Origin of the sequence: Erwinia typographi (assembly GCF_000773975.1) — a bacterium.
In the GTDB taxonomy this organism is placed as follows: Bacteria; Pseudomonadota; Gammaproteobacteria; order Enterobacterales; family Enterobacteriaceae; genus Erwinia; species Erwinia typographi.
The window spans coordinates 1-55,276 of sequence record NZ_JRUQ01000090.1 but is presented as its reverse complement, the minus strand read 5'-3'; the positions used below and the strand labels follow the sequence as shown (position 1 = coordinate 55,276).

Sequence of the window (55,276 nt, the reverse complement as noted above, 5' to 3'; positions counted from 1 at the left end):
TTAAAGTCGAGCTGATCCCAGGACTGAGCAGTGAAGTCTCAACTGCCGTGAAGGCACATAAGTATGAGGCCACGCTGAACGCCTGGGGTGCGGACTACTTCGATCCCAACACCAACGCCGCAGCCTTTGCTTACAATCCGGAAGACGGCAGCAAAACGCTGGCCTGGCGTTCTAACTGGCATATCCCCGAACTGAACAAGCAGACGCTGGCCGCCACGGCCGAGAGTGATAACGCGAAACGCGTTGAGCTTTACCAGAATATGCAGCGGGAAATAATGAAAAACTCCCCTTACGTGGTTGGACTCCAGGCCCGTAACCTGATCGCCCTGCGCGATAATCTGAAAGGCTACGTACAGGGGATTAATCCGGATATGGTCTACTACGGCCAGGTCAGCAAGTAATGTCAGGGTTCGCTGCTCAAGCCGGGTCCGCCCGGCTTTTCTGGTTACGCGGTGGACGACTGTTCACCGGGCTGGCGTCGCTGGCCGTGACGCTGCTTGGCCTGCTGGCCTTCACCTTTATGCTCTCGCACCTCTCGCCGGTCGATCCGGTGCTACAGGTCGCGGGCGATCACGCCAGTGAATCCACCTATGCCCAGGTTCGCCATGATTTAGGCCTCGACGAATCGCTGCCAATGCAGTTCTGGCACTATCTGGCGCATCTCGCTCACGGTGACCTGGGGATCTCCCGCCTGACCAATCAGCCGGTAACCAGCGATCTGCTGCGTACTTTCCCGGCTACGATTGAGCTGGCAACCTGTGCGATGATCTTCGGCGCGACCTTTGGCATTGTGCTGGCGCTGCTGGCGGCCTGGAAACCGGGCAGCTTGCCAGACACCCTCGCCCGTCTGATTTCGCTGCTGGGCTATTCGGTGCCGGTGTTCTGGCTCGGCCTGCTTGGCCTGCTGCTGTTCTATGCTGTACTGCACTGGTCAGCGGGGCCGGGGCAGCTGGACGATATCTGGATTTACACCTTCGAGCCTAAAACCGGTCTGGTACTGGTCGATAGCTGGCTTTCCGGCGACAGGGAGATGCTGCGCAATGCCATTGCCCATCTCTGGCTGCCGGTGGTGGTGCTTGGGCTGCTGGCGATGGCCGGCATTACCCGACTGCTCCGCGCGGCGCTGCTGGAAGAGAGCAGTAAAGAGTACGTCACGCTGGCGCGGGCCAAAGGAGCCAGCCGCGGGCGAATTTTACTGCTTCACGTATTTCCTAACGTGCGCGGCACGCTGATTACCGTGCTGGCGCTCTCCTATGCCACGCTGCTGGAAGGTTCGGTGCTGACCGAGACCGTCTTTGCCTGGCCTGGCGTAGGACGCTATATGACCAACGCCCTGTTCGCCTCCGATACGCCGGCCATTCTTGGCTCCACGCTGCTGATAGGCGGCTGCTTTATTGCCCTGAACGCGCTGGCGGATGCGTTAACCTGGCTCACCGATCCGAGAACCCGATGACGCAAAACCTTACCGATCTGGACAGCGTGGCGCCCAGTCGCCGTCGTGGTCCCCGCTTCACGTCGCTGGCTATCGGCGGCACGCTGGTCGCCATCCTGCTGCTGGCCGCGCTGTTTGCGCCGCTGCTGGCGCCCTTCGATCCCAATGCTCAGCTGATGTCGGCACGCCTGCTGCCGCCCTCTGAGCTACACTGGCTGGGCACCGATGGATTTGGACGCGACCTCTACTCAAGAGTGATTTATGGCGCGCGTCCCACTCTGCTGCTGGTCTCGCTGATCCTGGTGCTGACCATTCCCTTTGGTTTGCTGGTGGGGATTTGTGCCGGCTACCTTGGCGGCTGGACCGAGCGGGTGCTGATGCGTTTTACCGATATCTTCCTTTCGCTGCCCAGCCTGGTGATTGCGCTGGCGCTGGTCGCGATGCTCGGTCCGGGCCTGATGAACGGCGCGCTGGCGCTGGCGCTGACCAGCTGGCCGCCCTTTGCGCGTCAGGCGCGCGCCGAAACGCTGGCGCTGCGCCGCAGTGATTATCTGGCCGCCGCCAGAATGCAGGGAATTAACGGCCTGCGTCTGATGTTTGGTCATATCCTGCCGCTCTGCCTGCCCAGCGCGGTGGTTCGGGCCGCGCTCAGCCTTGGCGGTATCATTCTCTCCGCCGCGGGTCTGGGATTTCTCGGCATGGGCGTGCAGCCTCCGACCGCCGAATGGGGGTCGATGGTTGCCGAAGGCAGCAAAGTCATTTTTGACCAGTGGTGGGTGGCAGCGGCGCCAGGCGGTGCCATTCTGTTTGCCAGCCTGGCCTTTAATCTGACGGGCGACGGCCTGCGTGACCGACTGGATACCCGACATGGCAACTGATTCCACACCGCTGATCGTCGCCGACAGGCTGAAAATCGTCAGCGCCGAAGGCACGCCGCTGGTTAAAGACATCAGCTTTACGCTGGGCCGCGAGCGGCTGGCGCTGGTCGGCGAATCCGGCTCGGGTAAATCGCTGACCGCACGCAGCCTGATGGGGCTGCTGTCGTCAGACCTGCGGCTTGAAGCCACCACGCTGAATGTCGCAGGGGAAAATGCCCTGACGTTAAGCGAACGGCGCTGGAACCGGCTCAGAGGCAGCCAGCTGGCGATGGTCATGCAGGACCCGAAATATGCGTTAAACCCTCTGCGCACCATCGGCTGGCAGGTTGCGGAACCGCTGAAGCTGCACGTCAGGCTCAGCCGGGCAGAGATCAACGAGAAAGTTTGCGAAATGCTTGATGCCGTCGGCCTGCCGCATCCTCAGCAGTTAATGAAGCGTTATCCTCATCAGCTTTCTGGCGGCATGGGCCAGCGCGTGATGCTGGCAATAGCGCTGATCGCCGATCCAAAGTGCCTGATCGCCGATGAGCCCACCTCGGCGCTGGATCATGCCATGCGCGATCAGGTGCTGGCGCTGATCCGTCGCCTTGTTGAACAGCGCAACATGGGCCTGCTGTTAATCAGCCACGATTTGCAGCAGGTTTCTGAGCACTGCGAGCGGGTGATGGTGATGTACCGTGGCAACATTGTGGATACGCTTGCCGCCGCCGACCTGCCAAAAGCGACGCATCCCTATACGCAAACGCTGTGGTCCTGCCGCCCAAGCAAGGCGACTAAAGGCCAGCCCTTACCGGTGCTGGATCGTGCTGCCGTGGAGGCCTGGCGTGAAGATGATTGAACTGAACAAGCTGAGCGTCTCCCATCGCCAGGGTTATGAACAGCGAACCGTGGTGCACGACGTATCGCTTGAGGTGCAGGCCGGAGAGTGTTTTGGCCTGGTTGGCCCTTCAGGCTGCGGCAAGTCATCTCTGCTGTGGGTGATGGCGGGGCTGAACCTGAACTGGCAGGGTGGGATGCAGCTTGCTGGGCATACCATTAAGCCTGGAAAGCCATTTAGCGGCCAGCTGCGTCAGGATGTCCAGATGGTGTTTCAGGATCCCTACGCTTCGCTGCATCCCCGCCATCGGCTGCGCCGCACGCTGGCTGAACCGCTGAAACTGTTGAAAAAGACCGATATTAACCCTCGGATCGACGAGGGATTTCGCCACGTCGGACTGGACCCGGCGCTGGCCGAACGCTATCCGCATCAGCTTTCAGGCGGGCAACGTCAGCGCGTGGCTATTGTACGGGCGCTGCTGCTGGAGCCAAAAATTTTGCTGCTTGATGAACCTACTTCGGCGCTGGATATGTCGGTGCAGGCGGAGATCCTCAATCTGCTAAATGGTCTGAAGCAGCAGGATGGCCTGACGATGGTGCTGGTGAGCCACGATCCGGACGTGATCGATCATATGTGCGATCGTGCGGTACGGATGGATCGCGGGCATATCGTCGGCTGATGTTCCGCGCTGGCTGGCCGCCTGCGGCCAGCCATAACCTGTTGATCTGCCTAATGTCTTAAACAGAATACGCTTGCCGGAATTGGCATTTCCCTGCCGCGCCATTCTGCCTATAGTCCTGATATCGCTTCTTTTCCAGGACATGCCGATGCTAAAACTACTGCCCGTTGCCCTTGCCTGCGCGCTGGGGCTGTCTGCCCCTGGCTATGCCGCTACCCCCGCCGATACGCTGATTGTTGCCATCCCGCTAGACGGCATTATCAGCTTTGATCCGGCCGAAAGCTTTGAGACCGTCAGCACCAGCAGTCTGATTAACGTTTATCAGAAGCTGGTTGACGCTGGCCGTGACGATCCGCGCCAGCTGGTGACGCAGTTGGCTACCCACTGGCAGCCCGGAAGCAGCGAACACAGCCTGCTTTTTACCCTGAAACCTGACGCGAAATTCGCCAGCGGGAATCCGGTAACGCCAAAAGATGTCATATATTCCCTGACGCGCGGCGTAAAATTAAATAAAACCCCGGCGTTTATTCTTAACGAGTTTGGCTGGACGGCGGAAAATATTGACTCACAGTTTGTTCAGCGCGGGAATAATCAACTGGAAATTCGCTGGGCCTCACCGATTGGTCGCGACCTGGCCTTACGGCTGCTCAGCGCCCCGGTCGCCTCCATCATTGACAGCAGGCTTGCTGAGCAGCACGCCAGCAATAACGATTTCGGCAACGGCTGGCTGAAAACGCACTCAGCCGGCAGCGCGGCCTACGCCATTAAAAACTATGTGCCTCAGCAGGCGCTGGTGCTGGAGCAGAACCCCAATGCGGCCACGCCTCCTAAACTCAAAAGGGTGATCCTGAAAGGGGTGACCGATGCTGGCTCGCGCAGGCTGCTGTTAGAGCAGGGAGATGCGGACGTGGCCTACGATCTGGGTGCCGATCAGTTTGATGCGCTGAAGAAAGTCGCTTCCGTCCGGGTAGCCAGTTTCCCTTCCAGCCTGATTTATTACCTGGGCTTTAACACCCAGGATAAGCAGCAACCCGCGCTGGGCAATCCGGCGCTCTGGCAGGCCGCCCGCTGGCTGGTTGACTACAACAGCATTTCGCAGCAGCTGCTGAAAGGACAGTATCAGGTCCACCAGGCATTTTTACCGCAGGGCTTTGATGGCGCACTGGCCAACCAACCGTTCAAATACGATCTGGCGAAGGCAAAAGATATTTTGCAAAAAGGCGGGATCGCGCCGGGCACCCATTTCTCTCTGACCATTGTCAATCAGCCACCTTACACTGACGTGGCGCAGGCTTTACAGGCAAGCTTTGCTAAAGCCGATATCCAGATCGACATTCAGCCCGTGGCCGAAGCCGAGCTTTGGGCAAAAATGCGCAGCCGTAATTTCCAGTCGATCTTTATCTATTGGGGGGCGGATTACATTGATCCGAATACCAATGCCAGCACCTTTGCCTATAACGTGCCGAACGGCCCTAAAACTCTGGCCTGGCGAGTAGGCTGGTCAATTCCGAAACTGAGTGCGGAAACCAGGGCGGCGGCGGCAGAGAACGACGTGAAAAAACGCAACGCGCTGTATCAGCAGCTTCAGACTGAAGTGCAGCAAAATTCGCCTTACGTCGTGACGCTACAGGGGCAAAAGCTGGTAGGTTTGCGCAGCTCGGTTCAGGGCGCGCAGCAGGGAATTGGCGGCAGCATGTTGTATTATGACCAGGTCAGCAAATAAGGTTGCAGGGCGGCGGCAGGCCGCCCTTCTGTCAGGAAATGGCAGAATCGGCTGAATTTTTATGCTTATCAGCCTCAAAATGCGCTTTGAACTGTTCGTAAATGGAGATCATGTTGGCGGCATCGCCCTGCATCGGGCTAAGCTTACCGGCGCGAACCAGTTCAATAACCAGCTGTAAAGCAGCCTGCTTAGGGCTGCTGGCGGGATGGGAAATTTCAGTTGTCATCATGGCTTCCGTGAAAAAAGGCTAAAGGCTGATTTTAACAACTTTCATCGCGCCCGTTGAGTTTTTTCCCGCCGCCCGCCGCTGGCCGTTACTCTTTTTTCTGCCTGCTCAGCCAGCCCTGCATCTGCTCAATCTCCGGCTGCTGCGCCTTGATAATCTCTTCAGCGAGCTTACGCATCGCTGGATCTTTACCGTATTGCAGCTCGGTTTTCGCCATGGCTATTGCGCCCTGGTGATGAGCAATCATCCCTTTGGCAAAGGCCCTGTCCGGGTCTTTCTCCTGCATTCCAGCCGTCATATCGTGATGCATCTCATCCATGCCAGCCTGATAACTCTTCTGCGAAGAGGTCTGTTTAGCCGAATCCATCGGCATCGCCATATTATCTGCCGCCAGCGCGGAGCCGGACAACATCAGGGTGGTGACTATGCCGCAAAGTAGCCTGTTCATTTCTTGCCCCTCAATATAAACACACTTTGTAAGGGCAATTCTGCACCTTCCCGTTGGGGGAAGGTCAAGTAATTCTTTCCACGTCGCTCAATGTCTACCTTGTTACCTTTTACCGCCCGCCACCAGTGGATCTGCCCTCTTTCACATTCTACCTTAGTCTACAGAAGATGCAGGACATCAACCTGTAACCGGGGGCCTCATATGGGGCCTTTCAGCAGATAGGGAAATGAGAAAATGCCGTTAACCGCCCGCCAGATTAAAGCTGCAAAACCACAGGACAAAGACTACAAACTGACCGATGGTCAGGGGCTTTATCTGCTGGTGAAACCGTCCGGAGCAAAATACTGGCGTTTAAAATACCGCTTTGCCGGGAAAGAGAAAAAATTAGCTATCGGTGTTTATCCGGATATCACTCTGGCACAGGCACGGATGAAACGTGATGAAGCACGCCGTTGTATTGCCGGAGGGGGAGATCCGTCACAGGAGAAGCAAGCGCATAAACGCGCACAACGTATCCGTCATGCCAGTACGTTTAAACATATTGCTGATGAATGGCTGGAATTCAAAGGGCGACAGTGGAGCGGGGAATACAAAAAAGCACCGAAAGCCGTCTGGTTCTGTATATTTTTCCTGCACTGGGAAAACGTCCGGTTGCCGATATTGCCCCGCTGGAAGTGCTGGAATGTCTGCGTAAAATTGAGCAGACAGGGAAGCTGGAGACGATGCAAAAAAACCGGCAGGCCTGCATTCAGATATTTGCTTACGCCATTGTTACCGGGCGGGCAACTTATAACCCGGCGGATTATCTGAACAGCGCACTTGAATCACCTACCAGCGAAAATCATCTTAATTTGAGTGAGGCACAGTTACCGGATTTTCTCCGTGATTTGTGCCAGATGCAGGTGAACCCGATAGGGCTGCTGATGCTGACCGGGTTACGAACCATTGAGTTGCATTTCGGGAGCTGGGCTGAATGGCTGATCCACTACACAACATGCAACGCCGGTTCCGCTTGTTGTTGCAACAAGTAATGTAATTTACGCGTACCCAACAGGGGTTGTTGTAACCGGATGGCCGTCACTTGTTCAATGATATTTTGGGCCTGTATTTCTCTTCCCCGCTCGCGCTGCAAAGACTGATACCACGCCTGTCGGCTAATCCCCATGAACCGGCAAGCGCGCGTTACTGTGAGTCCCGCCGTTTGTGCTTGCGTGATAACGTGGCCAACTGCTTTTTTGTCAGTGTGGCCCCGAACTCAGTGTTCATGACTTTCACAACCGCTTCAAAAAACTGAGCTTTGACTTCTGATTCAGCGAGTTGCTGTTCAAGCTCTTTAATTCGCTGTTCGGGAGTAAGAGGCATTTTGGGCATGTTAACTCCGCACGTTCTTGCAGGAGAGGTCGAAAGCCAGTCGAGTTGACCGAACTTGCGTAGCCACGTCATGACGTTGTGGCTACCTTGAATACCGTAGCGATCTTGTGCCTGACGGTGAATCATTTCACCTTTTTCGACCTGTCCGACAACGGCCAGTTTAAAGGATAGAGGGTAATCGCGTTGTGTGCGTTTAACATATTGCTTCATCACATTTTCCTCAGTGTGCGAGTTAAATGTGTCAACGCTATTCAGGACGGGTCAATCCAAAAAAATAAAGGTTCCAGGACGGATCTTTTTCTTTCCATATGGCTAATGCTGTCCATTATTCGGCTTTTCCGGCAGACCCATTTCGATGGTTTCCAGGGACCTGAGCATGTAGGGGGTGAAATCAACATCCTCTCCGTCGAAGCTATACACCATTGGGCCGTAACCGCATAGCGCAGTCTCCTCATGTATCATGCAGAATGATACGTTTTTCTTCACCCCTTTCCGTTTTTCCCAGAGCGGAATATTGCTGTCAATAACAGCATAGCCTCGGGCATTGACAGACTGGATATTGTACAGTTCTACGGAATGCAGATCTTTCAGGCCTTTAATGCCATAACGTTTCAGGGATTCCTGAAAGTCTTCTCTGTTCAGACTGAATTTTTTCTTTTTCCATTGATCGTTTTTTTTATCAAAGTAGATTTTTTCCGGGATTAGCCGACCTGGGCCGTACCCATCGTGTATAACATCAACAGCAAACAAGCAAAGCCAAGGATTAGAAGGAGGATACTTATCTTTAGATGATACATATTCAGGTGGATAGAAAATTTTTAATGACACATACTCACATTCGCTGCTTCCGCCATATCCCATTGTGGAAACTTTGTTGTAATAAACAACAAAACGATCCTTATTGAAACTATTTGGTTCAGCCACATCTGGAGTGACTGAACTCCATGCCATTTGTGAGCACAAAGTCAGAATGATCGGAAGTAATAACTTGCACATTAGGCTCTCCTTAGCTGGTTTGATTCAGGTTTTTCGTTAATCATGTTGCCATTTTTGTCCGGGAGTTTATGTTCTGTGAGTACGGAAACCGCATTACCGTATACGCAGCAGCGATCATTAAATCCGTTCAGACTACTTGAATAAAATGTGTTGACTTGTCCGGGTAAATTAACCGAGGCGCTGGCCTGCCAGAATGCCGGACTGCGATAGTAAATTTTTATACCGGCTTTGGTTCTGACTTCACATCTTTCAATCTCATGTTCAGCATCAGAATAATAAGCCATATAAGCTGACACCCAATAAAATCCAGCACTGTTGACTACATCTTTATTATCGCTACTGACGTTATTCCTCCACTCGATAACATTCGAAGGGACGTTATTTTCGGTATCGGAAAGATGATTATCTGTCTGTCTGATACCTCTGTTGACGTACAAGCGTTTGTACTCTGCGATCAGCGTTTTTTTGATGTTCCATGGGTATGTATTTCCCACGAAACTAAAATAATTGAAATAGTTACCCGGACTTGTGAGCTGTAACAGTCCACGCCCATGCCACGGGTAGTACCAGAGTTGCCTGGCTCCCCCTTCTTCAGGCCTTGACAGCCACTGCGTTTCCTGGATGGCATTTCCCATAAAACAGGCGATGCGCAGCGGCGTGTTTATCAGGTATTTCTGCATCGCCTTATTCAGGTGGATGCGGATGTTGTCTGCCATGCTTCCGGCGTCATCCCTGTAGGTTATGTGCTCCCAACGGTAATCGTTCCGGCGAACCATTCTTATTACGTTCATGGGAACAAGCTGTTTCAGCTCCAGCTTACTGAGCCAGCAGCACTTACGAAAATGGGTGATGAATGCCCCAGGATGAAAGTGCCACATCCTGCCCGTGCCCAGTTCGCTGGTGTCGAAACATAACGCAGAAGCATGGGCTTTCAGTCTGTCATAGTCTGTCTCTGACATGGCAGGCACATCGTCATTACCCGTTTTCAGCCATGAAAAACGCTGGTCCAGAGTGGAAGCATTCCATTCCAGCGGGAAATGGCAAATCAGTCTGCTGCTCAGTTCTCCGAGGTGCCCGCCGTCCTGTAAACCGGCGATGAGGGTGGAATTGCACTGGCTATTGTTGTCCGTATCATCGTCAACCATCCTCCATCCCGCCCAGTGAGGGAAATCGGCATCGCTGAACTTTTTGATGGCAGGAGAAGCCAGATTCACCATACCCTTACCGCCGGGAAAACTGATGGTACGCCAGAGAGGGGCATTCGCAGGCGTCAGCGTTTTATGGTCAGTGTTGATGGCGCGCCCAAAACGCAGCAGTTCAAACCCGGCAGAAGGATTCTGTGGGTACAGGCGTGTGGCTGTATTGTACAGGTTATATTCATATTTCAGTTCTATACCTGGAGAGTTGTCAGTAGGGTCAGCATCTGTATTCACCAGCGGTTCCCCGACCGTGTCGTAGATGGCATCACAGGTCGCATTGTTCCTGCGCGTAACCATCGTACAGTCGCCTTTTGCGAAGGTCATGCTGATGTAGAGCGGCTCCGTACTGGTATGGACCGCGCTCAGCCGGAATGTGTCCGGGGAATTGTTTTCCGGCTTCCGGTCATAAAACACGGTGCCGGGAGGCAGATAAAAATGGATATCACCGTACACAGTATCGGTTCTGCCGTCTCTGGTTATGTCCAGCTCCGGTGTGATGCGTCCGGCCAGCGTCATCATGTTAGCGTTGTCACAGAACACCTGGAAGTGGAAGGCATTAACATTATCCACCATGCCGTTCTGCCCCAGTCTGTCCTTGCGCCAGATTCTGGCCCCCACCTTAATGGCCGGGTCCAGCCTGTCACTCAGGTGCATATACAGGGAATAGAACACCACGCTGCCACTCTCAGCGATGTCCGTCTCATGCTTCAGCAGTACGTAGCCATCGTCAGTTCTGCCACAATAGTTCAGTGGGAAGGCATCGCGCTTATCGTTTCCAGAGGGTTTACGGAAAGACACCACCACACCATCAGCAATGGCGTGGACAGATTCAATGCGTGCGTATCCTTCCTCATGGCAGTCAGTGTGAAGGATATGCACACCACCATGCCAGGAGCCACGGGCATTGGCAGGAAACTCCCTGTTGCTATCAGTGGGCATCATGCGTTCAATCCATGCGGCATCACTTTCCTGTGCATTCCTGTCCCGGACAAATGGAGGGCTGATTATCATCGCGTGACTCCCTGTCTGGTTTGTGGAATTTATGAAAGTGCAGAATAACGCTATCTTATTTAAACAATCGTTGCGTAAGGGCAAGGAAACAGTGAAATATTTATGCGTTGTCAGAAATTTTGTAAACCGTGGCGCGAGCGATACTCAACCGGTGGACGCCCCTGGCCTTCCTCTTACACAGTCTGTCCCTGTTTACTGCGAACAAGGCATTAGTTGTACTTTTGAGTCCAACTGTAGTGGCACAGTAAATTTGGCCACCTGATTAAAGGTGATATTCTCACCTCAACATAAAACAGGTGACTTAATGAACAAGAAAACTAAGCGTACTTTTACCCCTGAGTTCAGGCTGGAATGTGCACAGCTGATTGTTGATAAGGGCTACTCATATCGACAAGCCAGTGAAGCGATGAATGTCGGTTCTACCACGCTCGAGAGCTGGGTCCGCCAGCTCAGGCGAGAGCGTCAGGGGATTACGCCCTCTGCAACGCCCATTACTGCAGAGCAGCAACGTATCCGCGAGCTGGAAAAGCAGGTTCGTCGCCTGGAGGAACAGAATACGATATTAAAAAAGGCTACCGCGCTCTTGATGTCCGACTCACTGAACGGTTCACGATAGCCGCCAGACTGAGTGACAGCCACACGGTTGTAAGCCTTTGCTCCGCGCTGGAAATACACCGCAGCAGTTACCGGTACTGGCGAAAACGACGCGATACTGTTAATCCGGCGTGAGTCAGGTTGTGCAGCGAAATACGTCGGGCATGGAACCAGAGCCGGGGCTCTGCAGGCGCACGTACCCTTGCTGAAACGCTGACCCAAAACGGCGTCCCGATGAGCCGTTATCGGGCAGGGCGTCTGATGAAATATCTGAACCTGAGCAGTTGCCAGCCCGGAAAACATCAGTACAAAAATGCCCGTCAGGAGCATACCTGCCTGCCGAATCTGCTCGAGCGTCAGTTCGCTGTACCGGAGCCAGACCGGGTATGGTGTGGAGATATTACGTATATCCGGGCAGGAAATCGCTGGTGCTATCTGGCGGTTGTTATGGATCTTTTTGCCCGCAGAATTATCGGCTGGAGTCTGTCAGCGAATGCTGATACAGCGTTGATAAGTAGTGCCCTGCGGATGGCCTGTGAGACGCGTGGTCAACCGCGTGATGTCATGTTCCATAGCGACCAGGGAAGCCAGTATACCAGCGTTAAATATCAACAAGTTCTCTGGCGTTACAGAATAAAGCAAAGCGTCAGCCGACGGGGGAACTGCTGGGATAACAGCCCCATGGAGCGCTTCTTCCGCAGTCTGAAAACAGAATGGGTGCCGACGAATGGTTACGCAGGTAAGGATGAGGCCCGGCGACAAATCGGTAGTTACATCCTGAATTACTACAACAGCGTCAGACCTCATCATTATAACGGGGGGCTAACGCCGGAAGAATCAGAGAACAGATACCGTTCTTACTGTAAAACTGTGGCCAGTATTACTTGACCACTACACAGCTCCCGAAGGATGAGGAGGACGTTGGATACAGATTTTGCCCGATGTGGTAAAATAACAATCTGCACCAAATCCTTTTCACGATCTCTCATCTGAACACACTATTTGTAACCAAATGCAACATGAAATAATTTGTATTTGAGGGCATCATTGGGGCCTAAAAATAGAAAAAATCAATTTATTTTAAATCAATTAGTTATATGTTAATTAATCCTCCAACAGAGGGAAGGTCAAGCTCCGACGCGTTGGCTTATATCCAGGCCATTTATTTTTGTTGCTGTTGATTTTTCATCCAATCCACCCCTTAACTCAAATTTTTAGCCAGCAGGAAATTTCTTAGGATAAAATGGACCTGAATTAAGGTCATAGCGGATCATGACAGAGGGGAGAAATCTGATTTTTTCTTATACCAGAAGCCTGGTTAGCGTAAATCTTCGCCAGATCACAGTGCCACCATAAATACCATGTAAAATAAGAATACTCTGCTGGCACACCCCCAGGCTAAATCTGATATTACCTGCCGATGCTTGCAGTTGCCCCGGTACTGATGCGAGGGTCACTATCTCTGACACACCTTTTCCGATAAGGATTGCCAGAGCGGGTTGTTTCCTTTCACTTTTTCTGGCTGTCTGATATGAACGGATTAAATAAAACATACTCCCTGACGGGAATCTGCGCGATGGCTATCCTGTGGTCGTCTTTTGCTCTGGCTGAAGAGGTCACCCTGACGCTTTCGCAAGAGCAGGATGGTGGAGAAGCAGGCCGCGCCTGCATGTATATCCACGAGGGTAAGGCCGAATACCGTATCGTACAGTCGCATGAGTCCTGTCCTGCCACCGTCGTCGTCCAGAAGAATAACAACCATACCTGACCGATATTTGCCGGGCTTTTTCTCGCCAGAAGCTACATAGCCAACTGGGAATTATGTTACCTTTAACCAGGTGGCAATAATCTGTGCCTTCCCGGCAGATTGTGCTTTTTGACAAGGACTCTGGCATTGAAAACGATCAATATTAAGCTGCTAACGCTTGTGGCAACGTTCTTAGTTATTTTATTGCACACGGCAGCGATCCCTTTCAGCTATTTTCATTTAGCCTGGTCCGTCTCGGTGATGTACGAGGCGCTGGGACGTATCGCATTTCCTCTGTTTTTGCTGATTGCCGGTTATGTTTCCCTCAATAAAAATGAGTCGCTGCTCAGTACGCTAAAAACCCGGGTGCTCGATCTGGTTATTCCGCTTATTGCCTGGACGGTGGTTTATATCGTTTACAGTCAGCAGGTTAAAATGAGCGAAGCGCCCGTCAGCGTGCTGGATCTGCTGAGTATGCCTGCCTGGCCGCACCTGTGGTTCGCCTACACCATGATCCTGCTCTATCTGGTGACGCCGCTGCTGAACACCTTTATCACCTACGGCAGCCGGCAAAGGGTTAACTACACCCTGGCTGTCTGGTTCGTGCTGGCTTCGGTTTATATGCTGTTTGATAACGTGAAGGCGAATTTACTCGAAGGGCGCCCGCTGCCCGCGCCCAGCAATATCGATATGGTGGTCTATCTGTCGGGGTTTTACATTATTGGCGGAGTGGTCAGAAGATTTAAAATTACGCCGAAGGTGGCGATAGCGGCGGTAGTCTTTACGCTTTCCGTGGTGCTTACGGCGGTCATGACCTATTCCCTGTCGATCAGTACCTTCAGGCCCAACGCGATCTTCCTGTTCTATTCGGCTCCCACGCTGGTTGTGGTGTCTCTGGCCTTCTTTTTTATGCTGCTCAATGCGCCCTTAAAATTTAACAAACCGGCCATTGGCGTGATTCGCGCTCTTTCCAACCTCAGTTTGGGGATTTTTTTCGTCCATGCCCTGGTGCTGGAGGTGATGCTGAACCTGCTGGGCATTAACTTTGAAGGCTACTACTCAATCCTGACCATCCCCCTGGTCGCGCTGGTCTGCTTCGCGATTTCAGCGGTCATCGTCTGGCTGATAAGGCTGATCCCCTTCGTTCGCCGCATTACCTGATGAATGTAAAACGGCCGCTCTGTTCAGAGCGGCCGTCTTTCCGACCACGGGCCGGGGCGCCACCTACGATCACCAGGCTGCCTGAGCAAACCTGTGTGGCTGGTTGATTGCCTTCCGCGCAATCCAATACAGCAAAATGCGTTCTTCATCGCCATCCTGATCTGCCATCGCCAGTAGCTTAAGAGCCAGCGTAGCTTTATTGACAGGTTGCCCGGTAATGCTCAGGTCAACCACCGCTTTGCCAATGATAGTGCACACTTCTTCATCACTTGAGGTGGGCAGGTCACTTTCAATACTCATTCTCTCCTCCTGTTGTGGGTAAACCTTAAGCCTGGCAGACAGGACGGAGATTGCCATCTCAACGTCATATTCTCTTCACAGAGAGGTGATAACCCCCGATTTTTGCTGAGGTAAATTATCCAGCGAATGACAGCGGTAAACCCATGCGGGCGGCAAATTGCGCAGCACGCGGCTGCGGTTCCAGGCAAAGTACTCTGACAGTAAAGGCTCAGACAGCGAGGTGTACTGGAATTGCACGAACACACCCTGCGGGCTGAGCAGCGCGGCGGCACGTTCCAGAATGCCGTGGCGGACTTTTTTCGGCAGGGAGAGCAGCGGCAGCCCTGAGAAAATAGCGTCGTATTCGCCGCTCAGCGTTTCGGCAGAAGCGCCGGTTACCTGAAGACGCGGATCATTAATCGCCGTCAGCTTAGGATGAAAACGGCTGTTAGTTTCAAAAGCCACCAGACTGGCATCCGGCCGCATCCGCGTCAGCAGGTGACGGGTCAGTACACCATCGCCAGCGCCCAGTTCAGCTATTCGCTCGCATTGGTTCCAGTCAACCGCGTCGGACATGGTCCGGCACAAAGACATAGAGGAAGGTGCGATGGTGCCCGTTTTCCGCGGATCGGAGATGAATTCCTGCAAATAACCGGTTTTATCTTTGATGTAGGAAAACGCAGATAACAGCATGATTAAGCCCCTGGCTAAAATGGTTCCTCACAGTAGGCCACAAGAAACTTAGTGAGTTCTTAAACCTTTCGCATTCAGACCAAAACTAAGATTAATCGCATAATTTCACCGGGTTTTTCGCCGATCTATTTATATTTCGCAACAGATAACAATATCGCCTCATACTCCCCCCTGCCGCAGAAAACTGGCTTGTTACTATGAAATGAGGAAAACGCAGGGAAATCGGTGGCGGTATTTATTCTTAAAAAAGCATAAAAAATAAAGCGCGTTCTGGTTCTTATTTATGTCCATGCCAGGCTTTGGTTCGATCGGGCGCTATTGCTGGGTCTGGTGAGGATATTCTGCCTTTTATTTGTATCGCTTCAACCCCACCGCCCTTTGCCACCAAAACAGCCGCGCTAATGAATTTACGGCCCGTTTAAATAACTGGATCTGATACTGTAACCTGTTAATCAGAATAACAATATTTCTCCCTCCGGCGGCCACTATTCAGCCCTGAACTTTAAAATTATGCTCTCAGGCGCTGTCTTGTGAATACCACCTGAGGATTGATAAAAATGAAAAAAATAGCCACGCTTGCACTCATTTTAACGATGGTCGCCAGCGCCAGCGTTTATGCCGCACCAGCAACGGGAACAGCCGCAGGAAGTGAAGCGACTGCCATGTCAGAGGGTAACTCCAACGCCGTTGGCATAGGGGCCGTAGCGGCGCTGCTGGGCATTGCTCTGGCAACCATGGACGGCGGTGGCGGTGGGTCTGGCAATACGACCACCAGCACAACGACGCATTGATCGCCCGCACTGCCCGCTGGCCCGATCTCCTCATGCCAGCGGGCATATAGTTTGTACAGGCTTTTCTGCCCGGAAAGGCCTGCTCTCCGCTAAAGTAGCCCCAGCCCCTGTAATACTCTCTCTACCTTATGGCGATCTTCCGCTTGCAGCGGCAGTAGCGGCCTCGGCAAGACCGGTCGACAGATGCCAAGGATTTCTGCCGCGCAATAGACAACCCGCAGGCTGCTTAAAGTTTGAAATAACGTCCACATTGGCTGAAGCTCCGAGTTAAGTTCGGCCATACGCTTTGTATCTCCCCGCTGAGCCGCCTGAGTGAGGGACATAGCGTGCTGTGGCAGCAATCCACCCAGCACGCTGAACCACACGTCTCCGCCAGCGGATAACGCTTCAGGCGCATGCCAGTCGACGCTGAAACCCACGGCAAAATCAGCAGGAAAGCGCCCCCTCAGCTCTTCAACAAAGGCCTTATCCGTGCTGACGGAAGAAGGCTGCTTCAGGGCTTTAATCGTCGGTAACTCACCAAGCCGGGCCAGTAAGCCCGCCGTAAAGGTAAAATGCGTGGTGCCAGGGTTGTTATAGATACAGATTGGCAGCGACGTGCTTTGCGCCACGGCGGAAAAGTGTTGAAATACCTCTTCTTCCGTCAATGGCGTATAGGAAACGGGAGCCAGTAGTAACCCATTTGCACCAGCCGCTTCGGCATCCTCAGCCAGCGCAACAGACTCATCGGTCCGCAGCGCACCAGCGCTGACAATAACAGGGATCTCTCCCTTCAGACAGGCCACGGCAGCTTCAATAGCCTTACACTTCTCCTCACGACGGAGAAAAGCGTACAGCCCGGTGCTTCCCAGCAGCCCAACCGAGTTGACCTTTGCCTGTTTCAGGCGGAGTAATAATTTTTCCAGCGCGACAACGTCCACCTCGCCTTTTTCGCTGGCAGGTGTAATGGGAAAAGCAGAAAGGCCACGAAATTGCATCGGAACGGCTCCCTGAATGACTGGTCTGTTAGTAACTCGTTATAGCACTCTACCGCACAGGGCGAAACCACGGCCGCTTCGCGCTGAACTATACTTGTTACAGGTCTGATTTATCAATGGAGTGAGCTATGTTGATTGGCTTCGTATTACTCGTCAGCGCCTGCGGTCATGATGCCTGCGATGCTTTGCCGGTATCCGAACATATTTTTCCTACTCAGGTAGCCTGCGAACAGATGGCTGCGCGTATCCATCAGCGTCGGCCCAGCGCCGTGCTGATCTGCGGTGAGGTACACCGGAGCGAAGGTTCGACGATGACGAAAGTCAACGGAGAAGAATGACCGTCATAGGCATTCCATTAATCGAGAATACATTTCATTATTGTGCCGCTTCTGATGGTGCTGATGACCTCGTTAAAACGCAACGCGGACGGTTCTTCAGCATGTGATCCTCCCCGCGTATTTTAGCTTTACCATTCGTGCAAGGCGCGAAACGTAGGGCGCGCCGCGGCTTTACAACCCCAGCTCGCTCAAGCCCGGATGATCGTCCGGGCGCCGTCCCAACGGCCAGTGGTACTTACGCTCGGACGCCTTGATCGGCATATCGTTAATGCAGGCAAAACGCCGGGCCATCAGGCCATTCCCGGCAAACTCCCAGTTTTCATTGCCATAGGATCGGAACCAGTTGCCCGAATCGTCATGCCATTCATAGGCGTAACGAACGGCAATGCGGTTTCCGTCAAAGGCCCAAAGCTCCTTGATTAGCCGGTAATCCAGCTCTTTCGCCCACTTGCGGCTGAGAAATTCTTCAGCCTGCTGACGGTTAGTGACGAATTCGGCGCGGTTACGCCACTGCGTATCGAGGGTATAAGCCAGCGCCACCTTCTGCGGGTCGCGGCTGTTCCAGCCATCCTCGGCCAGCCTGACTTTTTCAATTGCGCTTTCACGGGTGAACGGCGGCAGCGGCGGACGACGTACGGCTATATCAGTCATGATCTTCTCCAGCAGTTTCAGGGGAAACGATCAGTTGCCTGGCTAGCTGGCGGGCAGCGTCGGCGGCAGAAGGATCGTTCATTAACATCGCAACAGTAATGGCTCCGTCAATCAGTACCAGCAGCTGGCGGGCCCTGAGGTCAGGATTTGGCAGACCGGCCTGCTGGCATAACTCAGCGGCAAACTGTTCAATTTTGTGCTTATGCTCGCGGGCTATTTCCCGTACGGGATGGCTGGCCTCCCGCGTTTCGCCAGCGGTGTTGATGAACGCGCAGCCGCGAAAATCCGCGGTGCCAAACCAGCTTTTTAGCGCGCTAAACATCGCAAGTATTTGTTGCGCAGGATCGTCCTCTTTACGCACCTCGCTCTTAAACCATGCCATCCAGCGCAGATCGCGCCGCCGCAGGGCTGCCGCACACAGCTGCTCTTTATTGGTGAAATAGCGGTAGAGAGTCTTACGCGATATTCCGGACGTTTTTACCAGCAGGTCCATGCCCGTAGCGTGGATACCCTGCTGGTAAATAAGCTGCTCGGTGATATCGAGAAGATGCTCACGAATGTCTTGAGGCGATGTCGTTGTCATGCGACCAAGAGTAGAACGATCGTTCTCCCTGGCGCAAGCACTTTTTCACTGCCGCTGAAAAAGAGGCATTGTCAGGGATGAAGTTGGGTTAAATCAGTGCTGTTCTTCGGTATCAGATTTCTCATCAACGTAGCGGGTTACGGCAAGAAGACGATTGACGTGGGTCAACAGCAGATCGATGTCAGACTGTAGAAACCCCTGACCAGAGCTGGAAGCGGCCATTATCGCATTCTGGATATTTTCAGAAATATTCGAGGAGCCCTCTTTTCCCGCGGTAAGCAGCAGCGCGGCAATCAGCAATGACTGCGCTTCAACCTGCGCGGTCAGCTCTTTGGCGTCCACGTCGATTTTTGCCATCTTCATTAAAATATCAATAACTAACTGTCTCATAGCCTGCTCCCGTCATTATTTGCCCCTGAAATTACCACCACAGCAGGTCAGGAGTAAACAGAATTGCACCTGGTTCGTTAACCTTCAATCAGGCCTCTGACGCGGTGAATCCCGCGGATTTAGCGGGCTACTGACCGCTCCGGGCTCATCTGAGCGTAAATAGTCCGAAAACAGCCGGGCCCGGTGGCGAACAGGCCGGTTTGGTCTAGATTTAATCAGCCAACCGGCTGTCCCTCCCGCGTTGGCACGCTCATCAGACTCGATCCGATGAATTACGATGTTCTTCCGCCCTGCTGTCCCAGGGCGTTTTTTTGATAACACACAGCGAAAAACGGAGAGGTTAATCCGTCATGGATAAGAATCACTTTTATGAAAGACTAGCGCGCTGGCAACATCTGCGCTTTAACGATGTGGTAGTGCGTGAACATCCCGATACGCAGGCATGGAATAAACAATACGAAATTTATCTTCTGGATAAGACCCGTTCGTCTGCTCAGCTTTTTATCCGCACCATGCAGCCCGGCGAAGATATCGCGCGGGTCCTGGCGGAATACCTCAGTTGGTTACAGGATTACAATGACAATGAAATCGCCGTGAAGACGACACAGGACGAGCCAGCCGTCACGCCTAACAGCAGGCTGAAGGAGAGCTGCCGTAGGTCACCGGCCAGCCAGCAGCCCAGGCTTCATACCGGCGGCCCGGCCAGCAGAATCATCCGCCGACTGCCTTAGTTCAACAGAAGCTGCCGGACAACGCTCCGGCAGCATGCCCTCCCCGTCCGCTTACGAACCTCCCCCTGTAAAACGTTCCTTTTCAGCGCGACGTCTCTCTTGATGGAATTAAATTTCGTTATTTCCCAACAGAATTTGGTTTTTTGGCTAAAATTTTAAAATGACGTGATCTGTGTCACATCAAAAATAGAATAATAACGTTTTCCCAGGGAGTTACTTGTGACTGAATCAACAAACGGCGCGACACCCGGCGCGGCCGCCACGCCACAGCCAACCGAGCCGCTGGTAAAAGTCATCGCCTTCATTGCCACCCTCGGCGGCCTGCTTTTTGGCTATGACACCGGCGTTATCGCGGGCGCACTGCTATTTATGAAGCACGATCTGCACCTGACCTCACTGACCACGGGCATGGTAACCAGCTTTCTCATCCTTGGCTCGGCCATCGGAGCGATTAGCGCCGGTCGCGTAGCCGATCGTTTTGGCCGGAAAAAAGTCATTGTGGTGATGGCAATCGTCTTTATGTGCGGCTCGCTGGGCTGTGCGCTGGCTCCCAACGTGGTGCTGATGATCTTCTTCCGCTTCATTCTCGGCCTTGCCGTGGGCGGCGCGGCGGCTATCGTACCCATTTATATCGCTGAGATCGTTCCGGCCAACCGCCGCTGGCAGTTCGTTACGCTTCAGGAGCTGATGATTGTTTCAGGTCAGCTGATTGCCTATACCAGCAATGCCGCCATCAACGAAATCTGGGGAGGTGAAACCACCTGGCGCTGGATGCTCGGCGTTGCCTGCGTTCCAGCGGTGATACTGTGGGTGGGGATGCTGTTTATGCCCGATACGCCTCGCTGGTACGCGATGCATGGCCGCTATCGTGAAGCGCGTGACGTGCTGGAGCGGACCCGCCACTCGCGGATGGTCGAGAAAGAGATGGGCGAAATTCGCAAGTCAATGGACTCGAAAAGCCAGAAACATGCCCGCCGTCAGAAAACCATCTCGGTGTGGATGAAGCGCCTGGTTGCGCTGGGCATCGGCATTGCCATGCTGCAACAGCTTTCAGGCGTTAACACTATTATGTTCTATGCCCCGACGATGCTCCAGGCCACCGGCCTTGGCACTAACGCTTCGCTGCTGGCTACTATCGCGAACGGAGTGATTTCGGTGCTGATGACCTTTGTCGGCATCATGCTGCTGAGCCGCTTTGGCCGTCGCCCTCTGCTGCTGGTGGGGCAAATTGGCTGTACCTGTTCGCTGCTGGCCATCGGGCTGGTGACCTGGCTGATGCCAGAAACCGCCCACGGCCAGCCTGACCTGCTGCGCAGCTATCTGGTGCTCGGCGGAATGCTGATTTTCCTCTGTTTTCAGCAGGGCGCGCTCTCTCCGGTGACCTGGCTGCTGCTGTCGGAAATTTTCCCAATGCGTATCCGCGGCCTCGCAAACGGCATCTCGGTATTCGCCATGCAGATGACTAACTTCTCCATCGCGTTTATGTTCCCCATCCTGCTTGACCATTTCGGCCTGACCACCTGCTTCTTTGCCTTCGCGGCGGTTGGCGTGGCGGGTGGCATTTTCGCCATCATTTTTGCGCCGGAAACGCAGGGCAAAACGCTGGAGCAGATTGAACGGCATTTTAAAAAACATCTTCAGGACGATCCGCTGCCGCAATCAGGTAGCTAATCTTCCGTGCCAGGGAGGGCACGCCATTTACTGCCTCGTTTCACACTAATCTGATAGAGAAATTCGTGACTGGCTACCACGCTTAACGCTCAACGTTATAAAAGGATAGTCATGTTCAGATTCTTATTTTCCCTGTTTTCCAGCCCGGAATTCCTGCTTGAGGTGATGAGCAAGCGCGATATTGAAGAATCCATTGAAGAAGGCGATCGCATCATCATTGATGAAGACGGCAGCGCCGCAGTAAATATTTCCAGCCCGGAAGTTCGCGAGGATTTCGCCCGCCATGTGAATGCGCTGAGGAGAGTCTGAGATGGGAACGGCGATATTTATGGTGCTGATGGTGTGCGGCTACTGGTACACCAGCCGCGACCTCTCAACCCGCTTTAAGATCAAACGATCCTGGGGCTGGGACGTTTACTTCCTGGTCGCTCTCTATGGCTGTATCTTCGTGCTTCAGGGGGTGATCGCCACCGGAATCATCTGGCTGCTGCTGCTGGCGCTGTCGGCGTTGCTCAACGCTGTGCCGCAGCTAAACGACGGACTTCACCACCACTGGCAGAGTGAATTCATGACCTGGAGTTTCCTCGGGATTCAGGCCCCGGTGGTGATCATGCTGGCGTTCGCCGTGGCGTTCTGCCTCTACCGCTCCAGCTGGTCTGGCAGCGCAAGGCTGAACGGCAGCGGTCGCAAAAAACTGTATAAGAAGCTTTCCCGCGCCAACGGCGTTGAGGGCCTGCTGTTTCAGTGTATGGAAGAAGGCGAGCTGGCCTGGGTCACGCTGAAATCCCGCCGCATCTACATCGGCATGATCCATACCGCCTCTTATGACGCCACCGCCACGTCAAATATCGTGTTGATCCCGATGCTGAGCGGCTACCGCGATGGCAAAACGCTGAGCCTGAGCATTGAGCATAACTACAGTAAATGGTATTACGAACACGACATCACCCTTGATTCCGAACCCAGGTCCGCCCTGGCTTTTCGCAAAGTGATCATGCTCGATCAGATCGAAAGCCTGTCACTGTTTGATGCGGCCAGCGCCAGCGCGGTGATGCTGGCCAACGATGAGCAAACGGCCTGCGGCTAGAGGAACAGCGAAACCAGCCAGAATCCGACGAAGGTCATCAGCAGCGAACCGATCAGGTGGGCAAGCACCGTACTTACTGCCCAGAAGAACTGACCGGACTGCATCAGCGTGACAACCTCCAGCGAGAAGGTGGAAAACGTCGTTAGCCCGCCGCAAAAACCGGTCGCAATGAACAGTTTCCAGGTCGGGTCAAGTTCGGGGTTACGCAAAAAAAATGCCATTGCCGCACCGATAATAAGTCCACCGATAAGGTTGACGGCCAGGGTGCCTGGCGGAAGGTTTGGGAACAACGCATTCAAACGGACGCCCAGTATCCAACGCAGAACACTGCCTGCGGACCCGCCAATGGCAACGGCGATTAACGACTTGATCATAACTTCCTCATTGGAGTGTTGGCGAGGACTGGCTATCCGGCGAAATCGAGACGACCTGACAGGCAGCCCTCTTAAGTAAAAAGAGTGCGCTATCAGGCGTCATCAGCCCCTTACGTGCAGGGCGGTTGGGAAAGGTGGAACACCATCACCTTGTGGCGCTAGCCTAATCAGCGGCGTGTCGTTTTGCAAGCGGCAATTAACGTCGCCTGGCGCCGCAGCCACAATGCGTCAGGACCCCGACCTCAGATCCGACAGGTTGTCTGACCCTGCGGGTCCCAGCGATTGCAAAATGCGTCGATATCTGCGGCTTTAAAATCCGCCAGATTGGCCATGATGTCGCTCATTGACCACTCCCACCAGGCAATCCGCGCCAGCCGCTGCGCAATTTCCCTCGTAAAGCGTTCTTTGATCACTCTGGCCGGTACGCCGCCGACAATGGTATAAGGCGCCACGTCTTTGGTGACTACGGCCCCGGCCGCCAGCACCGCGCCATCGCCCACCGTCACGCCAGGCAGAACCGTGACGCCGTGACCAATCCACACGTCGTGACCGACGATCACCCGGTCCGCGCGGCGGGCGGCAAAAAACTCGCGGTCCCGCTCTGCCGTGGCGCTGTAGTATTCGGCGCAATAGGTAAAGCGATGCTGCGAAGGTCGTTCGAGAGGATGGTTTGGCGCGCCAAGCCGGACATTGGAAGCAATAGCGGTAAATTTACCGATTTCGCTATCCGCCACCGTGCAATAAGGGCCAAGATAGGAGTAGTCTCCGAGACTGGCATACTCCAGGTGGCTGTGGGCAAGAATTTCGCAACAGCGGCCAATCTGCGTCTCGCGCAGGGTCACGCTTTCATCGATAAAAGTCTCGACTAATTTGGGCTGGTGCAGTTCTATGACGGTCATCTGGGCCTCATCTGGTCGGATATCTGGATGAGTGCCGCCCGCAGGAACATCGGGCCAGCGTTCATCGGGTAACGTTCAGTAGAGGTCACTCTGTCATAGCGAGATGACAGGTTCGTGGAAAGAAAATGACAAAGCCGCTTACATGGCAAGAGCAGTCCGCCAGCTTTTATCAGCAGGAGGGTCAGCATCAGGCTCCTCTTCGTCATCCTCCGGGAAGAGCGAGCGTATAAAAGACTTTTGCTTCTTGTTTAACAACCAGCCTGCTAGCGGACCGCTTTCGTCGGCATGGCGCTCATCATCCTCATTTTCTTCGCTCATGTCGCCAATCCCCATAACAGGAGGAGAGACCAAAAGACCAGACAAACGACGATAATAGCCAGCCAGACTTTTCCTCTGGTCGACATATGATCCCTCATAATGCTGATAATCTGCTTTCGTGTGCAGGGAGTATAAACCATCACCTGGAACGATCAACTTTCAGATTATCCTTAGGGATCTTTTTTTTCAGGACGGCATTTCAACTTCCTCCTTCTCTGCCGTTTCTTCACTCTCTTCCGTGTCGAACATCACGGTCTGAATATCCTCCTCGGCAAGCGATGGATTCAGCGCTGCCGCCAGCGGTGAGCTGGTCAGGCTATCCGGCAGAACGACGTGAGGGATCGGCGCTTCGGTCACAATTTGCGGCGTTCGGCTGGTAAACCAGCTGGTGACCGCGATCACGCCACCGCACAGACAGAAGAAGGCATACAGCATGTTGCCTCCCAGCGGCTGCATAATGGCTCCGGTCACCAGCGGCCCGATACAGGCCCCCACGCCATAAGCCATCAGCAGGCAGGCGGTGAGCGATACTCTTCGCTCCGGCGCCACGCTGTCGTTAGCCATCGCGACGATCAGTGGGTAGAGCGAGAACTGCATCATGCTGGTCAGGAAGGCAATAGCCACGACTACGGCAAAACTGAAGTGCAACAGCAGGGTCAGCGGCAGCGCGGCCAGCGTATAGAGCAGCGAGGTATAGAGCAGCAGGCGACCGCGATCGATGCGATCCGAGAGCCAGCTCAAAGGGAATTGTGACACCAGCCCGGCAAAGATAGCGATCGCCATAAACAAGCCGGTTTGCTGGGTGCTGAACCCCAGCTGACTGGTGTAGACCGGAGCCATACCGTAAAACGCCCCCACCGCCATGCCCGTTGCCAGGGTGATCAGCAGAATTTTAGGGATCGCGCGGAAGAAGTAGCCCAGCTCCATAGGGGCTGGCATCATCGGGTGAGGATTGGTGCGGGTAGTCAGCGCCATTGGCACCAGGCACAGCGCGAAGCACAGCGCAACGATAAGCAGGCTGGAGCTTCCTGAGCCCACCTGAGTCATCAGGATGATCTGCCCGGCGGAAAGACCAAGGTAGGTAGCGACCATATAAAAACCAAAGATCAGCCCGCGCTGCCCGCTTTCGGCGCCGTCGTTCAGCCAGCTTTCCAGAACCATGTACTGGCACATCATGCACAGGCCGATCACCAACCGCAGGAAGATCCACATCGGCAGATAATCAGTCAGCCCGTGCCCAAGCACCGAGGCAGTGATGATCCCGGCGCAGGAAACATAAGCGCGGATGTGCCCGACGCGGGCAATCAGGTTGTGCCCCACCTTGCCGCCCAGCACCAGGCCAAAATAGTTGGCGGCGGTAATCGCGCCAATCATGCTGCCGCTGACCTGTTCATTAGCCAGACGCAGTGAAACGTAAGTGGTCAGTAAGCCGGAGCCAAGCAGCATTAACAGCGTAGTGGTATAAAGCGGTAAAAAAGTGCCGAGGACTTTTTTCATAACGGCTCCCTGTCGCCATCGTTCCGGGAAAACACAAACTTCGCCGTCAACAGTAGTCTCAATTCGCTAAGACTGGCAAGTCGGCGGGCGATCTTGCGGAGAATTCCCAGCCCGTCCCGTCAACCTTAAGGCCGCGGAAAGAAAAGCGAAAAGCGCGTCCTCCCCCCGTGGCTTTCAACGGCACAGCTGCCGTGGTGCAGCTGCATGATGCCACGAACGATCGACAGCCCCAGCCCGCTGCCAGTAGCCGAGTCGTGCCGGGATGCATCTGCCCGATAGAAACGATCGAACAGGCGGGCCTGTTGCGCTTGCTCAATCGTCGGCCCTTCATTCTCTACCGCAAGGGTTACGCCGCCCGGATCCGCCCGGCTGGTAATGACAATGCGGCTGCCCGCATCAGCATAGCGAATGGCGTTTGCCATCAGGTTAGCCAGTGCCCTGCGCAGCAGCTCGGCATCCGCGTAAACAGAGCCCTCGTGAGGGAACCGTAGCGACAGCTGACGCTCTTCCGCTGGCCCTTCAAAATAATCCGCCAGCGGTTGCAGCACCACGGCCAGCGCCAGGTTTTCGCGATGGATCGCCTGGCTGGCATCCTCCGCACGAGCCAGAAATAGCATGTTGTCGATCATTCTTGCCAGCCGCTGTAGCTCTTCAAAATTGGAACCAAGCAGCCCCAGGTAGTACTCATTGCTGCGCTTCTGGGTCAGCGCCACCTCCGTCTGACCCAGTAGGTTCGCAACTGGCGTGCGCAAATCATGCGCCATATCCGCCGATACCTGGCTCAGCTGCTGAAAGCTGGTTTCCAGCCGGTCCAGCATCTGATTAAACGCTGCCACCAGCGACAGCAGCTCCTGCGGCACGTTATCAAGCGTAATACGCCTCGACAGATGGCGAACGTCGATGGCTGCCGTCTCCTGTGCCAGGCGGTGCAGCGGCCGCAAACTTCGCCGCGTCAGCAACCCCACCAGCAGCGCGGCAATCAGCGTGGCGCAGACGATCAGCAGCACGATTTGCCGACGGTAGTCGGCAAGGGTTGCCGTCCGCTCGGTCATCAACCTGCCGGTAATGATCTCCAACTGACCCGGACCATCGCGGGTTTGCGCCAGCGCCGCCGCTGAGATAAATGGCGTGCCGCCGCGTGCCTGCTGATGATGAACACGGGTCAACGTCAGCGGCTGACCAACCGGCACCGGCGGCAGATCGGGAATTGCCGTATGACCAGGATTCACCTCGATCAGCGGCGGCTGACCGGGGAAGCGCAGCACCAACAGCGATTCGGTATTGCCAAGCATATTGGCAAACAGCTTCGGCTTTTGATGGATCAGCGCCAGCGCATCTTCATTTAGCAGCAGCGTGCGGATCTGCTCCATCCTTGTCAGCAGCGCGCCGTCGTCCCGCACGCTGATCTGCCGCGCCAGCGACTGATAAAGCGCCATCCCCACCAGAATCATGACCAGCAGGACAATGGCCGAGATCAGCAGCGAAAGGCGCGTGGTCAGCCGAAGAGCCTTCATTGCGCCTCATCAGCCTCACAGCGATAGCCCACGCCGTGAACGGTGTGGATCAGCGGCGTTGCGAAAGGTTCATCCACTTTCTGCCGCAAACGGCGAACGGCGACGTCCACCACGTTGGTATCGCTGTCGAAATTCATATCCCAGACGCGTGAGGCAATCAGCGTGCGGCTCATCACCTGGCCTGGGTTAAGCATAAAAAGCTGGAGAAGGTTGAACTCTTTGTTGGTCAGGTCAATCCTGACGCCCGCGCGCTCAACCCGGCGCTTTGCCCTGTCCAGACAAAGATCGGCCACCTGTAGCAACTCGTCGCGCTTGGCATTCACCCCCCGGCGCAGCGCGGTTCGAATACGCGCCAGCAGCTCGGCAAAGGAAAAAGGCTTCACCAGGTAGTCATCTGCCCCCAGCTCAAGCCCTTTGATACGATCTTCAACGGTGCCTTTGGCGGTAAGGAAAATGACCGGGACACTTTGCTCATCCAGCGTTTTCATTACTTCCCAGCCGTTCAGCTCCGGCATCATGACGTCCAGCAGGATCAGGTCGTAATGATATTCCTGAGCCATAAACACCCCTTCCCGCCCGTTTTCAGCCACGTCTACCACGTAGCCGGATTCCGTAAGGCCGCTGCGCATGTATTCACGGGCTTTAGGTTCATCATCAATGACCAGAATTTTCATCATCTTCTCCAGCAAACGGCGCAGCGGACAGGCTTACTTCAGCGCGTGCTGCGCGGCTTGCTCAATCAGCGTGGCGACCTCTTTCGGATGCGATTCATACACGGAATGGCTGGCGCCAGCCACTTCCACCGTGGTGCTGTGGGCGCGTTTCGCATACATACGTTCTAAATCAGGATTAATGATTTTGTCGTTTTTTGCCACCATGTACCAGCTTGGTCGGGTTTTCCATGCCGGGTCGGGGATGTTGGCGGTAAACACCGAGGCGGAAGTCGGCATCTGCGCGCTGGCTTCAAACGCGGCCTGTCTGGCAGAAAGATCGGCGGCAAAGTCGCTGTGGAAATACTGGGGCGCAATCATCAGGAATCCGTCCGGCGTTTTCATAAAGGGGTGAGCGGAGTTAGGCAGCTTTTTGCCGTTGCTCGCCTCAGTTTCGCCATTATCCAGCGCATGTGCCGCGATATAAACCAGCCCGGCCACATGCGAATCGTTGCCCGCTTCAGTAATGATTGCGCCGCCATAGCTGTGCCCAACCAGAATTACCGGGCCATCCTGCTGCGCCAAAATACGCCTGGTGGCCGCCACGTCCTCCGGGAATGAAGTCAGCGGTTCCTGCACCAGCGTTACTTTATAGCCATCATGGGTCAGAATGTCGTACACCGGACGCCAGCCCGAGCCGCCAACAAATGCGCCGTGGACCAGCACAATATTTTTAACTGGCTGCGCCATCGCCGCGCTGCCAGCGGCCGCCATCAGCAAAGACGCAGTGATGGCCGCCAGTTTTACGATTTTTTTGCAGGGTGCGTTCATGATCAGTTCCTCAGGGTTAGATTGTGTTTACGCTGAGGATTTTACGAGCGGGCAACTGACGACGGCATGAGCGAGTTATGACAAAAGAATGACATTGGGACGAAGGACGTGGCGCAGGCGTACAGGAAAATAAATATTGCCTAAAGTTTTCCACAACTTTTACCGATGTAATGGATACTTAACCAAAACGCGCAGCCAATACTATGACCTGGTTCAAGCCGATTGAGATTTTTTTACTAACCATAACAATAGCTTATTGTTTCACCATGTCGTCATGGTTCTGGTAACCCTCTGGTTACCGAATACCGGCATAGCGCAATAAGGCCGTCACCAGAGCCGCCGCAAGGATCACTACAATCAGCGGCATTTTCCGCCAGGCAAGCACCACCGCCACCGCAACGCCAGCCACGCGGGCGATACCGGCAAAATGCACGCCTTCATAAAAGGTATTACTAAGGGCAACCGCAAACAGCAGCGTGGTAGCGGCATCCGACAGCAGCCTGCGCGAGCGCTCAGACAGCGCCATGCGGTTCCCCAATTTTACCCCGGCAAACCGCATTAACCAGGTGCCCACCGACAGCACGGCGATGCCGGCGATAATCATCACGTTTGAAGCCATTATTTTTTCCTCGTCAGCAGGCCAGCCATTGAGAGCAATACCGGAAGCCCAACCGCAACGAAAGGCGTGGCGATCAGCGACAGGACCGCGCCGCTGGCGGCACGGACCAGCGTCGTCCGGGAGGTGAAAGAAGGGATTACCAGCGCCAGCAGAATCGCCGGGAAAACCGCATCAAGGCCGATCGCCTCAATATTGGGCAGCAGTTTGCCGACGACGCTGCCAAGCATCGCGCCGATCGGCCAGACGATGGCAACACCCAGCCCGCATAGCCAGTAAGCCGCCCTGCGCTGCTCCACGGTGGACTGCGACAGGCCAAATACCACGCTCTCATCGTTCATAATGTGACAGCCCAACAGCCCCTTCAGCCGTGGGCCAACCAGATCGCGCACCGCGATGCCAAACGGGAAATGCCGGGCGTTGACCAGCAGCCCAGCCAGCGCCGCCGCCAGAGGATTTCCCCCGCTGGCGATAATCGCCACAAACATAAATTCCGACGCGCCAGCCAGCACGAACAGCGTTGAGAACAGCGGCACCCATAGCGGAAAGCCGTACGCGGTAGCCAGCGAGCCATACGAGGCGCCCACCACCCCAACGGCCAGGCAGACCAGATAAATCGCCTTTTTCGTCGCGGCGGGCAGGCAGGAAAAACCGGGGCTGAACATAAAATCTGTACCTTATCGAACGGATCGTCCATTATAATGAACGCCGCCACCCACTAAATCAAGCCGAACGTTACGTTCGTTATAATGAACAATTGAGGTAAGCCATGACGCAGCCGATTGGCATCATCGCCGACAGCCTGGTTCGCGAAAGAACCCGTGCAGGCCTCTCCCTTGCGGAAGTCGCCAGGCGCGCTGGCGTCGCAAAATCCACGCTTTCTCAGCTCGAATCCGGCAACGGCAATCCCAGTATTGAAACGCTTTGGGCACTTTGCGTGGCGCTGAATATTCCTTTTGCCAGGCTGATGGAACCTGCCGAAAATGCCACGCAGGTAATCAGGCGCGGCGAAGGCAATAAGGTGGTTGCTGAACAGGCAGACTATCAGGCCATCCTGCTGGCGAGCTGCCCGCCAGGCGCGCGGCGCGACATCTATCTGCTGATGGCTCAACCCGGCTCCGAACGGCTCTCGCGGCCGCACACGCCGGGAGCGGTTGAACATGTCATCGTCACCCAGGGCCGCGCCCTGCTCGGATTAAAAGACTCACCGGAAACCTTAGAAGCGGGTGATTACATTTGCTATCCCGGCGACCGCGAACACATATTCAGAGCGCTGGAGCCAGATACGCTGGCGATTCTGGTGGCCGAACAGGGATAAGCGGGCATCGGATTGCCAGCCTTCGCCGGCCAGTCTCTGCTGAGTAGCAGGCGCTATTTCCGCATTAATTCTGCTGTAATGAGTCGAATACTCTGCTCAGAATAGAGAGAGTCAAATAAAACATACCCTCATCACCACTGGTAATTAGATGTCTGGCAGCGCGGCCAATTACATAACCACAAGTTTATTGCTGTTAACAACAGCCATAAATGCTAAAAAAACATTTATTTTCTGCTCTGATTCCACAACGTAAAAATTATCGGATGCTACGATTATTATTGCTCATTTAATCAGGGCATTGACTTTTATGGCTAAAGGAAAATTATTTTGGATAACGTAAAGAAGATTGGCAGACTCTCCGTCTGGAATATCCTCTTTGCTATCGCCCTGCTGCTGTTTGGCATCGCTATGGCAATCGGAGGCGGCTGGCTGGCCGCGCTGGGAGGGAATTGGTATTACCTTCTGGCAGGGGTCGGCTGTATTATTTCCGCAGTACTGATCTTATTAAAACGTACCAGCACGGTTTACTGGTTTGGCCTGGTATTTATCGGCACCTTGATCTGGACTATTCAGGAGTCCGGGCTTGATTACTGGCGCTGGGTGCCCCGCTTCGACATTATGCTGATTCTGGGTATTCTATTTGCCTTCCAGCTTCCCACCTTCAAACCGGGAATTAGCCGAGGCGTTTCCCGTTCGCTGGGCGGCGTGTTCATTCTGGCTTTCCTGGTGGCCGTAGCGCTGCCATTTACCGCGCTGAATGTTACCCCTGCGAATAATGTTCCCGAAGCGAGCAAGGGAGTCTTTGCGACCGATACCGGCACGGGAAAAGCCTCCACCCCCGACACCGGCGACTGGTATACCTACGGCGGATCGCTGGCCTCCCAACGTTTTGCTCAGGCTAATCAGATCACGCCGGAAAACGTCAGCAATCTGAAGCTTGCCTGGCAATTCCGCACCGGCGATTTACCCAAAGCGCGCTGGGGCGGTGAAAATACGCCGATTAAAATCGGCGACACGCTCTACAGCTGCACGCCGCGCAATCAGGTATTTGCGATTGATGCCGCAACCGGGAAAGAAAAATGGCACTTCGATCCCAAGGTCAGCGACCAGTCGATTCCTTACACTGCCGCCTGCCGCGGCCTGACGTGGTTTGATGCCCAAACCAACAGCCATGTATCCCTTGGCGACACGGCGCAGGCTCCCGCCGCCGTAGCCAACACCACTGGCGATAATGCCGGCTGCGAACAGCGCATCATTCTGGGGACGCTGGACGGCCGCGTGATCGAGCTGAATGCCAAAACCGGCGAAATCTGCAAAGACTTTGGTAAAGACGGCACGGTCGATATTACCGAAAATATGGGCGAGGTTTATCAAGGCTATGTTGCCATCAACTCCGCGCCGGTAGTGATCCGGGATACGCTGGTAGTGGGGCATCAGGTTATTGACGGACAGCGCGCTTTCGGCCCTCCGGGGGTAATCAAAGCCTATGATGTGCGCACCGGTCAGCTGAAGTGGGCGTGGGATGCGGCCTCGCCAGAGAGCAGCGCGCCGAAGCAAGGCCCTGACGCCTGGAAAAAAGGGTCGCCGGACGTGTGGACCTCCTTTACCGGCGACGACAAGCTGGGGCTGGTTTATCTGCCTTTCGGCAACTCCTCCGGCGACTACTGGAGCAGCACCCGAACAGCAGCGGAAAACAAATATGCCGTGACGCTGACCGCGCTGAATATCGAAACCGGGCTGCCGGCCTGGGCTTTCCAGACTGCGCATAAAGACGTCTGGGATTACGACCAGGGATCGCAACCCACGCTGATCGACTATCCCGATAAGAACGGCGGTAAAACGCCCGCGATTATCGTACCGACCAAGCAGGGGGAAATTTACGTGCTCGATCGCCGCACCGGCAAATCCCTGTTCGGTGTGGAAGAGAAGCCCGTACCTGGCGGCGGCCTGGAACCGAACGACCGCTCCCCGACTCAGCCCTATTCGGCATTCCACCATCTCAGCAAGCCTGACCTGACGCCGCAGGATATGTGGGGCCTGACGCCAATCGATCAGCTGGTTTGTCGTATTCAGTTCCAGCAGGCGAGCTATCAAGGTCAGTACACGCCGCCAATAGCCGATCGGCACTACATTGAGTATCCTGGCTATAACGGCGGTTCGGACTGGGGCAGCGTGGCCTTCGATCCGGACAGAGGTCTGATCATCGCCAACTATAACGATATGCCGAACTACAACATCCTGGTACCGCGAGCGGTTGCCGATGCGCTCGGCTGGAAGCCGCGTGATGAAATCCCTTATAACCCGCATGATGCAGGACATGCGGAAGGGGCTGGCGATCCGCAGATTGGCGTGCCCTATGCGGTAAACGTCAATGCGGGCTGGCGTCTGAAGTACACCGGTATGCTGTGTAAAGAGCCACCTTATGGCGGCATCCGGGCGATTGACGTCCGCGATGGCCGGACAGTGTGGGATCGTCCTTTAGGGACCGCACGCCGCAACGGTCCGTTTGGCATTCCGACCGGGTTACCGATCAATATTGGTACGCCTAACAACGGCGGGTCAGTGGTTACCTCTGGCGGGCTGATCTTTATCGCGGCCGCGACGGACGATCTGATTCGGGCTATTGATATCAAAACCGGTAAAACCGTCTGGAGTACGCCGCTACCGGCGGGCGGACAGGCTAATCCGCTGGTTTATACCCAGAACGGGCGCGAGTATCTGGTGATCACCGCAACCGGTCACCACTTTATGGAAACGCCGCCCGGAGATTACATCCTGGCCTATGCCCTACCCGAAGCGAAATAACCCGCTTCACCAGCACTAAAGCCAACGAAAAAACCCGCCTGAAGGCGGGTTTTTTCATAGTAAGTGAAATATCAGCTCTAATTCAGGCTCCAGTAATCAACGATATTTTGATTATTAAAGGTGATATAAAGGCGATCGCCGTGGATCTCGGTATTGCCGCTGCGTTTATTCGCCACTTTGTTGACGCTGTCAGAGGCGGAAGAAGCCGAGTTCGCCATACCGAACGCGCTGGATATTGCGCCTGCGCCGGGAATATAACCTACCAGGTTGGAAGCATCGCTCATGTTGCCACTTTTACGATAAACCCAGGTCGTGCCATGTGAGGACTTTTCATTATCATCCGGTACGCCATACAGGCTCTGGACCTGCGCCTGCGTGGTGACACCCTCAGTAATGTGTGATTGCACGTAGCTGGTGCTGTACTTGTCTTCACCACCCGTTGAGCAGCCGCTCAACAGCAAAACGCCGGCCAGCAGAAACAGCGTTGATCGAGCTCTTATCATGAGTTTTCCCTTTCATACGTTAAGGAAAGTGTTTAAATAAAAAATTTTCCGTAATTTATGTAACATAAGATCTCAATTTATCCAACAGTATTTAACTGGGGGCCAGCCGGAACGGGCGGAGGCCCGCAGAAAATACCCCCTCAGGCTGGTTACTTCCTTCCATCCAGAACCAGCCTCAGCGCCAGACCGGCCAGCACCGTTCCCATCAGCCAGCGCTGTATTTTCTGCCACGTTGGCCGCTCAGCCAGGAAATGAGCAATGGTCCCGGCAGCGAAAATAATCAGGCCGTTCACCACTAAACTGGTAATAATTTGGGTCATTCCCAGCGTTAGCGACTGTGCCAGCACATGGCCCTGCTCGGGTTTAATAAACTGCGGCAGCAGCGACAGGTAAATAACGGCGGTTTTGGGATTTAGCAGGTTGGTAAGCAGCCCCATCGTAAAAAGTTTACGCGCGCTGTCGGGGGGTAAATCGCGAAGGTGAAAAGGAGATTTGCCGCCGAACACCGCCTGCCAGGCCATATACAGTAAATAGCAGGCCCCGGCGATGCGCAGCGCATCGTAAGCCAGCGGTATGGCCATAATAAGCGCGGTAATTCCCAGGGCGGCGCACAGCATGTAGAACATAAAGCCCAGCGCCACGCCGGTCAGCGAGATATAGCCAGCTTTACGCCCCTGGCACAGCGAGCGGGAAATCAGGTAGATCATATTTGGACCAGGCGTCAGGACGAGGCCCAGAGCGATTGCTGCAAAGGGTAAAATCTGCGAGAGCGTGACCATCGGGGATATCCTGTAACCAGAAACGGTGAGGGTTCAACAACTTCTCCGTGGTTAAAGCCTGAACCACCTCCCTGTGGCTCAGCCTTGCTGTAACATTCAGTGACCAGCTAACTCCGCACCGTGTCATTACCAAACGCGACCCACTTATAAGTGGTCAGCGCTTCCAGCCCCATCGGGCCGCGCGCGTGCAGCTTCTGGGTGCTGACCGCGACTTCCGCACCCAGGCCGAACTGTCCGCCATCGGTAAAGCGGGTGCTGGCATTGACATAAACTGCCGACGAATCGACTTCATTCACAAAGCGATCGGCATGGTGCATAGTGCGGGTCAGGATCGCGTCGGAATGCTGAGTACCGTATTCGCGGATATGCGCAATGCCTGCATCCAGGCTGTCTACCAGCTTCACGTTCAGATCCAGCGCCAGCCACTCATCCCGATACTGCTGTTCGGTTACGGCGCTGACCTGCGCCGGGCCGTTTTGCAGCAGCGGCAGCGAGCGGGCGTCCGCATGCAGCGTAATGCCCTCTTCCGCCATGCTGCGGCTCAGCGCAGGCAGGAAAGTCTGCGCAATGGCAGAGTGTACCAGCAGCGTTTCCACCGAATTGCAGGCGCTCGGGCGCTGTTTCTTGGCGTTGATGATGACCTTCATCGCCGCTTCCAGCTCGATATCGCGATCGACAAAAATGTGGCACACGCCAATCCCGCCGGTTATCACCGGGATAGTCGACTGCTCGCGGCACAGCTTGTGCAGGCCAGCGCCGCCGCGGGGGATCAGCATATCAACGTAGCGATCCAGCTTCAGCAGCTGGTTCACCAGCTCACGATCCGGGCTTTCAATCGCCTGAACCGCGCCAGCCGGTAAGCCATGCTGCTTTAACGCGTCCTGAATCACCCGCACGGTTGCGCCGTTGGTGCGGTAGGTTTCTTTGCCGCCGCGCAGGATCACCGCATTGCCGGTTTTCAGGCACAGGCTGGCAACGTCGACCGTCACATTAGGGCGAGCTTCATAAATCACACCGACCACGCCTAAAGGCACGCGACGGCGCTCTATACGCAGGCCGTTATCCAGCAGGCCGCCATCGATCACCACCCCAACCGGATCGGCCAGACGGCAAACCTGGCGCACATCATCAGCAATACCTTTCAGCCTGGCCGGGTTTAGCATCAGGCGATCCGTCAGCGCGGCGCTCATTCCGTTGTCGCGCGCATCGGCCAGGTCCAGCTCGTTGGCCGCCAGGATCTCCGCGCTCTGGGCTTCCAGCCGATCGGCAATGGTCATTAAAACCTGATTTTTCTGCACGGTAGAGAGCACCGACAGTTGGTAAGACGCGGCTTTTGCCGCCTTGCCCATTTCTTCAAGCATCTCCTGCTCCTTAACTGACGATCATATCGTCACGGTGAACCGCTACCGGACCATATTCATAACCGAGGATCTCGCCTATTTGCTGGGAGTGGTGCCCGGCAATCATGCGCATCGCGTCACTGTTGTAGCGGCATACGCCATGCGCCACGTCACGCCCCTCAAGGCTGCGGATGCGGATCACTTCGCCGCGGGAGAAATTGCCGCGGATATCGCGAATGCCCTTCGGCAACAGCGAACTGCCGCGTTGCAGAATCGCGGAAAGCGCACCGTCATCAACGGTGATTTCGCCCGCTGGCGGCGCGCCGAAGATCCAGCGCTTGCGGTTCTCCAGCGGCGTTTGCAGCGCGTGAAAGCGGGTGCCGACCGGCTGGCTGGCGATGACATCGCTAATCACGCCAGGGCGGCTGCCAGCGGCGATAATCGTATCGATTCCGGCGCGGCAGGCAACGTCAGCAGCCTGCAATTTTGTCGCCATGCCGCCGGTTCCCAGCCCGGAAACGCTGTCGCCCGCCAGCGAACGAAGCGCATCGTCAATGCTGTGCACATCGTTGATGAGCTCGGCCTGAGGATTGCTGCGCGGGTCGGCGGTAAACAGCCCCTGCTGGTCGGTCAACAGCAGCAGTTTATCGGCACCGGCGAGGATCGCAGCCAGCGCCGACAGATTGTCGTTGTCGCCCACTTTGATTTCCGCCGTCGCCACCGCATCGTTCTCATTAATCACCGGCACGATGTGGTTATCCAGCAGCGCGCGCAGCGTATCTCGCGCGTTGAGGAAACGTTCGCGATCTTCCAAATCCGCACGCGTCAGCAGCATCTGGCCAATATGGATACCGTAAATCGAGAACAGTTGCTCCCACAGCTGAATTAACCGGCTCTGCCCCACCGCAGCCAGCAGCTGCTTTGAGGCGATGGTCGGCGGCAGTTCCGGGTAGCCAAGATGTTCACGTCCGGCGGCCATCGCGCCAGAGGTGACGATCACAATCCGGTGGCCTGCCGCATGCTGCTGCGCGCACTGGCGCACCAGTTCGACAATGTGTGCCCGGTTCAGCCGACGCGATCCGCCGGTTAATACGCTGGTCCCCAGTTTCACTACCAGGGTCTGGCTGCTGCTCATTATTTCCTGCCGTTACGAAAAAAATAGGTCGAACTGACTTTTTAACAGTTGTGCTGCTGGAAGCCAACAGCCGCCGCGGTAAAAGGCCAAAAATCCCCTGGCAGGCGGGTAGACCAGATATCTGCAAATAACAATAAGTGCGTCTGAATGTAATAAAATTTTAATATTCTCGAGGTAAAACTTTCCTGCCTTAGGATAAGTCTTAAGGCCTAAAAATAAAACTTACTCATTCGGGGTTGATAGCAAAATGAAGAAAAGCGCACTGGCCATTTTAACCGCCGCACTGGTACTGTCCACCGCTGTTCAGGCCGCAGAAGTTTACAACAAAGACGGCAACAAGTTGGATTTGTACGGTAAAATCAAAGGCCTGCACTATTTTAGCGACAGTGACGGCAGCAATGGCGACAAGTCTTACATGCGTATGGGCTTTAAAGGCCAGACGCAGATCAACGACCTGATGACCGGTTACGGTCAGTGGGAATATCAGTTCAACACCAATAACTCAGAAAGCGATTCCAACATCGGTAACAAAACCCGTCTGGGCTTTGCCGGTCTGAAATTCGGCGACTACGGCTCAATCGACTACGGCCGTAACTACGGCGTGCTGTACGACGTCGAAGCCTGGACCGATATGTTCCCTGAGTTCGGCGGTGACGGTACGGCGCGTAGCGATAACTTCATGACTCAGCGTACGACTGGCGTAGCCACTTACCGTAACAGCAACTTTTTCGGGCTGGTGGATGGCCTGAAGTTTGCGGTGCAGTACCAGGGTAAAAATGACGACGGCACCGGCCGCACCAGCGCTTCTAAAGGCAACGGCGACGGTTACGGTCTGTCTGCTGTCTATGCACTGGGCGACAGCGGCGTGAGCATGAGCGGCGCCTACACCAGCTCTGACCGCACCGACGCTCAGCAGGCGCAGGGTTACGGCACTGGCGACAAAGCTGATTCCTGGGGCACGGGTCTGAAATATGACGCGAACAGCGTTTACCTGGCGGCTATCTATACCGAAACGCGCAACATGACGCCAATCAGCGGCACCGCGATGATTAACGGCGTTTCAACCAGCGTGGCTGGCGCCGCCAATAAAGCCCAGAACATTGAGCTGGTAGCGCAGTATCAGTTTGATTTCGGTCTGCGTCCTTCGCTGGGCTATGTACAGACTAAAGGCAAAGATATTGAAGGGTTGGGCGACGTTGACCTGGTTAAATACATCGACGTGGGCGCCACCTACTACTTTAACAAGAACATGAACACCTACGTTGATTATAAAATCAACCAGTTGGACGACGACAACAAGCTGGGTCTGAACACCGACGACGTAGTCGCTGTTGGTCTGACTTACCAGTTCTAATCTGTACCCCGTATCCCGCCACTGATACGGAAGCTTTACCCTCATCGTGATGTGTCTGAAACAAAGGCTGGCAGCTGCCAGCCTTTTTTCATGCTGCCGGTTCAGCCTCAGGCGGTCAGTTTGACCGGCGCATCGGCAAAATCTGCGGCTGGCTTCAGCCCCAGCTCCATCTCTTCCAGCAGCGCTTTCAGCCGCGTGTGGAAGTTGCGCAGCGTTTCTTCAAGCCGCTCGTTATTTTCTTTTCCCTTGACGGTGGACGGCTTCCAGTTGCCTTCTTTATCGAACAGACCAAAGTGGTACTCATAGGTGAAATGGTCGCTTTGCGCCTCCAGCACCATCCACCAGCCCCAGAATTCACGCAGTTCTGGCGCCGGTTTAACGTTGACGCAAACGGCCAGGCAGTCAAAGAAAAAACGGTCCCCTTCACATTTCGCTTCGCGGATATAAGGACCGAGCGATCCAAAGCGCTTCATTAAGCGGCTCTTAGGATGCCCACTGGGTAATGACATAGTAAAACCTCCTTTCTTGAGCCTGGTAATGTCCCCTCTTCGGCTTTTACCACGGCCGCTCTGCGAGCAAACCGCATTCCGAAGCCTAATGGGTATAGCAAAGGTTTGAACTACTGCAACTTATTACGCTAACCGTTTCGCTAACCATTCGACAATATCACGTAATGCTTTGTCAAAGTTGAGCATGGCGGGAGAGTGTGCGATCGGCATCAGCTTGCCGTCAGCGGAGGAGTTGACGACAAGCTTTGACTCCTCTTCCGGGCTGAAAAGATCGTTTGGCCAGTAGCCGGAGAGCATCGGCGTTGGGCAGCGGCGGCCCAGCAGGCCCTGGAGCTTCAGCGAATAGCGGTTGAGCTCCACGCGAAGCGCCGTATCGGATGCCGTTGCCATGCCTAACCGGCTGGCGAGCACGTCCATATACATCTCCGGCACGCGGTCCTGCATCACAGGATCGCAAAGCAGGCTGTGAACCACCGGCCCCAGGCAGGCAACCGCCCGCAGGCGCGGCGCTTCAAGATAGGCCAGCCTGACCGCGACGTTCGCGCCAAAGCGGTAGCCAAAGGCCCCCACGCGCGTATGGTCCACCCAGGCAACATGCTCCAGCTGACGCAGCACCTGCTGATGTAAAAAGCTCGCGTCCTGAGTCAGCTTCCACTTTGCGGAGAAGCCGACGGAAGGCATATCAATCGTCAGCATGGCAATGCCGCGCGGGGCCAGGTAATCATGAAACAGGCGATAGTGGTCGGTCTGAAGCGAGTCGAGGCTGCCGCACATCAGCACCGTCGGGTACGGCGCGCTTACGCCCGGCGGCATGTGCAGGAAGCCGACGATCGGATTGCCGCCGGGAATGGCGAACTCCAGCTCTTTAAGCTCGCCCGAGAGGCGCGGCGTGGCCTGTTCATAGGCGCGGTTTGCCAGCAGCTGGGCCTGCTCGGCCAGCTCATCCCCTTTCAGATGCGGGTAGCCCGCCACGCCGTAGAGGTTAGCGGCATGTAGCCAGCATTGCCCCGCTTCTTCATCCGTTGCCGCTTCCGCCGCCTTCTGCTGCCAGAGCGCGCCCTGCTTTGACCACTCATAGATCCAGTTGCCGCCGCGGTAGCCAACCACCGTATCCAGCAGTTGCTCATCGGTATGCTCAACGCGGCTACAGGCGATGCGCGCCAGCACTTCGCTGATCTCCTGCGGCGGCAGTCCGCGCCATGTCCAGAGCAGACGGTTAATCATCCGGTACCAGCCCGCGTGGCTGTCGCCTTCCAGCGCGGAGTGGATGGGCAGCGGCTTATGGTGATGAAGACGACGGACCAGCGATGACGTTTCAGGGTGCTTGAAGCGAGGTTTGAACAGCTCTTCGCTCAGATTTTTGGGTGACATGGCGTGACGTTTCTCCAGCTCGGGGCATGGGGTGAGTCTATCCCAGCCGCTGCCGCCGCGCTAACCGTAAAAACAGCAACGCCCGGCAGAACCGGGCGTTGCTTTGACCAATATCAATCAGCCTTTAACAATCGGCGGCAGGTAAACCACGCCCATGTCCCACGGCTGCTCAATCCAGGTATTCTGCGGAATATCTACCACATAATCATCCACCAGCGGCCGGCCGGCCGGCTTAGCGAAGATGGTAACAAAATGCGCCTTCGGATACATATCGCGGATGGCCTGAGCCGTGCCGCCGGTGTCGACCAGATCGTCAATCACGATAAAGCCTTCGCCATCACCCTCTGCGCGCTTCAGCACCTTCATTTCACGCTGGTTGTCGTGATCATAGCTGGAGATGCAGACGGTATCGACGTAGCGAATGCACAGCTCACGAGCCAACAGAGAAGCAGGAACCAGGCCACCGCGGCTGACCGCAATGATACCTTTCCACTGCTCGACGGGAAGAAGGCGCTGAGCCAGTTTGCGGGCATGAATTTGCAGCATGTCCCAGGTGACGACGTATTTTTCGCTCATAAAGGAGTCCCGACCAATGGTGTTGGCTTAAAAATGTACAATGGGAGAGGTTGCGCGGAATTATAGAGATCTGAGCGGCTAAAAACCAGTCCCGATCGGCACCAGCAGGCCTTTTTTCCTTTTGCGAAGTAAGCATCCCGGCAGAAACGGTGATATTCTTTGCCCATCGCGTCAGCGCGTCTGACGGGAGTCACCCACTCGCTCATTATGCTCGCCATTTGCGGCCCGGCTGGCCGCTGGCGATGGCACAGGAGATTTATCGTGTCTGAATTATCTCAGCTTTCCCCTCAGCCTCTGTGGGATATTTTTGCCAAAATCTGCTCTATTCCCCACCCCTCTTATCATGAAGAGGCGCTGGCGGAATACATTCTGTCCTGGGCGAAAGAGCAGGGCTTTGCGACCGATCGCGATGCCGTGGGTAACATCCTGATCCGCAAACCCGCCACGCCGGGCAGGGAAAACCTGAAGCCTGTCGCGCTACAGGCGCATCTGGATATGGTGCCGCAGAAAAATAACGATACCGTTCATGACTTTACCAAAGACCCGATTCAGCCCTGGATTGATGGCGAATGGGTGAAGGCGCGCGGCACCACGCTGGGTGCGGATAACGGGATTGGTCTGGCCTCGGCGCTGGCGGTACTGACCGACAAGAGCGTTGAGCACGGCCCGCTGGAAGTGCTGCTGACCATGACCGAAGAGACGGGTATGGTCGGTGCCTTTGGTCTTCAGCCAAACTGGCTACAGGCTGACATCCTGATCAACACCGACTCGGAAGAGGAAGGTGAGATTTACATGGGCTGCGCGGGCGGGATTGATTTCACCTCCACGCTGCCGCTCAGCCGCGAATCGATCCCGGCTGGCTATCAGCCGGTGCAACTGACGCTCAAAGGCCTGAAGGGCGGCCATTCGGGCGCCGAGATCCACGTCGGCCTGGGCAACGCCAACAAGCTGCTCGCTCGCTTTCTGTTTGCCCACGCGAAAAACCTGGATCTGCGCCTGGTCGATTTCACCGGCGGCACCCTGCGCAACGCCATCCCGCGAGAGGCGATTGCCACCCTGGCGGTTCCGGCAGGTAACGTTGACGAGCTGAAAAGCCTGGCGCTGAGCTACCTGGAGACGCTGCGCAACGAGCTGAGCCTGAAAGAGAAAAATATCAACGTTGTGCTGGAGAACGTCGCCGCGAGCGAGCAGGCCCTGACCGCGCAAAGCCGTGATACCTTCATTGCCCTGCTGAACAGCGTGCCAAACGGCGTGATCCGCAATTCCGACGTGATGAAAGGCGTGGTGGAAACCTCGCTGAACGTTGGCGTGGTGGCGATGACTCAGGACGAAGCAAAGATCAACTGCCTGGTTCGTTCGCTGATCGACAGCGGTAAAGATTACCTGGTTGAAATGCTGACCGCGCTGAGCGAGCTGGCCGGCGCAAAAGCCGTGGCCAAAGGCAGCTACCCTGGCTGGCAGCCGGATGCCTCCTCGCCGATCATGGCGGTAGTGGGCGAAACCTATAAGGCATTGTTTGGCAAAACGCCGAACATTCAGGTGATCCACGCGGGGCTGGAGTGCGGTCTGTTTAAGAAGCCGTACCCGGAGATGGATATGGTGTCCATCGGCCCAACCATTACCGGTCCACACTCGCCGGACGAGCAGGTGCAGATTGAAAGCGTTGGCCTGTACTGGAAGCTGCTGACCGCGCTGCTTAAGGCGATCCCGGCTAAATAGCGATCTGGCGGGAGCGGCGGGATTGCCCTTCAGCCTGCCCTTGCCGAACAGGCTGTATGGCAGGACGCCGTTAACAAACGTCTCCCCGGCGCTTACGCCGGGGTACTGACTTATACTGGCTGAGGAAGCTACAGCCCCAGTAGCAGCTGCCGCTCCATCTGCGGGTCCAGCAGCGTTACGTGCAGCCCCACCAGCCGCACACCCCGCCCGGCGCGCCGCTCCTCCCAGCTTTGCCGGGCAACCGCAATAAAATCTTCTCTGTTCAGCACCGGCCAGACGTGCTCCTGGGTGGTCTGCTGAAAATCATCAAACTTCAGCTTCACCCCCTGGCGGGCAATCATCCGGTCAGGTTTGATTTGGACCAGGCGGCGCTCCAGCTCCTCAAAAAGCGTGTCGATAATCGCCAGACAGGCTTCCCAGCTGTGAATATCCTCTGATAGCGTGCGCTCCACGCCCAGCGACTTTCGCAGCCGTTCGGTCACCACTTCCCGCTCGTCAATGCCGTTGCTACGCTCCCAAATAATCCGGCCAAACTTGCCGAAGCGCTTTAACAGCGCGGCCAGGTCGGTTTTCTGCACGTCCGCACAGGTGAGCAGCCCCATCTCTTCCAGCTTTTTTGCCGTCACCTTGCCTACGCCAGGGATCTTCGCCAGCGGCAGCCCCAGCAGAAACTGCGACAGGTCGTCCGGGGCGATCACAAACTGTCCGTCAGGCTTGTTTAAATCAGAAGCGATTTTGGCGACGAATTTTATCGGGGCTATCCCGGCGGAAGCCGTCAGGTTCAGCTCGCGGGCGATAGTCTGGCGAATTTCGCGCGCCATCAGCGTGGCTGAGCCCTGGCAATGCGGGCTGTTGGTCACGTCAAGATAGGCTTCGTCGAGCGAGAGCGGCTCAATCAAAGAGGTGTAGCGCGAAAAAATCTCGCGGATGTGCTGGCTGGCTTCTTTATAAGCGTCAAAGCGGCCGGGGATCACCTTCAGATGCGGACAGAGCTTCAGCGCCATCGCGGTGGACATGGCGCTGTGCACGCCAAACTTGCGGGCGGGGTAGTTAGCCGTGCTGATCACCCCGCGCTTCAGATGGCTGCCGCCTATGGCAATCGGGATATCACGCAGGCTGGGATCGTCGCGCATTTCCACCGCGGCAAAAAAGCAGTCCATATCAACGTGAATGATCTTACGCATATCCCCCTCCAGATGCACTGGATAAGTATACAGTTAATTTACACCGTTTCAAGCTGACCGCCGTGATGAGAAGCGCAGCGGCAACGGCCTGCGGTGATTTTTCTTTATGATTTTATTCGCTGCCGACTTGATAAAAAAATAGACAATGCTAATGTGACCCGGCGTATGCGGATTTTTCCGATTTTACCAGCCACATCGCCCCCCAGGGCGTAGTATCCACCCCTCTTTTTTCAAGGGAACCAGAATGGGCAAAATCGCACTGCTGTTTGCGATGTTTTTCCTGCCAGCCGTCGTCTTAGCCAGCGTACCGACCGCTCCGGTACTTCCGCTCGCTCCGGTAAGCAAAGAGTTAAAGAAGCAGTTACTTGGCACTCCCGTGTATATTCAGATCTTTAAACAAGAACGCACGCTTGAGCTGTATGGCAAAATTGGTAACGACTTCCGCCTGCTGGACAGCTACCGCATTTGTAATTTTTCCGGCGGCCTGGGGCCTAAGCGACGCCAGGGCGATTTTAAAAGCCCGGAAGGATTTTACAGCGTCGGCCTTTCTCAGCTGAAGCCGGACAGCCGTTTCTATCGCGCTATTAACGTCGGATTCCCCAACGAATACGATCGCCAGCAGGGTTATGAGGGGAAATACCTGATGATCCACGGCAGCTGCGTGTCAATTGGCTGCTACGCGATGACCGATGCGTATATCGAGGATATTTATCACTATGTGGAAGCGGCGCTGCGCAACGGCCAGCCACGAGTGGAAGTGAGCATTTACCCGTTCCGTATGACCGACAGCAATTTGCAGCGTCAGCGTAACTCGGTGTATTACAGCTTCTGGAAACAGTTGCAGCCTGGCTATGCGCAGTTTGTGCAGACCCACTTGCCGCCGTCCGTTAGCGTAAACGAGGGTCACTACGTGCTGAACAAGCCGGATTCCCTGCTCAGCACGCCAGCCTCAGGCTCAGCGCTCGCGCTCACCGAGGCAAAATAACGCCCAGTCGCCTGGCTCAATCTTGTGCCAGGTTTCATTGCCCGTCAGGGGCTGAGTGGCGATCACCGTGACCACGTCGTCTGGCGTGGTCTGCTTCTGAAAATCAATCTCAACGTCCTGATCCAGCAGCGTCGCTTTGCCGAACGGCGCCCGCCGGGTGATCCAGAACAGATTGGTAGAACAGAACGCCATCAGATAGCGCCCGTCCGACAGCAGCATATTAAACACGCCCTTCTTGCGCAGCTCCGCCGCCAGTTCAGCAATATAGCGGAACACCGCAGGCCAGTTCCCCGGCGTGCGCGGATAGCGCGTGGTGAGCTTGTGCAGCAGCCAGCAAAACGCCTGTTCGCTGTCCGTTTCCCCTATCGGCCTGAACGGCCCGGTATCCAGCCCGCGATAGCCCTTCAACTGACCGTTGTGCGCGTAAGTCCAGTTGCGTCCCCACAGCTCACGGGTAAACGGATGGGTATTTTCCAGCGACACTTCTCCCCGGTTAGCCTGGCGGATATGCGCCACCACTGAACGGGACTTGATCGGGTAATCCTGCACCAGCCTCGCCACCGGCGAGTTAAAGCTGGGATGAGGATCCTTAAACGTGCGGCAGCCTTTTCCTTCATAGAAGGTGATGCCCCAGCCGTCTTTGTGCGGGCCCGTTCCTCCCCCACGCTGCACCAGCCCGGTAAAGCTAAAGCAGATATCCGTTGGAACATTCGCGCTCATCCCGAGCAATTCGCACATAGCTAACCCTCATATAGCGGCCAGCCGCAGCTGGCCAGAAAGATCACTCAGCCATCTCTTTTTCAATCAGCAGGATCAGGATGTGAATCACTTTAATGTGGATCTCCTGAATGCGGTCGGCATAGCCAAAGTGCGGCACGCGAATTTCCACATCGGCCAGACCGTCCATTTTTCCGCCATCTTTGCCGGTCAGGGTAATGACCTTCATACCCTGGGCGCGAGCCGTTTCAACCGCCTTAATAACGTTGGCGGAATTACCGGAGGTGGAGATGCCGAACAGCACGTCACCGGCTTTGCCAACCGCCTCAAGGAAGCGCGAGAAGACGAAGTCATAGCCAAAATCGTTGCTGACGCAGGAAAGATGACTGACGTCGGAGATGGCAATCGCCGGATAGCCCGGACGATTCTCGCGGTAGCGCCCGGTCAACTCTTCCGCGAAGTGCATCGCATCGCAGTGAGAACCGCCGTTGCCGCAGGAAAGCACCTTGCCGCCGGCTTTGAACGAGTCGGCCAGCAGCACGGCGGCGCGCTGGATAGCGTGGATATTGGCTTCATTGCTGAGGAATTTATTGAGCGTTTCCGCGGCTTCGTTTAGCTCGGCACGAATGATGTCCTGATACATAGGGGAGTCCTTTAGAGGTGAGGTCTGCCTTCAGTTTATCAAGTTGGGAGGGGGGCGAAAAGCGCCCTGCTGCCGAAGCCGACGCTTTGACTTTTGGTGCGCCCGGTTTGTGAGCCAGGTTGTAATTATTATGTAAACAGATTGCTAAGACCGAGCTTCTCCATTAAACCTTAACCCAACAGGTCAGACCTCTTACTACTTACGGAGCGACAGTTATGATGGTTCTCAGTATTGTGGCCACGATCATCCTGATCGGCGCGCTTTTTTATCATCGCGTAAACCTGCTGCTGAGCAGTGCGATCCTTCTCGCCTGGACGGCCGCGTGGGCTTTCGCGCATCTCTGGACGCCGTGGCTGCTGATCCCGCTGGCCATTATCCTGCTGCCTTTCAACCTGCTGCCGATGCGTCGCGCCCTGTTCTCGAAGCCGATGCTGCGCACCTTCCAGAAGGTGATGCCGCCCATGTCGCGCACCGAGAAAGAGGCTATCGACGCCGGGACGACCTGGTGGGAAGGCGATCTCTTTCGCGGCACGCCGGACTGGGAAAAGCTGCATAATTATCCGCAGCCGAGGCTGACGGAAGAGGAACAGGCGTTCCTGGATGGCCCGGTGGAAGAAGCCTGCCGGCTGGCGAACGATTTCCAGATCACCCATGAAATGGCGGATCTGCCGCCCGAACTGTGGGCTTATCTGAAAGAGCACCGCTTCTTTGCGATGATTATTAAGAAAGAGTACGGCGGGCTGGCGTTTTCGGCTTACGCGCAGGCTCGCGTACTGCAAAAGCTGGCTGGCGTTTCCGGTATCCTGGCGATAACCGTTGGCGTGCCAAACTCGCTTGGCCCGGGGGAACTGCTACAGCATTACGGCACCGAGGAGCAGAAGGATCGCTATCTGCCCCGCCTGGCTCGCGGTCAGGAGATTCCCTGCTTTGCGCTGACCAGCCCGGAAGCGGGTTCTGACGCTGGCGCAATCCCGGATACCGGCGTGGTCTGCATGGGCACCTGGCAGGGTCAGCAGGTGCTAGGGATGCGGTTAACCTGGAACAAACGTTATATTACTCTGGCCCCGATCGCTACCGTGCTGGGGCTGGCGTTTAAGCTTTCGGACCCTGAGCATCTGCTGGGCGAGACGGAAGAACTGGGCATCACCTGTGCGCTGATCCCAACCGATACGGCTGGCGTGGAAATCGGCACCCGCCACTTCCCGCTGAACGTCCCTTTCCAGAACGGTCCGACGCGCGGTAAAGACATCTTTGTCCCGATCGACTTCATCATCGGCGGGCCAAAAATGGCCGGTCAGGGCTGGCGGATGCTGGTTGAATGCCTGTCCGTCGGCCGCGGCATTACCCTGCCCTCCAACTCGACCGGCAGCCTGAAAAGCATCGCGCTGGGGATTGGCGCTTATGCCCACATCCGCCGCCAGTTCCGTCTGCCTATCGGCAAAATGGAAGGCATTGAGGAGCCGCTGGCTCGCATCGCCGGAAATGCTTACGTGATGGATGCCGCCGCTACGCTGATCACCTCCGGTATTATGCTCGGCGAGAAGCCCGCCGTGCTTTCCGCTATCGTGAAATATCACTGTACTCACCGCGGCCAGCGCGCGATCGTTGACGCGATGGACATCGCGGGCGGCAAAGGCATCATGCTCGGTAAAAATAACTTCCTGGCGCGTGCCTACCAGGGCGCGCCAATTGCCATCACCGTTGAGGGCGCCAACATTCTCACCCGCAGTATGATCATCTTCGGTCAGGGTGCGATTCGCTGCCATCCTTATGTGTTGGCAGAGATGGCCGCAGCGCAGAATAATGATGTCAGCGCGTTTGACAGGGCGCTGTTCAGCCACGTCGGTCACGTCGGCAGCAACAAGATGCGCAGCCTGTGGCTGGGGCTGACCGGCGGACGGACCAGCCGCTCGCCGACCAGGGACGCCACGCGTCGTTACTATCAGCAGTTGAACCGCCTGAGTGCCAATATGGCGCTGCTGTCCGACGTGTCGATGTCGGTGCTCGGCGGCAGCCTGAAGCGCCGCGAGCGTATCTCTGCTCGCCTGGGCGACGTGCTGAGTCAGCTGTATCTGGCCTCGGCAGCGTTGAAACGCTACGAGGATGAAGGTCGCAATGAAGCCGACCTGCCGCTGTTGCACTGGGGCGTTCAGGACGCGCTGCATCAGGCAGAGGCGGCGATCGATCAGCTGCTGCGCAACTTCCCGAATCGTCTGGTGGCGGGAATGCTGCGGGTGGTGGTGTTCCCGCTGGGTCGCCATTGCCACGCACCGTCGGATCGTTTGGATCATCAGCTGGCGAAAATCCTGCAAATTCCTTCCGCGACGCGAACTCGCCTTGGACGCGGCATGTATCTGAAACCGACCGAACACAATCCTGCCGGTCAGTTGGAAGAGGCGCTGGCGGATGTGATGGCCGCCGAAGTGATTCACGATCGCCTGTGCAAACAGCTGAAAAAACACCTGTCGTTCACGCGACTGGATGCGCTGGCGCAGCAGGGACTGCAGGAGAAATGGATTAGTGAAGAGGAAGCCGCCGTGCTGATCCGCGCTGAGGCCAGCCGCCTGCGTTCTATTAATGTTGATGAGTTTGAGCCCGAGGCGCTGGCCGTCCCGCCGGTAAAGCAGGAGCCGCAGCCGGTCGGCAAGGCTGAGGCCGGGCAGCGTAAAACCGAGGCGGCATAGCGAGACGTTAAAAATGCAGGTCGGCTGGATTTCCGACCTGCCTGAGTGACCCAAACCCCGTGAGCAGAATGCTGACGGGGTTTTTGCTGGTCAGGCTCAGCCGTTCTGACGCACGCGGGCGATCAGCGCATCGGCATCTTCGATACGGTCAGCCGCCAGAATCAGGGTGCGTCCCAGGGTTATGGCCTGGCGCACGCACTCATTCTTCATCGCCTCATCGCGAATGTTTTTGATATCGGCAACCTGCGACATCCCCACCGTACGGCGAATCACCTCAGTACCGCAGAAGCCCAGGCTATCCCGCCAGATTTTCTGCAAGAATTCCGCCGCATAGCCAGGCCTGGCCAGCGCCCGGTCCTGAGTCTTCTCCGCCGCCAGCGCCAGGAAGCCTTCCGCAAAGCTCTGCCAGGTGGTGCTGACGTCACGCAGGCGTTTTTCCCGGGCGTCCGCCGCTTCACGCGGGGCCAGCAGGCCGGGTAACGCGCAGTAGTTGATCAGCATATTGCCCAGCGCGCTGCCAACGTCGAAACCAATCGGGCCGTAATAGCCAAATTCGGCATCGATGACCTTCAGGCTGCCCTCGGCTACGAAAATCGACCCGCTGTGCACATCACCGTGCAGCAGCGCTTCAGCGTGGGACAGGAAGCGGTGCTTCAACCCCGCAACCTTCTGACGCAGCTCATCGTCATCGCGCAGCGAGGCGACTAAAGGCTCAAGCGCGCGCGGGTAGCCGTTGCGCTCATGCACTTCATAAGGTTCATTGAAGAACAGTTCTTCCGTAATGTCACACAGCTCCGGGTTGGTAAAGCGGATGACGTCGGCTTTCTTCTGGTGTGGATGCTGATAAAAGTCAGAAGTGTGGAACAGCGTCTGGGCCAGGTATTCCCCCAGTTGCCCGGCCGCCTGCGGGTAATCAACCCCGTTAACCTGCTCCCCACGCCAGATCGCATGGCTGGAGAGATCCTCCATCACCATTACCGCCAACTGCGGATCGTAATGCAGGATTTTCACCGTGTGCTGAGGACAATATTCGCCGTGAATTTGCAGCACTTCGGCCTCAATGCGGGCACGGTCGAGGGTCAGCGGCCAGGACTCGCCGACGCAGCGCACGTAGGGCAACGCCTGCTTGACGATCACCCGGCTGATGCCGTCACGGTCAAAGATTTTAAACACCAGGTTCAGATTGCCGTCGCCAATTTCCTGCGATTCGACCAGGCTTTCTGGGTTTTCAACACCGCCAAACTGGCGGGCATAGTCCACGGCATCCGCTGCAGTGAATGTACGGTATTGCGACATTAACTCACCCTCATAAAAACGTTCCGGTCTGCTCATCGCCTCAGGCGCGATGCGCCCGCGCTTGAATTAGTTACGCAAAGCCGTTCAGACGTCTATACATCCGTTACGCATGTTGGCACAATATGCCCTTATTACGCAACCAGGATTTAACCTTCATGCAGACACTGAGCACAACCAGCTTACAAGTTCGTGATAATCAGCTTTGGGTCCTCGACCAGCAGGCGCTGCCGCAGCAAAAGATCTGGTGCCCGACGCCTGACGTGGCGGAGCTGGTTGGTCATATCAAAACGTTACGGGTGCGCGGTGCGCCGCTGATTGGCCTCTCTGCCAGCCTGCTCCTGGCGCTGCTGGCTGAAAACGGCATGGCGAAACCAGCGCTGGCTGAGGCGCTGGAGGTGCTGCGCGCCTCACGCCCCACCGCCGTTAACCTGATGAACAACCTTGACCGCATGAAGCTGGCGCTGGCTCAGGACGATTATGTCACCGCGCTGACTTTTGAAGCGCTGCGCCTGGTGGAAGAGGATAAGGCTTTGTGTGATAACATTGCCGCCGCAGGTGCAAGGCTGATCGAACCCGGCAGCCGCCTGCTGACGCATTGCAACACCGGAGGTCTGGCTACCGCAGGCGTCGGCACTGCTCTGGGGGTGATTTCTCGCGGCTGGCAGGAAGGTCGGGTAGAGAACGTCTGGGTAGATGAAACCCGTCCTTTATTGCAGGGAGGTCGTTTAACCGCCTGGGAGCTGGGCGAGCTGGGCGTTCCCTATCGCCTGATTTGCGACAGCATGGCGGCCAGCCTGATGGCGCAGAAGCAGGTTGATGCTATTTGGGTCGGGGCCGATCGCATTGCCGCCAATGGCGACGTGGCGAATAAAATAGGCACCTACAGTCTGGCCGTGCTGGCCCAGTACCACGGCATCCCATTTTACGTGGCCGCTCCGCATACCACGCTCGATCCCGCCTGCCCGAACGGCAACGCCATTCCAATCGAACAGCGTGCCGCCAGTGAGGTGACCGGGGTAGCGGGCAGCTTTGGCGACGTGCAGTGGGCGCCGCAGGACGCACAGGTGTATAACCCGGCCTTCGACGTCACGCCAGCGGCGCTGATTAGCGGATGGGTGCTGGATACCGGCGTAGTCACGCCCGCACAGGTTGAGGCAGGCATTTTCCAGCAGAGCCGTTAGCAGGGAGACAGCGCCGCGCCGCATACGGGGAAAGCGGACGTTTGTTGCCGCCCGCTTTCCCGCCGCGCGCGATTAAGGCAGGCGCGGATAGGCATCCGCAATGGTGTCGCCGGTAAAATTAGCGATCCAGCCTTCCTGATTATCAAAAATACGAATGGCGGTGAAATGCGGCGACGAGCCCATATCAAACCAGTGCGGCGTCCCCGCCGGAACGGAAATCAGATCGTTTTTCTCACACAGAATCTGATAAATATGCCCGTCCAGATGCAGGCAGAATAGCCCAGCTCCCTCGACAAAAAAGCGCACTTCATCTTCGCCGTGCGTATGCTCGTTGAGGAATTTGCCCCGCAGCGCCTCTTTCTGCGGATTATCGGCACGCATACTGATCACGTCCCAGCTCTGATAGCCTTTTTCCGCCACCAGCCTGTCGATGGCGTGCTGATAGGCGTTAATCACCGTTTCCGGCGTCGGACTCTCGCCCAGATCGCGGTCGGCTTCCCAGCGTTCAAAGCGAACGTTTTTAGCATTCAGCTTCTGGCGGATCGCTTCTGCGTCAGTACTTTGCCATACGGGCGTGGTTGCTTCGCTGTCGGTAAAAATAGTCAGTGCGCTCATGAGGAAAACAGCTCCAGGTTAATCTGATCAAAACGGTTTACCTGGCGATGACGGCTTTGGGCATCCGCATCGCCGCGTAGTAACTGCACGGTGTTCCAGCCAGCATCCTGTGCGGCATCCAGCTCCTGGTGAATATCCGATAAAAACAGCAGCTCGTAGGCAGGCAGGCCGATATTATCCGCAATGTTGCGGTAGGACTGCTCTTCGCGCTTGGCGCCGACGTGGGTGTCAAAATAGCCGCTGAACAACGTAGTGATATCACCCTCAGCGCTGTAGCCAAATAACAATTTCTGTGCCGCCACCGATCCTGAGGAATAAATATAGAGATCAATGCCCTGCTGCTTCCAGCGGTCAAAGGCGGGCAGCACGTCCGGGTAAAGATGACCGGTGAAGCTGCCGCTAACGTAACCGTCGTGCCAGATCATCCCCTGTAAGGCCTTCAGCGCGGTTGATTTACGATCTTCATCCATAAAGCCAAACAGTACGGTTATCAGATCTTCCACCGTGGCGTGCGGCTGGGCGATTTCCTCACGCAGATCGTTCAGCGCTTTCGCCACGTCCTCACGATGCTGGAAACCAGCGATATAAGCGGCCAGGTTCTGGCGGGCATAGGGAAACAGAACCTCGTGAACAAAGCGAATATCACTGGTGGTGCCTTCAATATCGCTGACAATAGCGCGGATCATCTGGCCTCCAGCACGCGGCGTTGTAATTCACACTGGAACAGGAATTCCAGCCCCTCAAGGTGACGGCGCGCCTCGCTGACATCTTTTCCCCAGCAGGTAAGCCCGTGGCCGCGCAGCAGAAAACCGTAGCGCAGCGGCGTTTGTTCAGCAAACTGAGCAATTCTCAGCGCCAGAGCGGTAATATCCTGATCGTTGTCGAAAAGCGCAACCGCTACCGCGTCCAGGTGTGAAGTCTGCCCGGACAATGTTTTCTGCATTTCATAACCCTGCAATACCACTGCGCTCCCCTTCTCAACGCGTGACAGCACCGTTGAGTTGACGGTATGGGTATGAAGTACCGCACCGGCCTCAGGAAACAGGCGATAGAGTAAGGTGTGCAGCCCGGTTTCTGCCGAAGGCCTGCGCCCGGAAGGCACCCGGTTAGTGGCAATCTCAACCTGGATGAAGTCCTCCGGCCTCAACGCGCCTTTATCCTTGCCCGATTCACTCAGCAGGCAGTAGTCGCGGTCCTGGCGCACGGACATGTTGCCGCCGGTGGCGGGCGCCCAGCCTTTGGCGCCGATCCAGTGGCAGGCCGCCACCAGTTGCTCCAGCTGCGGGATTGTGCTCATACCTTTCCTTATATAGCCGGTTGTTTTTCGGCCTTGCAGTCGCATTTAGACGTCTAAGCGTCTCGATTGCCAAATAGTAACATCGAGGCTATAGTGGCAGCAACACAGGGTTAACACATCATAAAAACCGTTCTTCAAGGGTTAACATTCATGAGCCAGACGCCATTCGTCCCTGAGAGCAAACTCCCTGCTCTGGGCACCACTATTTTCACCCAAATGAGCGCCCTCGCGCAGCAGCATAACGCCATCAATCTGTCGCAGGGGTTTCCTGATTTCGACGGACCAGATTATCTGAAGGCGCGCCTGGCGTACCACGTCAGCCAGGGCGCAAATCAGTATGCGCCAATGACCGGCGTGCTGCCGCTGCGGGAAGCGATCGCGACCAAAACGGCCGAGCTGTATGGCTATAAACCTGATAGCAACAGCGAGATCACGGTGACCGCTGGCGCTACCGAAGCGCTGTATGCGGCAATTACCGCGCTGGTGCGCGCTGGTGATGAAGTTATCTGCTTCGACCCGAGCTACGACAGCTACGCGCCTGCCGTGACGCTGGCGGGTGGGGTGATGAAGCGCATTGCCCTTCAGCCCCCTTCTTTCCGCGTTAACTGGCAGGAATTTGCTGAGCTGCTTTCGCCGCGCACCCGACTGGTTATCCTGAATACGCCGCATAACCCTTCCGCCACCGTCTGGCAGAAAAGTGATTTTGCGGCGCTGTGGCAGGCCATCAAAGATCAGGAAGTGTACGTGCTGAGCGATGAAGTGTATGAGCACATCTGTTTTGCCGCTGAAGGCCACGCCAGCGTGCTGGCCCATCCTCAGCTGCGCGAACGGGCGATTGCCGTCTCTTCATTTGGCAAAACCTTTCACATGACCGGCTGGAAAGTGGGCTACTGCGTGGCCCCGGCCGCACTGAGCGCGGAAGTGCGCAAGGTGCATCAGTATCTGACCTTTGCGGTTAATACCCCCGCCCAGCTGGCGCTGGCCGATATGCTGACGGCCGGGCCGGAGCATTACCGCGAGCTGCCGGCGTTTTATCGTGCGCGCCGCGACCGCTTTGTGCAGGCGCTGTCCACCAGCCGCCTGAAAGTGCTGCCGTGCGAAGGCACCTATTTCCTGCTGGCTGACTACAGCGCCATCTCTGATTTAAACGACGTGGCGTTCTGCCAGTGGCTGACGAAGGAAGTGGGCGTTGCCGCTATTCCGCTGTCGGTGTTCTGTGCCGATGCCTTCCCCCATAAACTGATCCGCCTGTGCTTTGCTAAACAGGAAGCCACGCTGGATGCCGCCGCGGAGCGCCTGTGTCAACTTTAAACCTTAGCGTATTGCAGCAGCCGCTGGCGTGGATGGACGGCGAGGCGAACCTGGCTTTCTTCGATACGCTGCTGGCCGATCTACACGGCAGGGATCTGATCATCCTGCCGGAAATGTTCACCACCGGCTTTGCTATGGAAGCGGCAAAAAGCTCGCTGCCTCAGGCGCGCGTCGTGGCGTGGCTGCGTGAGAAAGCCAGGGCTACCGGGGCGATGGTGGGCGGCAGCGCGGCGATTCAGACGGAGAAAGGAGCGGTTAACCGCTTCCTGCTGGTTGAGCCTGAAGGCAAGGTTCACCATTATGATAAGCGCCACCTGTTCCGCATGGCGGACGAGCACCATCACTATCTGGCAGGCGACCGCCGTGAGGTTATCGTGTGGCGCGGCTGGCGTATTCTGCCGCAGGTTTGCTATGACCTGCGCTTCCCGGTGTTTTCGCGCAATGCCAACGATTACGACCTGGCTTTGTACGTGGCCAACTGGCCCGCGCCGCGCGCTGCTCACTGGCAGGCGCTACTGCTGGCCCGTGCGATTGAAAACCAGGCCTACATTGCTGGCTGCAACCGCGTCGGCAGCGATGGCAATAACCATCAGTACAGCGGCGACAGCCGGATCGTCAGCCCGCAGGGCGAGATCCTCGCCGCAGGTGAAGCGCATCAGGCCGCCATCCTCAACGCCGAACTGTCGCTGGAAAACCTGCGCGACTATCGCGAAAGATTCCCGGCATGGCGCGATGCGGATACGTTCAGCTTGTAATCTTCTGCTGGCCATAAAAAAACCTGC

General features: G+C 55.9%; 58 protein-coding genes, 2 pseudogenes and 1 riboswitch (1 of these 61 cut by a window edge). Of the genes and pseudogenes, 26 read left to right on the top strand and 34 right to left on the bottom strand.

Features of this window, described 5'->3' with window-relative positions:
* The 6 genes from NG99_RS25120 to NG99_RS25095 all read left to right on the top strand — a co-directional run.
* A protein-coding gene (locus tag NG99_RS25120; RefSeq protein WP_034899107.1) for an ABC transporter substrate-binding protein crosses the window boundary here: on the top strand, positions 1-401 show its 3' end. It extends 1,168 nt beyond the left edge of the window; the window shows 401 of its 1,569 coding nt (coding positions 1,169-1,569); the start codon falls outside the window, past its left edge; the stop codon is at positions 399-401.
* Positions 401-1,453, top strand: coding sequence for an ABC transporter permease (locus tag NG99_RS25115; RefSeq protein ID WP_034899104.1), 1,053 nt, complete (start codon positions 401-403; stop codon positions 1,451-1,453). The genes NG99_RS25120 and NG99_RS25115 overlap by 1 nt, the downstream gene beginning before the upstream one ends.
* Positions 1,450-2,310 (top strand): ABC transporter permease, encoded by an 861-nt coding sequence (locus tag NG99_RS25110; protein WP_034899103.1) that lies wholly within the window; start codon positions 1,450-1,452, stop codon positions 2,308-2,310. The genes NG99_RS25115 and NG99_RS25110 overlap by 4 nt, the downstream gene beginning before the upstream one ends.
* Complete coding sequence (locus tag NG99_RS25105; RefSeq protein WP_034899100.1) at positions 2,300-3,148, top strand: ABC transporter ATP-binding protein; 849 nt, start codon at positions 2,300-2,302, stop codon at positions 3,146-3,148. The genes NG99_RS25110 and NG99_RS25105 overlap by 11 nt, the downstream gene beginning before the upstream one ends.
* Positions 3,141-3,806 carry an ABC transporter ATP-binding protein gene (locus tag NG99_RS25100; RefSeq protein WP_034899098.1) on the top strand — a complete coding sequence of 222 codons (666 nt, stop codon included), beginning with the start codon at positions 3,141-3,143 and terminating at the stop codon, positions 3,804-3,806. Before NG99_RS25105 ends, NG99_RS25100 begins: the two co-directional genes overlap by 8 nt.
* A 148-nt stretch (positions 3,807-3,954) precedes the next feature.
* Positions 3,955-5,529, top strand: a complete 1,575-nt coding sequence (locus tag NG99_RS25095; protein ID WP_052130874.1) for an ABC transporter substrate-binding protein — start codon at positions 3,955-3,957, stop codon at positions 5,527-5,529.
* Positions 5,530-5,560: 31 nt separating this feature from the next.
* On the opposite strand, the gene NG99_RS25090 is transcribed toward NG99_RS25095, so the two are convergent.
* On the bottom strand, positions 5,561-5,755 hold the full coding sequence (locus NG99_RS25090) for a hypothetical protein (protein ID WP_034899096.1): 195 nt from the start codon (positions 5,753-5,755) through the stop codon (positions 5,561-5,563).
* Positions 5,756-5,843: 88 nt separating this feature from the next.
* Positions 5,844-6,203, bottom strand: a complete 360-nt coding sequence (gene copM, locus NG99_RS25085) for a CopM family metallochaperone (RefSeq protein ID WP_034899094.1) — start codon at positions 6,201-6,203, stop codon at positions 5,844-5,846.
* Positions 6,204-6,437: 234 nt separating this feature from the next.
* Here copM and NG99_RS30440 point away from each other — a divergent pair.
* Positions 6,438-6,686: pseudogene (locus tag NG99_RS30440) on the top strand (Arm DNA-binding domain-containing protein); the annotation flags it as partial.
* Between the two features lie 68 nt (positions 6,687-6,754).
* Complete coding sequence (locus NG99_RS30140) at positions 6,755-7,234, top strand: tyrosine-type recombinase/integrase (protein ID WP_232298368.1); 480 nt, start codon at positions 6,755-6,757, stop codon at positions 7,232-7,234.
* 151 nt (positions 7,235-7,385) lie between these two features.
* Here the strand turns inward: NG99_RS30140 and NG99_RS25075 are convergent, their stop codons facing one another.
* From NG99_RS25075 to NG99_RS25065, 3 genes are all read right to left on the bottom strand, one after another.
* Positions 7,386-7,784 (bottom strand): hypothetical protein, encoded by a 399-nt coding sequence (locus NG99_RS25075; protein ID WP_034899092.1) that lies wholly within the window; start codon positions 7,782-7,784, stop codon positions 7,386-7,388.
* Positions 7,785-7,886: 102 nt separating this feature from the next.
* Positions 7,887-8,570, bottom strand: coding sequence for a hypothetical protein (locus NG99_RS25070; RefSeq protein ID WP_034899089.1), 684 nt, complete (start codon positions 8,568-8,570; stop codon positions 7,887-7,889).
* Positions 8,570-10,780, bottom strand: coding sequence for a M23 family metallopeptidase (locus NG99_RS25065; protein WP_034899087.1), 2,211 nt, complete (start codon positions 10,778-10,780; stop codon positions 8,570-8,572). The genes NG99_RS25070 and NG99_RS25065 overlap by 1 nt, the downstream gene beginning before the upstream one ends.
* Before the next feature lie 304 nt (positions 10,781-11,084).
* Here NG99_RS25065 and NG99_RS28985 point away from each other — a divergent pair.
* The 3 genes and pseudogenes from NG99_RS28985 (at position 11,085) to NG99_RS25045 (ending at position 14,282) form a co-directional block, all read left to right on the top strand.
* Positions 11,085-12,262, top strand: a pseudogene (locus NG99_RS28985) (IS3 family transposase).
* Between the two features lie 688 nt (positions 12,263-12,950).
* Positions 12,951-13,142: a hypothetical protein gene (locus tag NG99_RS25050; protein WP_157032708.1), complete on the top strand. Its 192-nt coding sequence runs from the start codon at positions 12,951-12,953 to the stop codon at positions 13,140-13,142.
* A gap of 126 nt (positions 13,143-13,268) precedes the next feature.
* Positions 13,269-14,282: an acyltransferase gene (locus NG99_RS25045; RefSeq protein WP_034899078.1), complete on the top strand. Its 1,014-nt coding sequence runs from the start codon at positions 13,269-13,271 to the stop codon at positions 14,280-14,282.
* 69 nt (positions 14,283-14,351) lie between these two features.
* Here the strand turns inward: NG99_RS25045 and NG99_RS25040 are convergent, their stop codons facing one another.
* Together NG99_RS25040 and NG99_RS25035 are read right to left on the bottom strand one after the other, a co-directional pair.
* Positions 14,352-14,582, bottom strand: a complete 231-nt coding sequence (locus NG99_RS25040) for a hypothetical protein (RefSeq protein WP_034899076.1) — start codon at positions 14,580-14,582, stop codon at positions 14,352-14,354.
* Between the two features lie 75 nt (positions 14,583-14,657).
* Positions 14,658-15,254, bottom strand: coding sequence for a class I SAM-dependent methyltransferase (locus NG99_RS25035; RefSeq protein ID WP_198138830.1), 597 nt, complete (start codon positions 15,252-15,254; stop codon positions 14,658-14,660).
* Between the two features lie 557 nt (positions 15,255-15,811).
* Between NG99_RS25035 and yjbE the strand changes: the two genes are divergently transcribed.
* Positions 15,812-16,045 (top strand): exopolysaccharide production protein YjbE, encoded by a 234-nt coding sequence (gene yjbE, locus NG99_RS25030; protein WP_034899075.1) that lies wholly within the window; start codon positions 15,812-15,814, stop codon positions 16,043-16,045.
* An 89-nt stretch (positions 16,046-16,134) separates the two neighbouring features.
* Here yjbE and NG99_RS25025 read toward each other — a convergent pair whose 3' ends face one another.
* Positions 16,135-17,022, bottom strand: coding sequence for a dihydrodipicolinate synthase family protein (locus NG99_RS25025; RefSeq protein ID WP_034899073.1), 888 nt, complete (start codon positions 17,020-17,022; stop codon positions 16,135-16,137).
* A 128-nt stretch (positions 17,023-17,150) separates the two neighbouring features.
* Between NG99_RS25025 and NG99_RS25020 the strand changes: the two genes are divergently transcribed.
* A complete protein-coding gene (locus tag NG99_RS25020) occupies positions 17,151-17,360 on the top strand; it encodes a hypothetical protein (RefSeq protein WP_034899070.1) in 210 nt (69 codons plus the stop codon).
* A 171-nt stretch (positions 17,361-17,531) separates the two neighbouring features.
* On the opposite strand, the gene NG99_RS25015 is transcribed toward NG99_RS25020, so the two are convergent.
* The 3 genes from NG99_RS25015 to iraP all read right to left on the bottom strand — a co-directional run bounded on the left by NG99_RS25015 (position 17,532) and on the right by iraP (position 18,984).
* Positions 17,532-18,011: a nuclear transport factor 2 family protein gene (locus NG99_RS25015; protein WP_034899067.1), complete on the bottom strand. Its 480-nt coding sequence runs from the start codon at positions 18,009-18,011 to the stop codon at positions 17,532-17,534.
* Complete coding sequence (locus NG99_RS25010; RefSeq protein WP_052130872.1) at positions 18,004-18,594, bottom strand: TetR/AcrR family transcriptional regulator; 591 nt, start codon at positions 18,592-18,594, stop codon at positions 18,004-18,006. Before NG99_RS25010 ends, NG99_RS25015 begins: the two co-directional genes overlap by 8 nt.
* A 93-nt stretch (positions 18,595-18,687) precedes the next feature.
* Positions 18,688-18,984 carry an anti-adapter protein IraP gene (gene iraP, locus NG99_RS25005; RefSeq protein ID WP_034899065.1) on the bottom strand — a complete coding sequence of 99 codons (297 nt, stop codon included), beginning with the start codon at positions 18,982-18,984 and terminating at the stop codon, positions 18,688-18,690.
* A gap of 350 nt (positions 18,985-19,334) precedes the next feature.
* Here iraP and NG99_RS25000 point away from each other — a divergent pair, with 350 nt between their 5' ends.
* The 4 genes from NG99_RS25000 to NG99_RS24985 all read left to right on the top strand — a co-directional run bounded on the left by NG99_RS25000 (position 19,335) and on the right by NG99_RS24985 (position 22,473).
* Positions 19,335-19,715, top strand: coding sequence for a hypothetical protein (locus NG99_RS25000; protein ID WP_034899064.1), 381 nt, complete (start codon positions 19,335-19,337; stop codon positions 19,713-19,715).
* Positions 19,716-19,934: 219 nt separating this feature from the next.
* Positions 19,935-21,386, top strand: coding sequence for a sugar porter family MFS transporter (locus tag NG99_RS24995; RefSeq protein WP_034899062.1), 1,452 nt, complete (start codon positions 19,935-19,937; stop codon positions 21,384-21,386).
* Positions 21,387-21,497: 111 nt separating this feature from the next.
* Positions 21,498-21,695 carry a hypothetical protein gene (locus NG99_RS24990; protein WP_034899059.1) on the top strand — a complete coding sequence of 66 codons (198 nt, stop codon included), beginning with the start codon at positions 21,498-21,500 and terminating at the stop codon, positions 21,693-21,695.
* Between the two features lies 1 nt (position 21,696).
* Entirely contained in the window at positions 21,697-22,473 is a 777-nt protein-coding gene (locus tag NG99_RS24985; protein WP_034899057.1) for a hypothetical protein, read from the top strand.
* Here the strand turns inward: NG99_RS24985 and crcB are convergent.
* The 9 genes from crcB to NG99_RS24940 form a co-directional block, all read right to left on the bottom strand.
* Entirely contained in the window at positions 22,470-22,847 is a 378-nt protein-coding gene (gene crcB / locus NG99_RS24980; RefSeq protein ID WP_034899056.1) for a fluoride efflux transporter CrcB, read from the bottom strand. The genes NG99_RS24985 and crcB overlap by 4 nt on opposite strands.
* An 86-nt stretch (positions 22,848-22,933) precedes the next feature.
* A riboswitch (Fluoride riboswitch) is annotated at positions 22,934-23,006 on the bottom strand.
* 83 nt (positions 23,007-23,089) lie between these two features.
* Positions 23,090-23,746: a DapH/DapD/GlmU-related protein gene (locus tag NG99_RS24975; protein ID WP_034899055.1), complete on the bottom strand. Its 657-nt coding sequence runs from the start codon at positions 23,744-23,746 to the stop codon at positions 23,090-23,092.
* Positions 23,747-23,884: 138 nt separating this feature from the next.
* Positions 23,885-24,220 carry a hypothetical protein gene (locus NG99_RS24970; RefSeq protein WP_034899054.1) on the bottom strand — a complete coding sequence of 112 codons (336 nt, stop codon included), beginning with the start codon at positions 24,218-24,220 and terminating at the stop codon, positions 23,885-23,887.
* 30 nt (positions 24,221-24,250) lie between these two features.
* Complete coding sequence (locus NG99_RS24965; RefSeq protein WP_034899052.1) at positions 24,251-25,561, bottom strand: MFS transporter; 1,311 nt, start codon at positions 25,559-25,561, stop codon at positions 24,251-24,253.
* Positions 25,562-25,686: 125 nt separating this feature from the next.
* The gene (locus tag NG99_RS24960; protein WP_034899051.1) at positions 25,687-27,075 is read right to left on the bottom strand and encodes a heavy metal sensor histidine kinase; all 1,389 of its coding nucleotides are present in this window, start codon (positions 27,073-27,075) and stop codon (positions 25,687-25,689) included.
* Entirely contained in the window at positions 27,072-27,749 is a 678-nt protein-coding gene (locus tag NG99_RS24955; protein ID WP_034899050.1) for a heavy metal response regulator transcription factor, read from the bottom strand. The genes NG99_RS24960 and NG99_RS24955 overlap by 4 nt, the downstream gene beginning before the upstream one ends.
* 33 nt (positions 27,750-27,782) lie before the next feature.
* Positions 27,783-28,556, bottom strand: a complete 774-nt coding sequence (locus NG99_RS24950) for an alpha/beta hydrolase (RefSeq protein ID WP_034899049.1) — start codon at positions 28,554-28,556, stop codon at positions 27,783-27,785.
* Between the two features lie 295 nt (positions 28,557-28,851).
* Complete coding sequence (locus tag NG99_RS24945; protein WP_034899047.1) at positions 28,852-29,175, bottom strand: AzlD domain-containing protein; 324 nt, start codon at positions 29,173-29,175, stop codon at positions 28,852-28,854.
* Positions 29,175-29,837: an AzlC family ABC transporter permease gene (locus tag NG99_RS24940; protein ID WP_034899045.1), complete on the bottom strand. Its 663-nt coding sequence runs from the start codon at positions 29,835-29,837 to the stop codon at positions 29,175-29,177. The genes NG99_RS24945 and NG99_RS24940 overlap by 1 nt, the downstream gene beginning before the upstream one ends.
* Before the next feature lie 104 nt (positions 29,838-29,941).
* Between NG99_RS24940 and NG99_RS24935 the strand changes: the two genes are divergently transcribed.
* A complete protein-coding gene (locus NG99_RS24935; protein ID WP_034899043.1) occupies positions 29,942-30,490 on the top strand; it encodes a helix-turn-helix domain-containing protein in 549 nt (182 codons plus the stop codon).
* A gap of 327 nt (positions 30,491-30,817) precedes the next feature.
* The gene (locus tag NG99_RS24930) at positions 30,818-33,295 is read left to right on the top strand and encodes a membrane-bound PQQ-dependent dehydrogenase, glucose/quinate/shikimate family (protein ID WP_072017673.1); all 2,478 of its coding nucleotides are present in this window, start codon (positions 30,818-30,820) and stop codon (positions 33,293-33,295) included.
* Positions 33,296-33,372: 77 nt separating this feature from the next.
* On the opposite strand, the gene NG99_RS24925 is transcribed toward NG99_RS24930, so the two are convergent.
* From NG99_RS24925 to proB, 4 genes are all read right to left on the bottom strand, one after another.
* On the bottom strand, positions 33,373-33,798 hold the full coding sequence (locus NG99_RS24925; protein ID WP_034899041.1) for a hypothetical protein: 426 nt from the start codon (positions 33,796-33,798) through the stop codon (positions 33,373-33,375).
* A gap of 149 nt (positions 33,799-33,947) precedes the next feature.
* Complete coding sequence (locus tag NG99_RS24920; protein WP_034899039.1) at positions 33,948-34,577, bottom strand: LysE family translocator; 630 nt, start codon at positions 34,575-34,577, stop codon at positions 33,948-33,950.
* 107 nt (positions 34,578-34,684) lie between these two features.
* On the bottom strand, positions 34,685-35,938 hold the full coding sequence (gene proA / locus NG99_RS24915; RefSeq protein WP_034899038.1) for a glutamate-5-semialdehyde dehydrogenase: 1,254 nt from the start codon (positions 35,936-35,938) through the stop codon (positions 34,685-34,687).
* A gap of 10 nt (positions 35,939-35,948) precedes the next feature.
* Positions 35,949-37,052, bottom strand: coding sequence for a glutamate 5-kinase (gene proB, locus NG99_RS24910; RefSeq protein ID WP_034899036.1), 1,104 nt, complete (start codon positions 37,050-37,052; stop codon positions 35,949-35,951).
* Positions 37,053-37,299: 247 nt separating this feature from the next.
* Here proB and ompC point away from each other — a divergent pair, with 247 nt between their 5' ends.
* Positions 37,300-38,406 carry a porin OmpC gene (gene ompC, locus NG99_RS24905; RefSeq protein ID WP_034899034.1) on the top strand — a complete coding sequence of 369 codons (1,107 nt, stop codon included), beginning with the start codon at positions 37,300-37,302 and terminating at the stop codon, positions 38,404-38,406.
* A 107-nt stretch (positions 38,407-38,513) separates the two neighbouring features.
* Here the strand turns inward: ompC and crl are convergent, their stop codons facing one another.
* The 3 genes from crl to gpt form a co-directional block, all read right to left on the bottom strand.
* Entirely contained in the window at positions 38,514-38,915 is a 402-nt protein-coding gene (gene crl, locus NG99_RS24900; RefSeq protein WP_034899032.1) for a sigma factor-binding protein Crl, read from the bottom strand.
* Positions 38,916-39,038: 123 nt separating this feature from the next.
* The gene (frsA, locus tag NG99_RS24895; RefSeq protein ID WP_034899031.1) at positions 39,039-40,286 is read right to left on the bottom strand and encodes an esterase FrsA; all 1,248 of its coding nucleotides are present in this window, start codon (positions 40,284-40,286) and stop codon (positions 39,039-39,041) included.
* Positions 40,287-40,403: 117 nt separating this feature from the next.
* Positions 40,404-40,862 carry a xanthine phosphoribosyltransferase gene (gpt, locus tag NG99_RS24890; protein ID WP_034899028.1) on the bottom strand — a complete coding sequence of 153 codons (459 nt, stop codon included), beginning with the start codon at positions 40,860-40,862 and terminating at the stop codon, positions 40,404-40,406.
* Positions 40,863-41,123: 261 nt separating this feature from the next.
* On the opposite strand from gpt, the gene pepD reads away from it, so the two are divergent.
* On the top strand, positions 41,124-42,581 hold the full coding sequence (gene pepD, locus NG99_RS24885; protein WP_034899025.1) for a beta-Ala-His dipeptidase: 1,458 nt from the start codon (positions 41,124-41,126) through the stop codon (positions 42,579-42,581).
* Positions 42,582-42,709: 128 nt separating this feature from the next.
* On the opposite strand, the gene dinB is transcribed toward pepD, so the two are convergent.
* The gene (gene dinB, locus NG99_RS24880; RefSeq protein WP_034899022.1) at positions 42,710-43,765 is read right to left on the bottom strand and encodes a DNA polymerase IV; all 1,056 of its coding nucleotides are present in this window, start codon (positions 43,763-43,765) and stop codon (positions 42,710-42,712) included.
* A 244-nt stretch (positions 43,766-44,009) separates the two neighbouring features.
* Here dinB and dpaA point away from each other — a divergent pair, with 244 nt between their 5' ends.
* Positions 44,010-44,750 (top strand): peptidoglycan meso-diaminopimelic acid protein amidase, encoded by a 741-nt coding sequence (gene dpaA, locus NG99_RS24875; protein WP_034899019.1) that lies wholly within the window; start codon positions 44,010-44,012, stop codon positions 44,748-44,750.
* On the opposite strand, the gene NG99_RS24870 is transcribed toward dpaA, so the two are convergent.
* A complete protein-coding gene (locus NG99_RS24870) occupies positions 44,721-45,488 on the bottom strand; it encodes a class II glutamine amidotransferase (RefSeq protein ID WP_034899017.1) in 768 nt (255 codons plus the stop codon). The genes dpaA and NG99_RS24870 overlap by 30 nt on opposite strands.
* A gap of 43 nt (positions 45,489-45,531) precedes the next feature.
* Positions 45,532-46,110, bottom strand: coding sequence for a D-sedoheptulose 7-phosphate isomerase (gene lpcA, locus NG99_RS24865; RefSeq protein ID WP_034899015.1), 579 nt, complete (start codon positions 46,108-46,110; stop codon positions 45,532-45,534).
* Positions 46,111-46,325: 215 nt separating this feature from the next.
* Here lpcA and fadE point away from each other — a divergent pair, with 215 nt between their 5' ends.
* The gene (gene fadE / locus NG99_RS24860; protein ID WP_034899012.1) at positions 46,326-48,794 is read left to right on the top strand and encodes an acyl-CoA dehydrogenase FadE; all 2,469 of its coding nucleotides are present in this window, start codon (positions 46,326-46,328) and stop codon (positions 48,792-48,794) included.
* Positions 48,795-48,890: 96 nt separating this feature from the next.
* On the opposite strand, the gene mtnK is transcribed toward fadE, so the two are convergent.
* Positions 48,891-50,090 (bottom strand): S-methyl-5-thioribose kinase, encoded by a 1,200-nt coding sequence (gene mtnK / locus NG99_RS24855; protein ID WP_034899009.1) that lies wholly within the window; start codon positions 50,088-50,090, stop codon positions 48,891-48,893.
* A 155-nt stretch (positions 50,091-50,245) separates the two neighbouring features.
* Here mtnK and mtnA point away from each other — a divergent pair, with 155 nt between their 5' ends.
* A complete protein-coding gene (gene mtnA, locus NG99_RS24850) occupies positions 50,246-51,271 on the top strand; it encodes an S-methyl-5-thioribose-1-phosphate isomerase (protein ID WP_034899007.1) in 1,026 nt (341 codons plus the stop codon).
* Between the two features lie 72 nt (positions 51,272-51,343).
* Here mtnA and NG99_RS24845 read toward each other — a convergent pair whose 3' ends face one another.
* Genes NG99_RS24845 through NG99_RS24835 form a run of 3 tightly spaced genes read right to left on the bottom strand, consistent with a single transcriptional unit; the run spans position 51,344 to position 53,183 of the window.
* A complete protein-coding gene (locus tag NG99_RS24845; RefSeq protein ID WP_034899005.1) occupies positions 51,344-51,886 on the bottom strand; it encodes a 1,2-dihydroxy-3-keto-5-methylthiopentene dioxygenase in 543 nt (180 codons plus the stop codon).
* Entirely contained in the window at positions 51,883-52,572 is a 690-nt protein-coding gene (gene mtnC, locus NG99_RS24840) for an acireductone synthase (protein ID WP_034899002.1), read from the bottom strand. Before mtnC ends, NG99_RS24845 begins: the two co-directional genes overlap by 4 nt.
* The gene (locus tag NG99_RS24835; protein ID WP_034898999.1) at positions 52,569-53,183 is read right to left on the bottom strand and encodes a methylthioribulose 1-phosphate dehydratase; all 615 of its coding nucleotides are present in this window, start codon (positions 53,181-53,183) and stop codon (positions 52,569-52,571) included. The genes mtnC and NG99_RS24835 overlap by 4 nt, the downstream gene beginning before the upstream one ends.
* Positions 53,184-53,333: 150 nt before the next feature.
* Here NG99_RS24835 and NG99_RS24830 point away from each other — a divergent pair, with 150 nt between their 5' ends.
* Positions 53,334-54,494: a pyridoxal phosphate-dependent aminotransferase gene (locus tag NG99_RS24830; RefSeq protein WP_034898998.1), complete on the top strand. Its 1,161-nt coding sequence runs from the start codon at positions 53,334-53,336 to the stop codon at positions 54,492-54,494.
* Positions 54,482-55,249, top strand: coding sequence for an amidohydrolase (locus NG99_RS24825; protein WP_034898995.1), 768 nt, complete (start codon positions 54,482-54,484; stop codon positions 55,247-55,249). Before NG99_RS24830 ends, NG99_RS24825 begins: the two co-directional genes overlap by 13 nt.
* Positions 55,250-55,276 lie beyond the last annotated feature (27 nt).

Excerpts from the sequence above, each read along its gene's own strand:
- gpt (WP_034899028.1), bottom strand. The coding sequence starts at position 40,862 with ATGAGCGAAAAATACGTCGTCACCTGGGACATGCTGCAAATTCATGCC.
- NG99_RS25050 (WP_157032708.1), top strand. The coding sequence starts at position 12,951 with ATGGCTATCCTGTGGTCGTCTTTTGCTCTGGCTGAAGAGGTCACCCTG.
- iraP (WP_034899065.1), bottom strand. The coding sequence starts at position 18,984 with ATGAGACAGTTAGTTATTGATATTTTAATGAAGATGGCAAAAATCGAC.
- NG99_RS24990 (WP_034899059.1), top strand. The coding sequence starts at position 21,498 with ATGTTCAGATTCTTATTTTCCCTGTTTTCCAGCCCGGAATTCCTGCTT.
- NG99_RS25065 (WP_034899087.1), bottom strand. The coding sequence starts at position 10,780 with ATGATAATCAGCCCTCCATTTGTCCGGGACAGGAATGCACAGGAAAGT.
- fadE (WP_034899012.1), top strand. The coding sequence starts at position 46,326 with ATGATGGTTCTCAGTATTGTGGCCACGATCATCCTGATCGGCGCGCTT.
- NG99_RS25105 (WP_034899100.1), top strand. The coding sequence starts at position 2,300 with ATGGCAACTGATTCCACACCGCTGATCGTCGCCGACAGGCTGAAAATC.
- crl (WP_034899032.1), bottom strand. The coding sequence starts at position 38,915 with ATGTCATTACCCAGTGGGCATCCTAAGAGCCGCTTAATGAAGCGCTTT.
- NG99_RS24955 (WP_034899050.1), bottom strand. The coding sequence starts at position 27,749 with ATGAAAATTCTGGTCATTGATGATGAACCTAAAGCCCGTGAATACATG.
- dinB (WP_034899022.1), bottom strand. The coding sequence starts at position 43,765 with ATGCGTAAGATCATTCACGTTGATATGGACTGCTTTTTTGCCGCGGTG.
- proA (WP_034899038.1), bottom strand. The coding sequence starts at position 35,938 with ATGCTTGAAGAAATGGGCAAGGCGGCAAAAGCCGCGTCTTACCAACTG.
- ompC (WP_034899034.1), top strand. The coding sequence starts at position 37,300 with ATGAAGAAAAGCGCACTGGCCATTTTAACCGCCGCACTGGTACTGTCC.
- NG99_RS25020 (WP_034899070.1), top strand. The coding sequence starts at position 17,151 with ATGTTGATTGGCTTCGTATTACTCGTCAGCGCCTGCGGTCATGATGCC.
- NG99_RS24830 (WP_034898998.1), top strand. The coding sequence starts at position 53,334 with ATGAGCCAGACGCCATTCGTCCCTGAGAGCAAACTCCCTGCTCTGGGC.
- NG99_RS25025 (WP_034899073.1), bottom strand. The coding sequence starts at position 17,022 with ATGCAATTTCGTGGCCTTTCTGCTTTTCCCATTACACCTGCCAGCGAA.
- NG99_RS25110 (WP_034899103.1), top strand. The coding sequence starts at position 1,450 with ATGACGCAAAACCTTACCGATCTGGACAGCGTGGCGCCCAGTCGCCGT.
- NG99_RS24975 (WP_034899055.1), bottom strand. The coding sequence starts at position 23,746 with ATGACCGTCATAGAACTGCACCAGCCCAAATTAGTCGAGACTTTTATC.
- NG99_RS24920 (WP_034899039.1), bottom strand. The coding sequence starts at position 34,577 with ATGGTCACGCTCTCGCAGATTTTACCCTTTGCAGCAATCGCTCTGGGC.
- frsA (WP_034899031.1), bottom strand. The coding sequence starts at position 40,286 with ATGTCACCCAAAAATCTGAGCGAAGAGCTGTTCAAACCTCGCTTCAAG.
- mtnC (WP_034899002.1), bottom strand. The coding sequence starts at position 52,572 with ATGATCCGCGCTATTGTCAGCGATATTGAAGGCACCACCAGTGATATT.
- mtnA (WP_034899007.1), top strand. The coding sequence starts at position 50,246 with ATGCAGACACTGAGCACAACCAGCTTACAAGTTCGTGATAATCAGCTT.
- NG99_RS24950 (WP_034899049.1), bottom strand. The coding sequence starts at position 28,556 with ATGAACGCACCCTGCAAAAAAATCGTAAAACTGGCGGCCATCACTGCG.
- yjbE (WP_034899075.1), top strand. The coding sequence starts at position 15,812 with ATGAAAAAAATAGCCACGCTTGCACTCATTTTAACGATGGTCGCCAGC.
- NG99_RS24835 (WP_034898999.1), bottom strand. The coding sequence starts at position 53,183 with ATGAGCACAATCCCGCAGCTGGAGCAACTGGTGGCGGCCTGCCACTGG.
- NG99_RS24960 (WP_034899051.1), bottom strand. The coding sequence starts at position 27,075 with ATGAAGGCTCTTCGGCTGACCACGCGCCTTTCGCTGCTGATCTCGGCC.
- NG99_RS25100 (WP_034899098.1), top strand. The coding sequence starts at position 3,141 with ATGATTGAACTGAACAAGCTGAGCGTCTCCCATCGCCAGGGTTATGAA.
- NG99_RS30140 (WP_232298368.1), top strand. The coding sequence starts at position 6,755 with ATGGCTGGAATTCAAAGGGCGACAGTGGAGCGGGGAATACAAAAAAGC.
- NG99_RS25070 (WP_034899089.1), bottom strand. The coding sequence starts at position 8,570 with ATGTGCAAGTTATTACTTCCGATCATTCTGACTTTGTGCTCACAAATG.
- NG99_RS24945 (WP_034899047.1), bottom strand. The coding sequence starts at position 29,175 with ATGGCTTCAAACGTGATGATTATCGCCGGCATCGCCGTGCTGTCGGTG.
- NG99_RS25040 (WP_034899076.1), bottom strand. The coding sequence starts at position 14,582 with ATGAGTATTGAAAGTGACCTGCCCACCTCAAGTGATGAAGAAGTGTGC.
- NG99_RS24845 (WP_034899005.1), bottom strand. The coding sequence starts at position 51,886 with ATGAGCGCACTGACTATTTTTACCGACAGCGAAGCAACCACGCCCGTA.
- dpaA (WP_034899019.1), top strand. The coding sequence starts at position 44,010 with ATGGGCAAAATCGCACTGCTGTTTGCGATGTTTTTCCTGCCAGCCGTC.
- crcB (WP_034899056.1), bottom strand. The coding sequence starts at position 22,847 with ATGATCAAGTCGTTAATCGCCGTTGCCATTGGCGGGTCCGCAGGCAGT.
- NG99_RS25035 (WP_198138830.1), bottom strand. The coding sequence starts at position 15,254 with ATGCTGTTATCTGCGTTTTCCTACATCAAAGATAAAACCGGTTATTTG.
- NG99_RS24925 (WP_034899041.1), bottom strand. The coding sequence starts at position 33,798 with ATGATAAGAGCTCGATCAACGCTGTTTCTGCTGGCCGGCGTTTTGCTG.
- NG99_RS24940 (WP_034899045.1), bottom strand. The coding sequence starts at position 29,837 with ATGTTCAGCCCCGGTTTTTCCTGCCTGCCCGCCGCGACGAAAAAGGCG.
- NG99_RS25090 (WP_034899096.1), bottom strand. The coding sequence starts at position 5,755 with ATGACAACTGAAATTTCCCATCCCGCCAGCAGCCCTAAGCAGGCTGCT.
- mtnK (WP_034899009.1), bottom strand. The coding sequence starts at position 50,090 with ATGTCGCAATACCGTACATTCACTGCAGCGGATGCCGTGGACTATGCC.
- NG99_RS25095 (WP_052130874.1), top strand. The coding sequence starts at position 3,955 with ATGCTAAAACTACTGCCCGTTGCCCTTGCCTGCGCGCTGGGGCTGTCT.
- NG99_RS25115 (WP_034899104.1), top strand. The coding sequence starts at position 401 with ATGTCAGGGTTCGCTGCTCAAGCCGGGTCCGCCCGGCTTTTCTGGTTA.
- NG99_RS24870 (WP_034899017.1), bottom strand. The coding sequence starts at position 45,488 with ATGTGCGAATTGCTCGGGATGAGCGCGAATGTTCCAACGGATATCTGC.
- NG99_RS25015 (WP_034899067.1), bottom strand. The coding sequence starts at position 18,011 with ATGACTGATATAGCCGTACGTCGTCCGCCGCTGCCGCCGTTCACCCGT.
- NG99_RS24985 (WP_034899057.1), top strand. The coding sequence starts at position 21,697 with ATGGGAACGGCGATATTTATGGTGCTGATGGTGTGCGGCTACTGGTAC.
- NG99_RS25075 (WP_034899092.1), bottom strand. The coding sequence starts at position 7,784 with ATGAAGCAATATGTTAAACGCACACAACGCGATTACCCTCTATCCTTT.
- copM (WP_034899094.1), bottom strand. The coding sequence starts at position 6,203 with ATGAACAGGCTACTTTGCGGCATAGTCACCACCCTGATGTTGTCCGGC.
- lpcA (WP_034899015.1), bottom strand. The coding sequence starts at position 46,110 with ATGTATCAGGACATCATTCGTGCCGAGCTAAACGAAGCCGCGGAAACG.
- NG99_RS25000 (WP_034899064.1), top strand. The coding sequence starts at position 19,335 with ATGGATAAGAATCACTTTTATGAAAGACTAGCGCGCTGGCAACATCTG.
- NG99_RS25010 (WP_052130872.1), bottom strand. The coding sequence starts at position 18,594 with ATGACAACGACATCGCCTCAAGACATTCGTGAGCATCTTCTCGATATC.
- NG99_RS24935 (WP_034899043.1), top strand. The coding sequence starts at position 29,942 with ATGACGCAGCCGATTGGCATCATCGCCGACAGCCTGGTTCGCGAAAGA.
- NG99_RS24965 (WP_034899052.1), bottom strand. The coding sequence starts at position 25,561 with ATGAAAAAAGTCCTCGGCACTTTTTTACCGCTTTATACCACTACGCTG.
- proB (WP_034899036.1), bottom strand. The coding sequence starts at position 37,052 with ATGAGCAGCAGCCAGACCCTGGTAGTGAAACTGGGGACCAGCGTATTA.